Annotated in this window: 48 protein-coding genes (1 of these 48 only partly in view); 27 read left to right on the forward strand and 21 right to left on the reverse strand. The window is 72.4% G+C overall.

The features are described 5' to 3' along the window. Positions 1–1,127, forward strand: partial view of a PH domain-containing protein gene (locus tag AC6CKD_RS26200; RefSeq protein WP_498330418.1) — the 3' portion only. 208 nt of this gene lie to the left of the window's left edge; 1,127 of the gene's 1,335 nt are visible here — the last part of the coding sequence; its start codon lies off the left edge, out of view; it ends in the stop codon at positions 1,125–1,127. A 33-nt stretch (positions 1,128–1,160) separates the two neighbouring features. Here AC6CKD_RS26200 and AC6CKD_RS26205 read toward each other — a convergent pair whose 3' ends face one another. The 3 genes from AC6CKD_RS26205 to AC6CKD_RS26215 form a co-directional block, all read right to left on the reverse strand. Further along, positions 1,161–2,243: an endonuclease/exonuclease/phosphatase family protein gene (locus AC6CKD_RS26205; protein ID WP_498330420.1), complete on the reverse strand. Its 1,083-nt coding sequence runs from the start codon at positions 2,241–2,243 to the stop codon at positions 1,161–1,163. A gap of 91 nt (positions 2,244–2,334) precedes the next feature. Continuing rightward, the gene (locus AC6CKD_RS26210; RefSeq protein ID WP_498330422.1) at positions 2,335–3,030 is read right to left on the reverse strand and encodes a response regulator; all 696 of its coding nucleotides are present in this window, start codon (positions 3,028–3,030) and stop codon (positions 2,335–2,337) included. A 2-nt stretch (positions 3,031–3,032) separates the two neighbouring features. Next, positions 3,033–4,232: a sensor histidine kinase gene (locus AC6CKD_RS26215; RefSeq protein WP_498330423.1), complete on the reverse strand. Its 1,200-nt coding sequence runs from the start codon at positions 4,230–4,232 to the stop codon at positions 3,033–3,035. A gap of 106 nt (positions 4,233–4,338) precedes the next feature. Between AC6CKD_RS26215 and AC6CKD_RS26220 the strand changes: the two genes are divergently transcribed. Continuing rightward, complete coding sequence (locus AC6CKD_RS26220) at positions 4,339–5,331, forward strand: SAM-dependent methyltransferase (RefSeq protein WP_498330425.1); 993 nt, start codon at positions 4,339–4,341, stop codon at positions 5,329–5,331. Between the two features lie 156 nt (positions 5,332–5,487). Here the strand turns inward: AC6CKD_RS26220 and AC6CKD_RS26225 are convergent, their stop codons facing one another. The 3 genes from AC6CKD_RS26225 to AC6CKD_RS26235 form a co-directional block, all read right to left on the reverse strand. After that, positions 5,488–7,044, reverse strand: a complete 1,557-nt coding sequence (locus AC6CKD_RS26225; protein ID WP_498330427.1) for a M28 family metallopeptidase — start codon at positions 7,042–7,044, stop codon at positions 5,488–5,490. A gap of 279 nt (positions 7,045–7,323) precedes the next feature. Beyond that, positions 7,324–8,448: a DUF5937 family protein gene (locus AC6CKD_RS26230; protein ID WP_498330429.1), complete on the reverse strand. Its 1,125-nt coding sequence runs from the start codon at positions 8,446–8,448 to the stop codon at positions 7,324–7,326. Positions 8,449–8,817: 369 nt separating this feature from the next. Continuing rightward, positions 8,818–10,056 (reverse strand): threonine aldolase family protein, encoded by a 1,239-nt coding sequence (locus AC6CKD_RS26235; RefSeq protein ID WP_498330431.1) that lies wholly within the window; start codon positions 10,054–10,056, stop codon positions 8,818–8,820. Positions 10,057–10,097: 41 nt separating this feature from the next. Between AC6CKD_RS26235 and AC6CKD_RS26240 the strand changes: the two genes are divergently transcribed. The 11 genes from AC6CKD_RS26240 to AC6CKD_RS26290 all read left to right on the forward strand — a co-directional run bounded on the left by AC6CKD_RS26240 (position 10,098) and on the right by AC6CKD_RS26290 (position 18,659). Further along, positions 10,098–11,111, forward strand: coding sequence for a Rossmann-like and DUF2520 domain-containing protein (locus tag AC6CKD_RS26240; RefSeq protein WP_498330432.1), 1,014 nt, complete (start codon positions 10,098–10,100; stop codon positions 11,109–11,111). Then, positions 11,108–12,124 (forward strand): pantoate--beta-alanine ligase, encoded by a 1,017-nt coding sequence (gene panC, locus AC6CKD_RS26245; protein WP_498330433.1) that lies wholly within the window; start codon positions 11,108–11,110, stop codon positions 12,122–12,124. The genes AC6CKD_RS26240 and panC overlap by 4 nt, the downstream gene beginning before the upstream one ends. Next, positions 12,121–13,911 (forward strand): L-aspartate oxidase, encoded by a 1,791-nt coding sequence (locus AC6CKD_RS26250; RefSeq protein ID WP_498330435.1) that lies wholly within the window; start codon positions 12,121–12,123, stop codon positions 13,909–13,911. The genes panC and AC6CKD_RS26250 overlap by 4 nt, the downstream gene beginning before the upstream one ends. Positions 13,912–13,913: 2 nt before the next feature. After that, positions 13,914–14,915, forward strand: a complete 1,002-nt coding sequence (gene nadC / locus AC6CKD_RS26255) for a carboxylating nicotinate-nucleotide diphosphorylase (RefSeq protein WP_498330437.1) — start codon at positions 13,914–13,916, stop codon at positions 14,913–14,915. A 3-nt stretch (positions 14,916–14,918) separates the two neighbouring features. Next, entirely contained in the window at positions 14,919–15,728 is an 810-nt protein-coding gene (locus tag AC6CKD_RS26260; RefSeq protein ID WP_498330439.1) for a type III pantothenate kinase, read from the forward strand. Positions 15,729–15,980: 252 nt separating this feature from the next. Continuing rightward, positions 15,981–16,166 carry a DUF397 domain-containing protein gene (locus AC6CKD_RS26265; protein ID WP_498330440.1) on the forward strand — a complete coding sequence of 62 codons (186 nt, stop codon included), beginning with the start codon at positions 15,981–15,983 and terminating at the stop codon, positions 16,164–16,166. Between the two features lie 83 nt (positions 16,167–16,249). Further along, a complete protein-coding gene (locus AC6CKD_RS26270; protein WP_498330441.1) occupies positions 16,250–16,858 on the forward strand; it encodes a hypothetical protein in 609 nt (202 codons plus the stop codon). A gap of 13 nt (positions 16,859–16,871) precedes the next feature. Continuing rightward, positions 16,872–17,045, forward strand: coding sequence for a hypothetical protein (locus AC6CKD_RS26275; protein ID WP_250752807.1), 174 nt, complete (start codon positions 16,872–16,874; stop codon positions 17,043–17,045). 112 nt (positions 17,046–17,157) lie between these two features. Next, the gene (locus AC6CKD_RS26280) at positions 17,158–17,613 is read left to right on the forward strand and encodes a BlaI/MecI/CopY family transcriptional regulator (RefSeq protein WP_498330443.1); all 456 of its coding nucleotides are present in this window, start codon (positions 17,158–17,160) and stop codon (positions 17,611–17,613) included. Positions 17,614–17,622: 9 nt separating this feature from the next. Continuing rightward, positions 17,623–18,153: an amino-acid N-acetyltransferase gene (locus tag AC6CKD_RS26285; protein ID WP_356514724.1), complete on the forward strand. Its 531-nt coding sequence runs from the start codon at positions 17,623–17,625 to the stop codon at positions 18,151–18,153. 167 nt (positions 18,154–18,320) lie between these two features. Next, the gene (locus AC6CKD_RS26290) at positions 18,321–18,659 is read left to right on the forward strand and encodes a histone-like nucleoid-structuring protein Lsr2 (RefSeq protein WP_250752815.1); all 339 of its coding nucleotides are present in this window, start codon (positions 18,321–18,323) and stop codon (positions 18,657–18,659) included. Here AC6CKD_RS26290 and AC6CKD_RS26295 read toward each other — a convergent pair. After that, the gene (locus tag AC6CKD_RS26295; protein ID WP_498330446.1) at positions 18,641–19,306 is read right to left on the reverse strand and encodes an SCO3374 family protein; all 666 of its coding nucleotides are present in this window, start codon (positions 19,304–19,306) and stop codon (positions 18,641–18,643) included. The two genes, AC6CKD_RS26290 and AC6CKD_RS26295, sit on opposite strands and share 19 nt — an antisense overlap. Before the next feature lie 475 nt (positions 19,307–19,781). Here AC6CKD_RS26295 and AC6CKD_RS26300 point away from each other — a divergent pair, with 475 nt between their 5' ends. After that, positions 19,782–22,307 carry an ATP-dependent Clp protease ATP-binding subunit gene (locus AC6CKD_RS26300; RefSeq protein WP_385331252.1) on the forward strand — a complete coding sequence of 842 codons (2,526 nt, stop codon included), beginning with the start codon at positions 19,782–19,784 and terminating at the stop codon, positions 22,305–22,307. 87 nt (positions 22,308–22,394) lie between these two features. Here the strand turns inward: AC6CKD_RS26300 and AC6CKD_RS26305 are convergent, their stop codons facing one another. Continuing rightward, on the reverse strand, positions 22,395–23,036 hold the full coding sequence (locus AC6CKD_RS26305) for a hypothetical protein (protein ID WP_498330448.1): 642 nt from the start codon (positions 23,034–23,036) through the stop codon (positions 22,395–22,397). Further along, positions 23,033–25,381 (reverse strand): NACHT domain-containing protein, encoded by a 2,349-nt coding sequence (locus AC6CKD_RS26310; RefSeq protein WP_498330449.1) that lies wholly within the window; start codon positions 25,379–25,381, stop codon positions 23,033–23,035. Before AC6CKD_RS26310 ends, AC6CKD_RS26305 begins: the two co-directional genes overlap by 4 nt. Before the next feature lie 401 nt (positions 25,382–25,782). On the opposite strand from AC6CKD_RS26310, the gene AC6CKD_RS26315 reads away from it, so the two are divergent. Continuing rightward, a complete protein-coding gene (locus tag AC6CKD_RS26315; RefSeq protein WP_498330451.1) occupies positions 25,783–26,403 on the forward strand; it encodes a M23 family metallopeptidase in 621 nt (206 codons plus the stop codon). Between the two features lie 30 nt (positions 26,404–26,433). Here AC6CKD_RS26315 and AC6CKD_RS26320 read toward each other — a convergent pair whose 3' ends face one another. From AC6CKD_RS26320 to AC6CKD_RS26350, 7 genes are all read right to left on the reverse strand, one after another. Next, entirely contained in the window at positions 26,434–27,684 is a 1,251-nt protein-coding gene (locus AC6CKD_RS26320) for a LamG-like jellyroll fold domain-containing protein (protein WP_498330453.1), read from the reverse strand. A 162-nt stretch (positions 27,685–27,846) separates the two neighbouring features. Continuing rightward, a complete protein-coding gene (cseC, locus tag AC6CKD_RS26325) occupies positions 27,847–29,160 on the reverse strand; it encodes a two-component system sensor histidine kinase CseC (RefSeq protein ID WP_498330454.1) in 1,314 nt (437 codons plus the stop codon). 60 nt (positions 29,161–29,220) lie between these two features. Continuing rightward, positions 29,221–29,925 carry a two-component system response regulator CseB gene (cseB, locus tag AC6CKD_RS26330; RefSeq protein WP_498330456.1) on the reverse strand — a complete coding sequence of 235 codons (705 nt, stop codon included), beginning with the start codon at positions 29,923–29,925 and terminating at the stop codon, positions 29,221–29,223. Between the two features lie 38 nt (positions 29,926–29,963). Continuing rightward, on the reverse strand, positions 29,964–30,620 hold the full coding sequence (locus tag AC6CKD_RS26335) for a hypothetical protein (protein WP_498330457.1): 657 nt from the start codon (positions 30,618–30,620) through the stop codon (positions 29,964–29,966). Between the two features lie 38 nt (positions 30,621–30,658). Next, entirely contained in the window at positions 30,659–31,219 is a 561-nt protein-coding gene (locus tag AC6CKD_RS26340; protein ID WP_498330458.1) for a SigE family RNA polymerase sigma factor, read from the reverse strand. 174 nt (positions 31,220–31,393) lie between these two features. Continuing rightward, on the reverse strand, positions 31,394–32,341 hold the full coding sequence (locus tag AC6CKD_RS26345) for an iron-sulfur binding domain-containing protein (protein ID WP_498330459.1): 948 nt from the start codon (positions 32,339–32,341) through the stop codon (positions 31,394–31,396). Between the two features lie 51 nt (positions 32,342–32,392). After that, on the reverse strand, positions 32,393–33,001 hold the full coding sequence (locus AC6CKD_RS26350) for a phosphatase PAP2 family protein (protein ID WP_498330460.1): 609 nt from the start codon (positions 32,999–33,001) through the stop codon (positions 32,393–32,395). Positions 33,002–33,160: 159 nt separating this feature from the next. Between AC6CKD_RS26350 and AC6CKD_RS26355 the strand changes: the two genes are divergently transcribed. Continuing rightward, the gene (locus AC6CKD_RS26355; protein ID WP_498330461.1) at positions 33,161–33,988 is read left to right on the forward strand and encodes a hypothetical protein; all 828 of its coding nucleotides are present in this window, start codon (positions 33,161–33,163) and stop codon (positions 33,986–33,988) included. A 166-nt stretch (positions 33,989–34,154) separates the two neighbouring features. Here AC6CKD_RS26355 and disA read toward each other — a convergent pair whose 3' ends face one another. Together disA and radA are read right to left on the reverse strand one after the other, a co-directional pair. Then, complete coding sequence (gene disA, locus AC6CKD_RS26360) at positions 34,155–35,279, reverse strand: DNA integrity scanning diadenylate cyclase DisA (protein ID WP_274548915.1); 1,125 nt, start codon at positions 35,277–35,279, stop codon at positions 34,155–34,157. A gap of 193 nt (positions 35,280–35,472) precedes the next feature. Further along, complete coding sequence (radA, locus tag AC6CKD_RS26365; RefSeq protein ID WP_498330462.1) at positions 35,473–36,900, reverse strand: DNA repair protein RadA; 1,428 nt, start codon at positions 36,898–36,900, stop codon at positions 35,473–35,475. 196 nt (positions 36,901–37,096) lie between these two features. Here radA and AC6CKD_RS26370 point away from each other — a divergent pair, with 196 nt between their 5' ends. Further along, positions 37,097–38,914, forward strand: coding sequence for a BACON domain-containing protein (locus AC6CKD_RS26370; RefSeq protein ID WP_498330464.1), 1,818 nt, complete (start codon positions 37,097–37,099; stop codon positions 38,912–38,914). A 9-nt stretch (positions 38,915–38,923) separates the two neighbouring features. Here the strand turns inward: AC6CKD_RS26370 and AC6CKD_RS26375 are convergent, their stop codons facing one another. Next, on the reverse strand, positions 38,924–39,772 hold the full coding sequence (locus AC6CKD_RS26375) for a DUF3109 family protein (RefSeq protein ID WP_498330465.1): 849 nt from the start codon (positions 39,770–39,772) through the stop codon (positions 38,924–38,926). 63 nt (positions 39,773–39,835) lie between these two features. Here AC6CKD_RS26375 and AC6CKD_RS26380 point away from each other — a divergent pair, with 63 nt between their 5' ends. From AC6CKD_RS26380 to ilvD, 4 genes are all read left to right on the forward strand, one after another. Next, entirely contained in the window at positions 39,836–40,783 is a 948-nt protein-coding gene (locus AC6CKD_RS26380) for a Ppx/GppA family phosphatase (protein ID WP_498330466.1), read from the forward strand. Positions 40,784–41,314: 531 nt separating this feature from the next. Then, the gene (locus tag AC6CKD_RS26385; protein ID WP_498330467.1) at positions 41,315–42,148 is read left to right on the forward strand and encodes a sugar phosphate isomerase/epimerase family protein; all 834 of its coding nucleotides are present in this window, start codon (positions 41,315–41,317) and stop codon (positions 42,146–42,148) included. After that, a complete protein-coding gene (locus AC6CKD_RS26390; RefSeq protein WP_498330469.1) occupies positions 42,145–42,792 on the forward strand; it encodes a TetR/AcrR family transcriptional regulator in 648 nt (215 codons plus the stop codon). Before AC6CKD_RS26385 ends, AC6CKD_RS26390 begins: the two co-directional genes overlap by 4 nt. A gap of 147 nt (positions 42,793–42,939) precedes the next feature. Next, positions 42,940–44,793 (forward strand): dihydroxy-acid dehydratase, encoded by a 1,854-nt coding sequence (gene ilvD / locus AC6CKD_RS26395; protein ID WP_498330471.1) that lies wholly within the window; start codon positions 42,940–42,942, stop codon positions 44,791–44,793. 93 nt (positions 44,794–44,886) lie between these two features. Here ilvD and AC6CKD_RS26400 read toward each other — a convergent pair whose 3' ends face one another. Beyond that, complete coding sequence (locus AC6CKD_RS26400; RefSeq protein ID WP_498330473.1) at positions 44,887–47,004, reverse strand: serine/threonine-protein kinase; 2,118 nt, start codon at positions 47,002–47,004, stop codon at positions 44,887–44,889. A 107-nt stretch (positions 47,005–47,111) separates the two neighbouring features. On the opposite strand from AC6CKD_RS26400, the gene AC6CKD_RS26405 reads away from it, so the two are divergent. From AC6CKD_RS26405 to proC, 5 genes are all read left to right on the forward strand, one after another. Then, positions 47,112–47,414: a peptidase gene (locus tag AC6CKD_RS26405; protein WP_498330474.1), complete on the forward strand. Its 303-nt coding sequence runs from the start codon at positions 47,112–47,114 to the stop codon at positions 47,412–47,414. 90 nt (positions 47,415–47,504) lie between these two features. Then, complete coding sequence (locus AC6CKD_RS26410) at positions 47,505–48,047, forward strand: hypothetical protein (protein ID WP_498330476.1); 543 nt, start codon at positions 47,505–47,507, stop codon at positions 48,045–48,047. 59 nt (positions 48,048–48,106) lie between these two features. Further along, positions 48,107–48,907, forward strand: a complete 801-nt coding sequence (locus AC6CKD_RS26415; RefSeq protein ID WP_498330478.1) for an ABC transporter ATP-binding protein — start codon at positions 48,107–48,109, stop codon at positions 48,905–48,907. Continuing rightward, positions 48,904–49,641, forward strand: coding sequence for an ABC transporter permease (locus AC6CKD_RS26420; protein WP_498330480.1), 738 nt, complete (start codon positions 48,904–48,906; stop codon positions 49,639–49,641). Before AC6CKD_RS26415 ends, AC6CKD_RS26420 begins: the two co-directional genes overlap by 4 nt. 115 nt (positions 49,642–49,756) lie before the next feature. After that, positions 49,757–50,566 carry a pyrroline-5-carboxylate reductase gene (proC, locus tag AC6CKD_RS26425; protein WP_327254323.1) on the forward strand — a complete coding sequence of 270 codons (810 nt, stop codon included), beginning with the start codon at positions 49,757–49,759 and terminating at the stop codon, positions 50,564–50,566. Between the two features lie 56 nt (positions 50,567–50,622). Here proC and trpS read toward each other — a convergent pair whose 3' ends face one another. After that, a complete protein-coding gene (gene trpS, locus AC6CKD_RS26430; RefSeq protein WP_498330481.1) occupies positions 50,623–51,630 on the reverse strand; it encodes a tryptophan--tRNA ligase in 1,008 nt (335 codons plus the stop codon). Positions 51,631–52,005: 375 nt separating this feature from the next. On the opposite strand from trpS, the gene AC6CKD_RS26435 reads away from it, so the two are divergent. Continuing rightward, positions 52,006–54,000 carry a zinc ribbon domain-containing protein gene (locus AC6CKD_RS26435; RefSeq protein ID WP_498330483.1) on the forward strand — a complete coding sequence of 665 codons (1,995 nt, stop codon included), beginning with the start codon at positions 52,006–52,008 and terminating at the stop codon, positions 53,998–54,000. Positions 54,001–54,412 lie beyond the last annotated feature (412 nt).

Consider the following 54,412-nt stretch of genomic DNA (forward strand, 5'->3'; position numbering starts at 1 on the left):
TCTTCGGCCTGTACGGCTTCCTCAGCTGGTGGTTCACGTACTACGCCGTCACCGACACCGAACTGCGCATCCGCAGCGGGCTCCTCTTCCGCCGCACGGCGCACATCCGCCTCGACCGGATCCAGGCGGTCGACGTCACCCGCCCCCTGCTGGCCCGCCTCGCCGGTGTCGCCAAGCTGGGGCTCGACGTCATCGGCACCGAGGCCAAGGACGAGCTGGCCTTCCTCTCGGAGAAGGACGCCCTCTCGCTCCGCGCCGAGCTGTTGGCCCGCGCGGCCGGTTTCGCCCCGGCCGAGGCACCGCTCCTGGGCGAGGCGCCCGAGCGGGAGCTGCTCCGCTTGGGGACGCGCGATCTGGCGGTGTCCCTGCTGCTGACCCTGACCACCTGGGCGATCCTCGCCGGCGGGATCGCCGGCTCCCTGCTGGTGTGGTGGTTCAGCTCCAGCCCGTGGGTGGCCATCGCCGCCCTGCTCCCGGTGCTGGGCGCGATGTGGGCGGGGAGCGCGGGCCGGTTCCTCACCGAGTACGACTGGCGGGTCGCCGAGTCCCCGGACGGGCTGCGGCTCGACCACGGGCTGCTCGACCGGGCCCACGAGACGGTGCCGCCGGGGCGCGTGCAGACCGTACGGATCGTCGAGCCGCTGCTGTGGCGCCGGCGCGGCTGGGTCCGGGTGGAGCTGGCGGTGGCCGGCTCGAAGAACAACGTCCTGGTCCCGGTGGCCACCCGGGCCGCGGCCCACGCCGTCGTCGCCCGGGTGCTGCCCGGCGTCGACCTGGGCGGTCTCGTCTTCGAGCCCTCGCCCCGGAGCGGATCGCGCTGGGTGGTGCCGGTGTGGTGGAAGGGGTACGGCCTGGCCGTCTCCGCCGACGTGTTCGCGGCCCGCCGCGGCCGCCTGTGCCGGCGTACGGAGATCGTCCCGCACGCCAAGGTGCAGAGCGTGCGCCGCTCCCAGGGACCCTGGGAGCGCGCCCGCGGCGTGGCCGACGTGCACGTGGACACCGGCGCGAACGGTACGGTCACGGCCCGCCTGCGCGGCGCGGCGGAGTCCGACGGACTCCTGCACGCCCAGGCGGCCCGCTCCCGCACCTCCCGGGCCGCGGCCCGCCCGGACCGCTGGATGACCTGAGGCCGGGCGGGCCGCGCGGTCAGCCGTCAGCGGTCAGCCGGCGGCGGGCAGCGTGACGGTGCCGGGCAGCGTGGTGGGGGCGGCCACCTTGATGGTGGCGTTGCCGATCAGGACGCGATGGTCGGAGCACAGCTGGTTCGTCGTACCGTCGCCGGGCGCGCAGGTCGTCGGGATCGACTTGGAGTCGGCGGTGAATCCCTGGGCGGGGTCGGCGAGCTTGTCGGTCCGGGCGAGGACCATGTCGATCTTCGGATTGCCCTCGTTGGCGGCGCACGGAGCCAGGCCGGTGTCGGGGTCGTTGATCGCCGGATTGTCGATCGCGGTCCACTCGCCGTAGTTCAGGCAGCGGGTATCGGTGCTGTCGAGCTCCGTGTGCGTCGTCATCAGGGAGCCCATGCGGGACATGTCGGGCTCGGCGTTGAAGTCGCCCGCCACCAGGTAGGACTCACCGTTGTCCGTGAATCCCTTGAGGATGTCCCGGACGGCGCCGAGCTGCTGGGTGTTGATCTTCGCCGAGTTGACGGGATCGGGCAGGCGCCTGTTCGCGGTGGTGATGTGCGTCGTGCAGAACTTCATGTTCTGCTGGGCCTCGAGCTGCGCGCAGAGCATGCTGCGGTCCTCGTAGTAGGCGCCGCTGTCCACCTCGGCCTGCGTGTAGTCGGCGGGCAGGATGAAGTTCTGCGACGAGTGCAGCTGCGCCTTGCTGAACAGGGCGTTGCCGAACTCCTCGCCCTTGCAGACGCCGGTGCCGGGCGCGGCCGCCGGGTCGGGCCGGTGGGTGGCGGAGAAGCGGGCGTAGTTCGTCGCCTGGGTCCAGGCGTCGGGGCCGTCGTTCAGCTGGTCGCGGATCGCCTTGTACTGCGAGTAGCAGATCTCGTTGAGGGAGACGAAGTCCGGGCTCGGGTCCTGGGACCTGATCGAGCCGACGGCCGCGGCGACCATCCCGGTGGTGGCCGAACCCTTGTTGATCTTGTGTCCGGCTACGTTCCAGTGCCACACCGTGTACGTCTCGTTGGTCGTGGTCCCGGTGGCACCCGCCGGTGCGGCCGCGCCCGAGGCGAAGACGGCGGCCAGTGCCAGCGCGGCGGCGGCAGCCGCCCGCTTGATGGATCTCATGGTGATTTCCTCCCCTGGGCGGGGGCCTGATGCCCGCCGCCCCGGCGAGGAGCATTCCATGATCAGGCCATCCGGCAGCCACCGGGCCCGGCTAGCCCGCCCCGCCGCCACCCGCGCGGACCAGGCCGGTCTCGTACGCCAGGACCACGACCTGGACCCGGTCGCGCAGGTTCAGCTTGGTCAGGATGCGGCCCACGTGGGTCTTGACCGTGGCTTCCGAGAGGACCAGGCGGGCGGCGATCTCGCCGTTCGACAGGCCCTGGGCGACCAGCAGCATGACTTCGCGCTCGCGCTCCGTCAGCCGCTCGACGTCCTTGTTCCGCGGTTCCGCGGAAGTCGACGGAAGCATCGGCGCGAACCGGTCCAGCAGCCGGCGCGTCGTGGACGGGGCGACGACCGCGTCCCCGCTGTGCACCGAGCGGATCGCGGCCAGCAGCTCGCCCGGCGGGACGTCCTTGAGCATGAACCCGCTCGCGCCCGCCTTCAGGCCCGAGAAGGCGTACTCGTCGAGGTCGAAGGTGGTCAGGATGATGACCTTGGGGTGTTCCTCGGGCTCGCAGATGCGGCGCGTCGCCTCGACCCCGTCGAGGCGGGGCATGCGGACGTCCATCAGCACCACGTCCACCTTGGTGGCCCGCAGCACCTCCAGCGCCTCCAGGCCGTCGCCGGCCTCGGCGACGACCTCCATGTCGGGTTGTGCGGCGAGCACCATCCGGAAACCGGTGCGCAGCAGTACTTGGTCGTCGACCAGCATCACGCGGATGGAGGGGCCGGTGGGGAAGGACATGGTCACCTTTTCTTCAGGGGGAGCAGGGCGCTGATCCGGAAGCCGCCACCGGGCCTGGGGCCCGCGTCGAGGGTGCCTCCGACCATACCGATGCGTTCGCGCATGCCGATCAGCCCGTGTCCGGCGCCGTCCGCGCCGCCGTCCGTGTACAGCTCGTGGGCCGCGCCCCGGCCGTCGTCCTCGACGAGCAGGCCGAGCCCGTCGTCGAAGTAGACGAGCCGCACGCTGGCCTTCGCGTCGGGGCCGCCGTGCTTGCGCGTGTTCGTCAGCGCCTCCTGGACGATCCGGTACGCCGTCAGTTCCACGCCGCTGGGCAGCTTGCGCGGGGCGCCCTCGACCTCGAAGTCCACCGTGAGCCCGGCCGCCCGCACCTGCTCGACGAGCACCTCGATCTGCTCCACGTCGGGCTGCGGCACGTAGTCCTCGGACTCCTGCGGCTCGCCGGTGCGCAGGACGCCCAGCAGTCGGCGCATCTCGGCGAGGGCCAGGCGCCCGGTGCCGGAGATGGTCTGCAGGGCCTCCTTGGCCTGCTCGGGGGCCGCGTCCATCACGTAGGCGGCGCCGTCGGCCTGGACCACCATCACCGAGACGTTGTGCGCGACGACGTCGTGCAGCTCGCGGGCGATCCGGGCCCGCTCGGCGGCGACGGCCACCTTGGCCTGGGCCGCGCGCTCCTGCTCCAGGCGCTGGTTGCGCTCGACGAGCTGGGCGTAATAGGCCCGGCGGGTGCGCAGGGAGTCGCCCGTCACCCAGGCGAGGGCGAACGGGATCATCATGAACACGACGAAGAGCACGCTGTCCGTGGTGGAGGAGTTCTTGTCCACCCCGACGCGCAGGAAGTAGAGCGGGGAAGCGAGCAGCCCCCAGCCGAGCGCGGTGCGCGAGACCCAGCGCGGCACGTCGGCGGCGGCGACGGTGAAGAGGACGACGAGCATCGCGAAGTCGTAGAAACTCACCTCCGCGCCGATGGCCAGCTGGTACAGGCCGGTGGCGACGGTGAGCCAGAACATCGGCACGGTCCGCTTGCGGCGCAGTCCCACGGCCGTGCTCAGCGCGACCACGCAGGGGGTGGCGAGCAGCGCGGAGCCGGTGCCCTGGTGCTCCGAGGCGACGATGGCCATCGAGAACCCGAAGAAGAGGACAGCCCAGAAGCTGTCGACGCCCGTCGGGTGTCTGCGGAGGAAATCGTAGAGGCGCTGCACGTAACCCAGAGTAGGGAAGGCCGATGGGTGCTGGAGTCAACCAGAGGGGCGATCCACGTGACCGGTGAGTACTACCGGAGGTGGAGGCGGCCATAACCTTTCAGCGATGAGCACTCAGGGTGAAGGCACGGAGCAGGAGGGGCCGGTCCGCTGGCGGACGGCGATGGAGCGGGCGCTGTACGGGCCCGACGGCTTCTACGTACGCCCCGGCGGGCCCGGCCCCGCAGGGCATTTCCGCACCTCCGTGCACGCCTCGCCGCTCTACGCGCGGGCCGTGGCCCGGCTGCTCCTCTGGGTGGACGGGGAGCTCGGTCGTCCGGAGGAGCTGGACCTGGTCGACGTAGGGGCCGGACGCGGGGAGCTGCTGGCCGGGGTGCTGGCGGCGCTGCCGCCGGAGACGGCCGCGCGGGTGCGGCCGTACGGGGTGGAGCGCGCGGGGCGGCCCGAGGGGCTCGACGGGCGGATCACGTGGGTGGGCGAGCCGCCCCGGGGAATCCGGGGGCTGCTCTTCGCCAACGAATGGCTCGACAACGTCCCGCTGGACCTCACGGAGGACGGGCGCTACGTGGAGGTCGCGCGGGACGGTACGGAGCACCCGGGCGGCCTCCTGGACGGACCGGACCGGGCCTGGCTGGAGCGGTGGTGGCCGGACGCGGAGGCGGGCGGGGGCCGGGCGGAGATCGGCCGGCCGCGCGACGAGGCCTGGGCGGCGGCGGTCGCGACCGTGGAGCGGGGGCTCGCGGTCGCCGTCGACTACGCCCACACCCGGGACGCCCGGCCGCCCTTCGGCACGCTGACCGGATTCCGCGCCGGGCGGGAGACGGCCCCCGTGCCGGACGGGAGCCGCGACGTCACCGCGCACGTGGCGCTCGACGCGTGCGCGGGGCCGGGGGCTGTCCTTTTGACGCAGCGGGACGCGCTGGCCGCCCTGGGCGTCTCGGGGGCCCGGCCCCCGCTGGCCCTGGCCTCCACCGATCCGGCGGCGTACGTCCGGGCCCTGTCGGGGGCGGGGGAGGCCGCGGAACTCACCGCCCGGGGCGGGCTCGGCGACTTCGGCTGGCTGGTCCAGCCGGTCGGGGTGGCCCGCTGGCCGGGGTAGGCCCGCTGGCCGGGGTAGGCCCGGGGGTCCACCCCCAGCCCCCGCGCCTCGAACTGCGGCGAGGCTGGAACATCCAGCCTCGCCGGGAACGGGCGAAGGGCGGGTGGGGGTCTCGGCGCCGCGCAGCGCCGAGACCCCCACCCGCCCGGGAAGTGACTACTCCGCGTCGCCGACGTGGTCGTGGCCCTCGTGGAGGCCACCGCCACTGCCACCACCGGTGGTCGGCTCCGAGACGACCGGCCGGCCCAGCGGCGCCAGGTCGAACGCGTAGTGCCCCACCGCGTCCGCGATGACGTCGACGTTGATGTCGAGCGCCTTCTGGTCGATGTTCGCGATGGTGTCGCCCTTGCCGTGGTAGTTCACGTCGTACGCGACCCCGGCCTGCCCGCCGAACTTCGCCGCCTGCTCCGGCGTCTTGATGCCCTCGGCGCCCGTGAACGTACCGCCCGAGGGGATGCCGACCTCGATGAACGGGCCGTAGTCCGAGCGGCCCGAGAAGTCGGTGCCCTCGCGCGGGATGTTCTTGGAGTCGAGGAAGTCGTTGATCCCCTTCTCCAGCTGGGCCGATCCCTCGGGGCCGGGGCCCGCGCCGACCTTGTCCGAGTCGTCGCCGTCGTAGACGAAGTACGCGGCGTTCGGCGAGGCGATCATGTCGAAGTTCAAGTAGAGCTTGATCTGCTTCTTCTGCTCCTCCGTCAGGCCGGCGACGTACGCCTCGGAGCCGAGCAGGCCGAACTCCTCCGCCGACCACCAGGCGAACTTGACCTTGTTCTTGATCTTGCCCTGGCTGTGCGCGAGCTTCTGCGCGACCTGGAGGATGCCGGCCGAGCCGGAGCCGTTGTCGTTGATGCCCGGGCCGTCCGCGACGGAGTCGAGGTGCGCGCCGAGGAAGACGGTGTTGTTCTCGTCGCCTCCGCGCGTCTCCGCGACGACGTTGTACGTCTTGCGGTTCTCCCGGAACTCGCGGATGTCGAGGGTGACCTCGACCGGACCCGCGGCCGCGTCGGCGGCGAGCCGCTCGCCCTCGGCCAGCGTGACGCCGCCGGTCGGGATCTTGCCCGCGTCCGCCGAACCTATGGTGCCGTTCAGGGCGCCGTCCGCGTTGTTGTAGATCACCGCGCCGACCGCGCCGGCCGTCGCCGCGTTCTGCTGCTTGACCGCGAAGGCGCAGCCGCCGCGCTTGATCAGCGCGACCTTGCCGGTGAAGGCGCCCGCGGCGAAGTCGCCGGGCTCGCAGCCGCTCGTGCCGTCGGCGTCGACCGGGGCGGCGGCGATCTGCGCCGTCACACCGTTCGCCGGGCCGCTGGCGGTGTACGTCATCAGCTTGATCGGGACGTCGCGGCCGGCCGGGCCGTTGACCTTCAGGGTCTCGGCGACCGTCTTGACGAAGACGAACTCGAACTCGTTCTTGGTGACCTCGTACCCGGCCGCGCGCATGACGAGCTCGACGTACTGGGCCGACTGGACGTGACCCTTGGAACCGGCCACGCGGTTGCCGTCGTTGCGGTCGGCGATGGCCTGGAAGACCTTCAGGTGGTTGTGGGCACCCTTGCCGGTGGAGTCCTTGACCAGCTTGCGGGCCAGCGCGTCACCCCGGGCGGCGTCGCTCTGCGGGCTGCCGGTGGCTCCGGCGGGCCCGGCGAGGAGCAGCGGGGAGACGAGGGCCGCGGCCGCCAGGGCGGCGGTGGCTGCTGCTATACGGCGTGAGGGCATGAAAGTCCTTCCACGGCAGATGCGCGTGAGATGCGCGTGCGCATGCGTATGCGTATGGCGTGTGGCATGTGGTGTGGAGTACAGGGGTGCGGGCGTGCAGAGGCGTGGATGCAGACGCAGGTCATGTGCGTTGCGCGCCGAGTGGGGGAGCGGTGGACGCACGTTAGACACCAAGTGGCGGCCATGGCCAGACTTTTCACTGATTCCGGTTTGTGAAATCCGTATATCGGAGTATCTGAGCCGTAGAAAACAGGCCAGCGCCCGCTCTCCGTGCCCGGCCTACCGCAGGATGCCCTCGATGAAGTCGGAGCCGATCCGTGCGACCGCGGCCAGATCGAGCTGGTGCTGGACGTACCGCCCTTGCCGGCGGGTCTGGATCAGCCCGGCCTTCTTCAAGACCGCCAGCTGGCGGGACACCTCCGGGGCGGTGATCCCGTACGCGGCCGCCAACTCGCCGGTCGTGTAGGGAGCGCGCGCCAGACTGCGGCACAGCCGCATCCGCATCGGATGGGCCAGCGCCTCCATGCGCCGCTGCAGCAGCTCCAAAGACCCCGGGGAGGAGGCCGGTTCGGGAGAGCCGAGCGGGTAGTGGACCACCGGGCGCCAGCCGGGGGCGTGCAGTACCAGCAGGTGCGGCCAGCCGAAGTTCGTGGGCACGAACAGCAGGCCGTCGCCTATTCGGGGATCGGTGGCGGTCGTGGACCCGTAGACCATCTTGTCCACCGTGACCGTGGTCAGCCGCTCGTCGACGCTCAGCGCCGAGGAGAGCTCCTTCAGCACGGCCGGCAGCCCCTTGCGCCGGAGCACCTCCGTCTTGTGCCGGGCGTCCGCGCTCTGGCGGGGCTCGACGCGGCGCCAGGTCTCCGCGAAGAAGGCCTCGTCGCAGTCCTCCAGCAGCCGGCGCAGCCAGATCCGGACGCCGGCGGTGTCGTCGAGCACGCGCACGGCGAAGGCCAACTGCTGCGGTCCGCGCGCGGAGGCCGTCTCCAGGGCCTTCGCCCGGGCGAGCGGATCCGAGAGCGGGGACGGCCCGCCGCCGTCGTTGTGGAGGGCCAGCCTGCAGTGCTCCAGGGCCGCCGTCACGAACCGTTCGTCGTCCAGCCGGTCGAGTACGTCGAGCTCGGCGGCCAGGGTGGCGGCGGGCAGCCCGGTGCCGCCGGGAATCCCGGCGAAGGCCATGAACAGGTCGGCGAAGGAGCCGCGCCACAGGAAATCGGCCTCCAGTAGCCGGTCCGCGAGGCCGGGGTCGAGGGCGGCCGAGGTGGTGGAGGTCCAGGAGGCGAGTCCGGGGTGATGTCCGGGCTGGGAGAGCGCGTGCAACGCCATGCAGAGCTCCGCCAGCGGGGACGGCGCGAAGCCGATCCGCTCCGCGGGGAGCCCGGTGATGTCGATGGTGACGCTCATCGGATCATTCTGCCGTCGTGGCGTGCATGTGCCTGCCGGGGCGCGCGGCCTTCGCCCGGCTGGGCGATCCGGTGCGGCGCGGTGCGGTGCCGTGCGGCGCCGTTGCCGGGGACCAGTCCCCGGGTCCCTGCGCCTCAAACGCCGGCGGGGCTGGATTTGGCCGGGGTCGGGCTGTACGTGCGGGTCGGTGGGGCGGGGCTGGGTGCGGGTCGGGGCCGGGGGCGGGGTGTCGGCCTGGACTGCATGATTTAGGCGCCCTTTGCGTGCTTTGACTGGGATGGGCTTCCTTTGCGCCACAAATCACGCTTTACGTCCCGGCCGACACCCCACCCCGCCCCCGGCCCCTGCGGCGGCTAGCGCCGGTCGGGGCTACAGGCGGGCCACGAAGGCTGCTGTTGCCTGGGCGACTTCGGTCTCCGTCCAGGTCAGGCCCGGGCGGGTGACTTCGACCTCCGTCACCGACAGGCCCGGCGGGCCGTCGGGGGACCAGCGGCGGAAGAGGACCGTGCCCGTCTCCTCCGCCAGGCGGACGCCCGCCTCCGTGAGGCGGTCCGCGTCGTACGGGAGCCACACCTGGAACTGGTGGGTGTGCGGAACCTCCGGGTGGACCCGGAACCAGGGGACCTCCGGAGCCGCGGCGAGTGCCGAGGACAGGGCGGATGCCACCGTCCGCGCCTTGGCCACGTAGGAGGGAAGCTCCGGCAGCTCGCGTTCCAGCCCGGCCAGGGCGGACAGCGCGGCCGGGAACTGGCGGAAGACCTGGCCCCCGTACCGGTGCCGCCAGACCTTCGACTCCGCCACGAGCGACGCGGATCCGGCGAGGGCGGCCCCGCTGAGGCCCCCGAGGGATTTGTAGAAGGAGACGTACACGGAGTCCGCCAGCGCCGCGATCTCCGGCAGCGACCGGCCGAAGTGGACCGTCGACTCCCACAGCCGGGCACCGTCGAAGTGGACCACCGCGTCCCGTTCCCGGGCGGTGTCCACCAGGGCCGACAGCTCCTCCCAGGTCGGGAGCAGGAAGCCCGCGTCCCGTAGCGGCAGCTCCAGCATCAGCGTCCCGAACGGCTCCGGCAGCTCGGCGAGCTCGGACGCCGTCGGCTGGCGCGGTTCGCCCGTCGGGTGGACGGTCCGCAGCCCCGAGACGACGGACAGCGCGCCGCCCTCCCACCGCTCCGGATGGCTCATCGGGTGCAGGGCGACCACCGGGTTCCCCGTCCGTCCCGCCCAGCAGCGCAGCGCGATCTGCTGGGCCATGGTCCCGGTCGGGAAGAACGCGGCGTCCTCGGTGCCGAGCAGCTCCGCGACCCGCCGCTCCAGCCGCTCCACGACGCCGTTGCCGTAGATGTCGGCCGGCTCGTCGGCGTCCGGGGCCAGCCCGCCCAGCTCCGCCAGCAGCTCCCCGACCGTGGCCTCCCGCAGACTGCCCGACAGCTTCCGCGATGCCGCCCGCCCGGCGACCACCATCCGGGCCGCCACGTCCGGTTCCGCGGTCCGCTCCGCGCCCGCGGCCCGTTCGGCCGCCGGGTCCGGGGCCTGGTCCGAGTGTGCGGCCGGCTCTGCCCGGGCCTCCGCGGCCGCGGCCGTCGTCCGCTCCGTGTGCTGGTTCATCCCCCGATCATCGCCGACCGGCCCACACACCAGGGGCTAGCATGGCGACGTATCGTCCGGTACCCCCCGCGGACCGGAACGGAACGGAAGGCCTCCCCCGCGTGAACACAGCCCCCCAGGCGGAGCGCCCCGCCCGGCTCTCCGTCGGTGTCGTCGGAGCCGGCCGGGTCGGCCCCGCGCTGGCCCGTGCCCTGCAGCAGACCGGGCACCGGCCCGTCGCCGTGTCCGGCGTCTCCGACGCCTCGCGCCGCCGGGCCGAGCGCATGCTGCCCGGCGTGCCGGTGGTGTCCCCGGCGCAGGTCCTCCAGGCCTCCGACCTCGTCCTGCTGACCGTCCCCGACGACGCCCTGCCGTCCCTGGTGGAGGGCCTCGCCGAGACCGGCGCGGTCCGCCCCGGACAGCTCCTCGTCCACACCTCCGGGCGGTACGGGGTCGCCGTGCTGGACCCCGCCCGCCGCGCGGGCGCGCTCCCGCTGGCCCTGCACCCCGCGATGACCTTCACCGGCACCGAGGTCGACGTGCAGCGCCTCGCGGGCTGCTCCTTCGGGGTGACCGCCCCCGACGAGCTGCGGCTCGCCGCCGAGGCCCTGGTCATCGAGATGGGCGGGGAGCCCGAGTGGATCGCCGAGGTGAACCGCCCGCTCTACCACGCGGCCCTCGCCCTCGGTGCGAACCACCTGGTCACCCTGGTCGCCCAGTCCATGGAGCTGCTGGGCAAGGCGGGCGTCGAACACCCGAACCGGATGCTCGGCCCGCTCCTCGGCGCGGCCCTGGACAACGCCCTGCGCTCCGGTGACGCCGCCCTGACCGGCCCGGTGGCCCGCGGTGACGCCGGTACCGTCGCCGCGCACGTCTCGGAGCTGCGCAAGCACGCCCCGGGCACGGTCGCCGGCTACCTCGCGATGGCCCGTACGACCGCCGACCGGGCCCTCGCGCACGGTCTGCTCAAGCCCGAGCTCGCCGAGGACCTCCTCGGCGTACTGGCCGAGGAAGTCTTGAACCCCGGCGGCCTCGACCGGCCCTACGGAACCGACCCCGAAGGCGGCGACCGGTGATCCTCCTCGACACCGCAGACGCACTGCACCGCCTGCCCCGCGCAGCCGCCGAAGCCGGCGCCGCGGACGGCCGCCGCGCCGTCGTCATGACCATGGGCGCCCTCCACGAGGGCCACGCCACCCTGGTCCGCACCGCCCGCGCGCACGTCGGCCCCACCGGCCAGGTCGTGGTCACGGTCTTCGTCAACCCCCTGCAGTTCGGCGCGAACGAGGACCTCGACCGCTACCCCCGCACCCTCGACGCCGACCTGGCCCTCGCAGAAGAGGCCGGCGCCGACGCCGTGTTCGCCCCGGCCGTCGACGAGGTCTACCCCGGCGGCGACCCGCAGGTCCGGATCACCGCCGGCCCGATGGGAGGCCGCCTCGAAGGCGCCACCCGCCCCGGCCACTTCGACGGCATGCTGACCGTCGTCGCCAAGCTGCTCCACCTCACCCGCCCCGACCTGGCCTTCTTCGGCCAGAAGGACGCGCAGCAACTGGCCCTGATCCGGCGCATGGTGACCGACCTGAACTTCCCCGTGGAGGTGGTCGGCGTACCGACCATCCGCGAGACGGACGGGCTCGCGCTGTCCTCCCGCAACCGCTACCTCTCCGCCAAGGAGCGCGGCACCGCCCTCGCCCTGTCCCGCGCCCTGTTCGCCGGCCGCGACCGCCTCGCCGCGCAGGCCGCGCTGCGCGCCCGCGCCGAGGCGCAGGGACCCCCGAACGGCGACGAGCGGGCCACCGGCCTGGCCCGGCTCGGCGAGATCCGCGCCTCCGCCGACGCGCACGCCGTCGCGGCGGCGGGCGCCGGGCTGCCGGACGCCGTACGGGCAGCCGCGCGGCACGTCCTGGAGGAGGCGGGCCGCTACGATCCGCCGCTCGTACTGGACTACCTGGCGCTGGTGGACCCCCAGGACTTCACCGAGGCCGGCCACGGCTTCACCGGTCAGGCCGTGCTGGCCGTCGCCGCGAAGGTGGGCGCGACCCGGCTGATCGACAACATCCCATTGGAGTTCGGAGCACAACCGTGAGCACCCCAGGCAGAGGCCCCGCCACAGCGGGCACCAGCACCGGCATACGGCTCCACGCCCCGGCGCCCGGCTGGTCCGTCGACGCCGATGTCGTGGTCGTCGGATCCGGAGTCGCCGGACTGACCGCCGCGCTGCGCTGCGCCGCCGCGGGCCGCCGTACCGTCGTGGTCACCAAGGCCCGGCTCGACGACGGTTCCACCCGCTGGGCCCAGGGCGGCATCGCCGCCGCCCTCGGCGACGGGGACACCCCCGAGCAGCACCTCGACGACACCCTCGTCGCGGGCGCAGGCCTGTGCGACGAGGCCGCCGTCCGGCTCCTGGTCACCGAGGGCCCCGACGCCGTACGCCGCCTCATCGAGACCGGCGCCGTCTTCGACACCTCCGCCGAGACCGGCGAGATCGAGCTGACCCGCGAGGGCGGCCACCACCGCCGCCGCATCGCGCACGCCGGCGGGGACGCCACCGGCGCCGAGATCTCCCGGGCGCTCGTCGAGGCCGTCCACGACGCCGGCATCGAGACCGTCGAGAACGCCCTGGTCCTGGATCTGCTCCTGGACGCGCAGGGCCGTACCGCCGGGGTCACCCTGCACGTCATGGGCGAGGGCCAGCACGACGGGGTCGGCGCCGTCCACGCGCCCGCCGTGATCCTCGCGACCGGCGGCATGGGCCAGGTCTTCTCCGCGACCACCAACCCGTCGGTCTCCACCGGCGACGGGGTGGCCCTCGCGCTGCGCGCCGGAGCCGAGGTCTCCGACCTCGAATTCGTCCAGTTCCACCCCACCGTGCTCTTCCTCGGTGCCGACGCCGAGGGCCAGCAGCCCCTGGTGTCGGAGGCCGTCCGCGGCGAGGGCGCGTACCTCGTCGACGCCGACGGGGTCCGCTTCATGACCGGGCAGCACGAGCTCGCCGAGCTCGCCCCCCGCGACATCGTCGCCAAGGGCATCATGCGCCGCATGCAGGAGCAGGGCACCCAGCACATGTACCTGGACGCCCGGCACTTCGGCGCCGAGATGTGGGAGCAGCGCTTCCCGACCATCCTCGCCGCCTGCCGCTCGCACGGCATCGACCCGGTCACCGCGCCGATCCCCGTCGCCCCGGCCGCGCACTACGCCTCCGGCGGCGTACGGACCGACCTGCACGGCCGCACCACCGTCCCCGGGCTGTACGCCTGCGGCGAGGTGGCCTGCACCGGTGTGCACGGAGCGAACAGGCTGGCCTCCAACTCCCTGCTGGAGGGCCTGGTCTTCGCCGAGCGCATCGCCGACGACATCATCGGGAACCCGCCCGTGGGCACCGGCCCCGGCATCCCCGTCCCGGCCACCGGCCCCCTCCAGCCCGCCGAGGCGCGCTACGAGATCCAGCGCATCATGACCGACGGCGCGGGCGTGCTCCGCTCCGCCGAGTCGCTGAGCCGGGCCGCCGCCGCGCTCGAGGCCCTGTACGCGACGGCGCTGACGGAGCTGGAGACCCGGGGCAAGACGGCCGTCCCCGGCACCGAGACCTGGGAGGCCACCAACCTCCTGTGCGTGGCCCGGGTGCTGGTCGCCGCCGCCCAGCGGCGCGCGGAGACCCGCGGCTGCCACTGGCGCGAGGACCACCCCGACCGGGACGACGCCGACTGGCGGCGCCACCTGGTCGTCCGGCTGTCGGACACCGAGCGGCGGGCCCTGGTCGTCACCCCCACGGACTCGGCGGACTTCCCGTCCGTACGGATCCCCTTGAGCAGCGACGACAGCAGCACCAGCAGCACCGACAGCACCCGCAGCACCGACAGCCTGGAGCGGTAACCGTGAGCACGCACGAGCACGACCACACCACCCACGAACACGACGAGCTCCCGCTCCTCGACCAGAGCGAGGGCGGCGGCTGCGGCGACGACTGCGCCTGCGGCGAGGGCGAGGAGACCGGCCTGGACCCGGCGCTGGCCCAGCTGCTCGTGGACGCCGGCCTGGACCCGATCGAGGTCGAGGACATCGCGCACATGGCGATCTCCGAGGACCTCGACGGCGGGGTGGACGTCACCACCGTCGCCACCGTCCCCGAGGACGCCGTCGCCACCGCCGACTTCACCGCGCGCGAGGCCGGCACGGTCGCCGGCCTGCGCGTCGCCGAGGCCGTCCTCTCCGTGGTCTGCACCGACACGTTCGAGGTCGAGCGGCACGTCGAGGACGGCGACCGCGTCGAGGCCGGCCAGGTGCTGCTCTCCGTACGGGCCCGCACCCGCGACCTGCTCACCGGCGAGCGCAGCGCGCTGAACCTGCTCTGCCTGATGTCGGGCATCGCCACGGCCACCCGTGCCTGGGCCGACGAGCTGGAGGGCACCAAGGCCAAGGTCCGCGACACCCGCAAGACCACTCCGGGCCTGCGCTGCCTGGAGAAGTACGCGGTCCGCTGCGGCGGCGGCGTCAACCACCGGATGTCGCTGTCCGACGCGGCGCTGGTGAAGGACAACCACGTGATCGCGGCGGGCGGGGTCCGCGAGGCCTTCAAGGCCGTGCGCGAGCAGTTCCCCGACCTCCCCATCGAGGTGGAGGTGGACACCCTCCAGCAGGTCCGCGAGGCCCTGGACGCGGGCGCGGACCTGATCCTGCTCGACAACTTCACGCCCATCGAGACCGAGGAAGCGGTGGCGCTGGTCCACGGCCGCGCGGTCCTGGAGTCCTCGGGTCGCCTCACCATGCACAACGCCCGCGCCTACGCCGAGACCGGCGTGGACTACCTCGCCGTCGGCGGGCTCACCCACTCCTCCCCGATCCTGGACATCGGCCTCGATCTGCGCGAGGCGGTGTAGCCGATGCTCCTCACCATCGACGTGGGCAACTCCCATACGGTCCTTGGCCTGTTCGACGGTGAAGAGATCGTCGAGCACTGGCGCGTCTCGACCGACCCGCGCCGCACGGCCGACGAGATGGCCGTGCTGATGCAGGGCCTGATGGGCATGCACCCGATGCTCGGCAACGAACTGGGCGACGGCATCCACGGCATCGCGATCTGCTCGACGGTGCCGGCCGTCCTGCACGAGCTGCGCGAGGTCACCCGCCGGTACTACGGGGACGTTCCGGCGGTGATCGTGGAGCCCGGCACCAAGACGGGCGTACCGATCCTGATGGACAACCCGAAGGAGGTCGGCGCGGACCGCATCGTCAACGCGGTCGCCGCCGCCGAGCTCTACGGCGGCCCCGCGATCGTCGTCGACTTCGGTACGGCCACCACCTTCGACGCGGTCTCCGCCAAGGGCGAGTACGTCGGCGGGGTGATCTCCCCGGGCATCGAGATCTCCATGGAGGCCCTCGGCGTCCGCGGCGCCCAGCTCCGCAAGATCGAGCTGGCCCGCCCGCGCAACGTCATCGGCAAGTCCACGGTCGAGGCGATGCAGTCGGGCGTGGTCTACGGGTTCGCGGGCCAGGTCGACGGGATCGTGAACCGGATGGCCAAGGAGCTGGCCGGCCCGAACGGCGTCCCGGACGACGTCCGCGTCATCGCCACGGGCGGCCTGGCCCCGATCGTCCTCGGCGAGGCCGAGGCCATCGACGACCACGAGCCCTGGCTCACCCTGATCGGCCTGCGGCTGGTCTACGAGCGCAACGCGCCGGCCTTCGGCTGACCGGGCCGGGCCACCCGCCCGAGCGCCCCGACGGCCCCCGCCCTCCCTCCGGAGGCCGGGGGCCGCTTCCGTCCCGCGGGCCGGGCGAGCCGGACCCGTTCGGCCCGCCGGGCCTTTACCGTGCCCTGACGCCCGCCATGACAATTTCCCCGGAAATGGCCGGACCAAGGCCGCCGCGGGGTTACCTTTCCCCACGAGAAATACCGGGAGCCCGTCCCCGGCGCCACAGCGCCTGTGCTCGGAGGAGACGCCATGAACGCTCGGCCCGCCTGGCAGAAGTCCTCGTTCTGCGGCGAGGGGGACAACTGCGTGTACGTCAGCGCCGCCCCCGGCACCCTGGTCCGCGTCGCGGACCGCGCCGACCCGGCCCACCTGGTCCTCGCCACCACCCAGGCCGCCTGGGCCGATTTCCTGCGCGTGGTCAAGCAGTCGGGCTAGCGCGGGACCGGCCCCCTTCCCGACACGCGCCCCGTACGTGTGCGCTCAAGGGATTTTGTCCGATTAGCGCGTATCTTCGGCCCATGCCCACGCCCTACGGATCCCGCGGCGGCATGGCGTTCGGTGCCGATGAGCTTCACGTGCTCAGGCGCTCGCTCGCTCACGCCCTTCAGTCCTCGACGGCCCCACTGACGGCCGTCGAGGTCCAGGACTGCCTGCGCCTCGCGGCGTCGGTGGACGACGCGGTCCAGGAGGCGGGGAGGCTCAGAGCCTTCCTCCTGGCCGACCTGGCGCGGTACAGAGCCGCCCTGCCCGGCAGCCTCTCCGGCTACCTGGAGCTGCTGCAGGACGCCCTGGCGGCCGGCTACGAGCCGGTGCCGGACGACCTCGCGGCCCTACGGGCGCTGCGCGCCAACCCGGTCGCCGCCGCGCTGCTGGAGCGGGCCCAGACCATCGCGGAACGCTCCGTGCGCCGCAGGCTGTCCACGGCGCCCGCGCCGCGCACCCGGCTGCTCACCCTCGCGGGCGGCACCGACACGGGCGGCGCGGACAAGGGGAACGACCCCGCGCGCCCGAAGCCCGAACCGCGCCCCGACGACCGCCCCGGCCGCCCCATCCCCACTCCGGGCGAGGTCTTCCCGCCGCGCCGCAAGCCGGCCCCGCCCCCGGAGGCCGGGCGCGTGGCGGGGTAGCTAGGCTGGGGGCATGGACTACGTTTCCGCGCTCGTGCCCCCCTTCGTGATGGCCGTGTTCTTCATCGCGCTCGTCGTGACGATCGTGAAGAGCCAGGGCGGTGCCAACAAGGCCAAGGAGGACGCGGCCGTCGACGCCGTGCTCGCCCGCGCCGAGGCCGCCCAGCAGTCCCAGCCCCAGAAGTAGGCCCCTTCGACCGGGGACGGGCGTACGGCTTCCGAGCCGTACGCCCGATTTTGTTGCGCCTTGCCGCCCGGATAGCCGCGCAATTCACCACAACCCGCACTATCGTGCTGCTGTGCCTCGCCCCTTGGGAGAACTCGAAGACGCAGTCATGACGCGGGTGTGGCAGTGGAACCGCCCGGTCACCGTTCGCGAAGTCCTGGAAGACCTCCAGCAGGAACGGTCCATCGCATACACCACGGTCATGACCGTTATGGACAATCTTCATCAGAAGGGCTGGGTCCGCCGCGAGGCGGAAGGCCGCGCCTATCGATATACGGCGGTCTCCACCCGGGCCGCTTACTCGGCCGCACTGATGAACGAAGCCTGGTCGACGAGCGACAACCCCGCAGCCGCCCTCGTGGCCTTCTTCGGCATGATGTCGGCGGAACAGCGCGAGGCGCTCAGGGACGCCGTGCGCATCGTGCAGCCGGCGGAACCCGAGGGATCCCCGGAGACCCCGGACTCCGGGGCGGCGGCGCCCGATGCCGAAGGCGACTCCGCGGCGCCGGACACCGAGCCGGGGCGATAACGTCCGGGCATGGGTGAGTTTTCCGCTGCACATGCAAAAACAGTGACGATCCGCCGAGCGCGCACCGGTGATGTTCCCGCGCTGCGCCGCCTGCTCGACCAGTACGTGCAGCAGCGGATCCTGCTGGACAAAGCGCCGGTCGTCCTTTACGAGGACATCCAGGAGTTCTGGGTCGCCGAACGCGACTCCGACGGCCAGGTCGTCGGCTGCGGTGCGCTCCACGTGATGTGGGAAGACCTGGCCGAAGTCCGCACCCTTGCCGTCGACCGCGACTTGAAGGGCGTGGGAGTCGGCCACTTGGTGCTCGACAAGTTGCTGGAGACTGCCCGCAGGGTCGGTGTGAGCCGGGTTTTCTGCCTGACCTTCGAAGTGGACTTCTTCGCGAAGCACGGCTTCACCGAGATCGGGGAGACCCCGGTCGAGACCGATGTGTACATGGAGCTGCTGCGTTCCTATGACGAGGGTGTCGCCGAGTTCCTCGGTCTCGAACGAGTGAAGCCGAACACCTTGGGCAACAGCCGGATGCTTCTGCACCTCTGACCGATCACCGCGGGGATTTCACGGGAGCCCCCGGCTCCGTGGCCTATGTCCGAATCGCGCATGTTTCCCGACCCGTTGCGGACCCGAACCCGTGACGGGGGGTTTGTGTTTTCCAGGCAAAAGCGGTTTCCTTTCCGCGTACTGCTTTTCGATGAAAGGAAATCCCGGTGGCACAGAAGGTTCAGGTCCTTCTTGTCGACGACCTCGACGGCGGCGAGGCGGACGAGACGGTGACGTTCGCTCTGGATGGCAAGACCTACGAGATCGACCTCACCACCGCCAACGCTGAAAAGCTCCGCGGCCTCCTCGACCCGTTCACCAAGGGCGGTCGCCGCACCGGTGGCCGTGCCGCGGCGGGTCGTACCAAGGGCGGCCGCGCCGCCGCCACGTCCGGCAACCCGGACACGGCCGAGATCCGCGCCTGGGCCAAGGCCCAGGGCATGAGCGTCAACGATCGCGGCCGCGTTCCGCAGGAGATCCGCGAGGCTTACGAGAACCGCGGCTGACCTCCGGTCGGATCCACGGTGCCGATGCGATGCGCAGAGGCCGTACGCCGTCGCAGTCGGGCCCGGTGGCATTCCGTCGCCGCCGCCGCGACCAGGCGTACGAGACCGGGCCCGGCGGCGTCCCCGCCACGACCGGGCCCGGGGCCCTGCCCCGCGACGGGCAGGGCGGGCAGCAGTGCCTCACACCCCTGCTCGGGGGGCCGCAGCCACACGGCGGCCCCCCGAGGGTTTTCCCCGGGCCCCACCAGGTGTCCCGGAGGCGTCGGAGCGGTGATCCGGCCGCCCGCACCCAGGGCGGCGAGATCCAGGGCCACCCCGCCCCACTCCAGCCAGTCGAGCAGCCCCTCCAGCTCGTCGGCGCTCCCCGGGGCCACCAGGAACCGCATCCTGCGCCCCATGAGCGCCACCGGGCCCGTGGCGTCGCGGCAGGGGCCGCGCAGCACCGCGGCACCGGCATCGGCCGGCAGCTCCAGCACGTCGAACCGCACGCCGGTCACCAGCTGCGCGGGCGGTCCGCCGGCCACGGGCCAGCCGAGCACCCGCCGGTACCAGTGCGCGGGCGGTTCGGGCACGCCCCTCGCGGTCGCGGGTGCCGCGATCGGGGCACGGGGGAGCGGGACGGCGACGGGCGGCGCGGTGAGGGCCATGTCCGGAGCAACTGCGGAAACGCTCCGGGGTTACGGACGGCGTGACGCTGGGCACTCGTGCCAATGCGGAACGTAAACGTCCGAGTCGCCGGAGTCTCACATTCAGGACAGAAGCGTGTTCGCCCGTAGCGGAGGGAACAGTCGTCCACCGACGTGAACCCTCCGGCCATGCGGGTAAGACATTCCTAGTGGATGGGGGCGACACGCTGATTTGCAGGGTCCGAGACCGGCTTCCGTTCGCCATCGGCGTACACGTGTGACGGGTATCTGCCTGGCCTGCGGGAACATCGTCTCGCACCATCGGGTTGGAGCAGTTGTCGGCACTTACAGCCGGGTTTTCCCACGGACGTGAGGGTGAGCCGCGGACGGATGTCGGCAGTTGGAATGAGCTGTCCCGCCCCGCGGGACTAGCATGCGGAAGGACAGGGCGGGGACCGACCCCGAACTGCCCGACCGCTCTGAGGAGCGATAAACGATGTTCGAGAGGTTCACCGACCGCGCGCGGCGGGTTGTCGTCCTGGCTCAGGAAGAAGCCCGGATGCTCAACCACAACTACATCGGCACCGAGCACATCCTCCTGGGCTTGATCCACGAGGGTGAGGGTGTCGCCGCTAAGGCCTTGGAGAGCCTCGGGATTTCGCTCGAGGCTGTTCGCCAGCAGGTTGAGGAGATCATCGGACAGGGGCAGCAGGCCCCTTCCGGCCACATCCCCTTCACCCCGCGGGCGAAGAAGGTCCTGGAGCTTTCGCTCCGAGAGGCCCTCCAGCTCGGCCACAACTACATCGGCACCGAGCACATCCTGCTCGGCCTCATTCGCGAGGGCGAGGGCGTCGCCGCCCAGGTCCTCGTGAAGCTGGGCGCCGATCTCAACCGAGTCCGGCAGCAGGTCATCCAGCTGCTCTCCGGCTACTCCGGCGGAGGCAAGGAGTCGGCCACGGCCGGCGGCCCGGCCGAGGGCACGCCCTCGACCTCGCTCGTCCTGGACCAGTTCGGCCGCAACCTCACGCAGGCAGCTCGCGAATCCAAGCTCGACCCGGTCATCGGGCGCGAGAAGGAGATCGAGCGGGTCATGCAGGTGCTCTCCCGCCGGACCAAGAACAACCCGGTCCTCATCGGCGAGCCCGGCGTCGGCAAGACCGCCGTCGTCGAGGGCCTGGCCCAGGCGATCGTCAAGGGCGAGGTCCCCGAGACCCTCAAGGACAAGCACCTCTACACGCTTGACCTCGGTGCCCTGGTCGCCGGTTCCCGCTACCGCGGTGACTTCGAAGAGCGCCTCAAGAAGGTTCTCAAGGAGATCCGCACCCGAGGCGACATCATCCTGTTCATCGACGAGCTCCACACCCTCGTGGGTGCGGGCGCCGCCGAGGGCGCGATCGACGCCGCCAGCATCCTGAAGCCCATGCTGGCCCGTGGTGAGCTCCAGACCATCGGTGCCACGACGCTGGACGAGTACCGCAAGCACCTCGAGAAGGACGCCGCTCTCGAGCGCCGCTTCCAGCCGATCCAGGTGGCGGAGCCTTCCCTCCAGCACACCATCGAGATCCTCAAGGGCCTGCGCGACCGCTACGAGGCCCACCACCGCGTCTCCATCACGGACGAGGCCCTCGTGCAGGCGGCCACCCTGGCCGACCGGTACATCTCGGACCGCTTCCTGCCGGACAAGGCGATCGACCTGATCGACGAGGCCGGCTCCCGGATGCGCATCCGCCGGATGACCGCGCCGCCGGACCTCCGCGAGTTCGACGAGAAGATCGCGAACGTGCGTCGCGACAAGGAGTCGGCCATCGACTCCCAGGACTTCGAGAAGGCGGCTTCCCTCCGTGATTCGGAGAAGCAGCTGCTGGCGGCGAAGGCCAAGCGCGAGAAGGAATGGAAGGCCGGCGACATGGACGTCGTCGCCGAGGTCGACGGCGAGCTCATCGCCGAAGTCCTGGCGACCGCGACCGGCATTCCGGTGTTCAAGCTGACCGAGGAGGAGTCCTCGCGGCTCCTGCGCATGGAGGACGAGCTCCACCGTCGCGTCATCGGTCAGAAGGACGCCATCAAGGCGCTCTCCCAGGCCATCCGCCGTACCCGTGCGGGTCTGAAGGACCCGAAGCGCCCCGGTGGCTCGTTCATCTTCGCCGGCCCGTCCGGTGTCGGTAAGACCGAGCTCTCCAAGACGCTCGCCGAATTCCTCTTCGGCGACGAGGACGCGCTGATCTCCCTCGACATGTCGGAGTTCAGCGAGAAGCACACGGTTTCCCGCCTCTTCGGTTCGCCCCCCGGCTACGTGGGCTACGAAGAGGGCGGCCAGCTGACCGAGAAGGTCCGCCGGAAGCCGTTCTCCGTCGTCCTCTTCGACGAGGTCGAGAAGGCCCACCCGGATATCTTCAATTCCCTTCTCCAGATCCTGGAAGACGGTCGCCTGACCGACTCCCAGGGCCGGGTCGTGGACTTCAAGAACACGGTCATCATCATGACGACCAACCTGGGTACGCGGGACATCTCGAAGGGCTTCAACCTCGGCTTCGCGGCCGTGGGAGACACCAAGACCGGATACGACCGGATGAAGGCGAAGGTCAACGAAGAGCTCAAGCAGCACTTCCGGCCCGAGTTCCTGAACCGTGTCGACGACACGGTCGTCTTCCACCAGCTCACCGAGGAAGACATCGTCCAGATCGTCGACCTGATGATCGCCAAGGTGGACGACCGCCTGAAGGACCGCGACATGGGCATCGAGCTCAGCGCGGACGCGAAGGCACTGCTCGCCAAGCGCGGCTACGACCCGATCATGGGTGCCCGCCCGCTGCGCCGCACGATCCAGCGCGAGATCGAGGACATCCTGTCGGAGAAGATCCTCTTCGGCGAGCTGCGCCCCGGTCACATCGTGGTCGTCGGCAAGGAGGGTGAGGGCGACGAAGCCAAGTTCACCTTCCGCGGTGAGGAGAAGACTCCGATCTCGGACCTTCCCCCCATCGAGGCGACGGGCTCCGGCCCGGACCTCAGCAAGGGTGCGTAAGCGCTAGCCGCTCACAGCGGTACGAAGGGGCGGCCCCGGGACCGAGAGGTTCCGGGGCCGCCCCTTTTGCCGTGGGCGGGGGGACGGTCAGATTTCGTACGGCTCCTGACCCACCACCCGCAGCTCGGCCTGCGGGAAGCGGTGGGCCACCTTCACCCTCAGGGTCGGGCTCCACTCCGCGCCGTCGTGGACCACGACGGTCCTGAGCGAGGGCAGGCGCGCGTGCGCGGCGAGCCCGGCCAGCGTCTCGGTGGGCACGGAGATCTGCTCCAGGTTCTCCAGTGCCGAGAGCTCCGCCCACGCGCTTCGCCCGCCCGGGCGCCACTGGTCGCGCAGGCGCAGCCGTCGCAGGCTCGTGAGCCGTCCCAGGCCGGCCAGGTCCGGGTCCGCGTCGTCCAGGTCGAGCACTTCGGGACGGGCGTCGGGGGAGAAGTCGGCGAACGACCACGGACCGCCCGCCGCACGCAGGGTGAGCGCGCGCAGCCGGGGCCAGGAGGTGAGGGCCGGGCCGAGGGCGACGTCGGAGCCGAGGTGGAGGGTGACGACCTCCAGGGGCAGCCCGTGCAGGGCGCTCAGGTCCCGCAGCTCGGGCCAGCCGTCCATGTCGAGCCGACGCAGGGACGTGTGGCCGCGCAGGAACTCGACGTCGGCCCCGCCGGAGAAGTACCGCAAAGCCAGGCCCGCCACCGGCTGGCGGGCCAGGAAGCGGGTCAGGGCGCCCCGGCTCACCCGTGGTGGACGATCAGGCCGGGCGGGCCGGTGAAGCCCGTCAGCGCCGCGAGGGCGGCGTCCGAGCCGACGGCGAGGGCGTCGGGGGGCGGGACCATGCGCGCGAGCACTTCCGCCGCGTACTGCACGGTGTCGAACCGGTCCCAGGCCCGCATGAGCGTCTCGCGGAGCTGTTCGTTGGAGTGGTGGCAGTAGCCGGCGAGGTATCCCACGGCCGCCTCCGACCCGGTCTCCACCGCCGCGATCACCGCCAGGCGGGCGGCGCGGACCGATTCGCCGCCGTACGGCAGCAGCTCCAGGACCAGCGGCCCGATCTGGCCGAGGGTGCGCGCCACCTCTTCGTTCTTCGGGGGGATGAGCCGCAGGGCGGCCTTGTGGACGTCCTGGCGGAGCCCGGGATCCAGCTCGGCCGCGTACTCCAGTGACGCGAGGGCCAGCAGCACCGACCGGTCGGAGTCGCGGACCAGCAGGTCGCCGATGATCGCCGCGCGGTCGCGGGGGCGGCCCTGGGCGACGGCCATGCGGATGACGTCCTCCCACTGGTCGTCGTCCGCGTGCCGGGTCAGCTCGCCGAGGCCGCCCTCGTCCAGTGCGGCCCGGGCCCCGAGGAAGTCCTGGAAGGTGCGGTGGACGAATTCGAGGGTGTCCTCCGTGGGAGCGCGCAGGAGTCCGGTCCGCTCCAGGAAGTGCCGCAGGACGGCCGGCGCCCCACCGAGCACCTGCGCGGCCGGTACGGCGGGCAGCGCGCCGCCGATGAGCTCCTCGGCCCGCTTCCGGGAGATCTGGGTGCGGCCGTTGCGGATCAGCCAGTACGCGAGCCGCTGGAGGAGCTGGAGCTGGGGCTCCTCGGCGAGTTCCGGCAGGCGCAGGTCCCGCTCGCGGTCGCGGCGGTGCAGCAGCATCGACAGGGCGGCCGTGTAGAGCTCCTTGCGGCCCGAGGGCAGGAAGCCGTGCCGTTCGCGGTGCAGGGCGCAGATCAGCCCGCACAGCAGCGGGTTGGTGGCCAGCCGGGCCAGCTCGGGTTTGGTGGCCAGGGACTCCAGCAGTTGGTCGCGGAGCTCCCCGCCGGCCTCGGCCGCCCGGTGCCAGCGGGTGACGAAGCCGGCCACGTCGGCCCGGTTCATGGGGGCGAGGGTCAGCTCCGCGAACTCCTCGGAGGCCAGCCAGTCCTGCCGGACCGCCGAAGGACGGGAGGTGACCAGCCAGCGGTTGCCGGGGTAGGCGGTGAGCAGATCGGTGAGCCAGTCGCGGGCGCGCTCCCGCTCGTCCTCCGGGATCTCGTCGATGCCGTCCACCAGGACCAGCCCCCGCCCCGCGCCCAGGACCCGGCTCTCCCACCCCTCGGGGGACCGGCCCTTCAGTGCGGTGGCGACGAGGAAGTCCTCGGGGGCGGGCAGCCGCTCCCCGTAGCGGCTCAGGTTCCGCAGGGGCAGCACGAAGGGGACGGGGCCGCCCTCGGGCTCGTCCCGGGCGGTGGAGACGGCCAGCCACTGGATCAGGGTGGTCTTCCCGGAGCCGGCCTCGCCGCGGAGCAGTACCCGGGGCTCGAAGGCCAGTACGTCCTCGGTCCTGACGGGGGCGGGGCTGGGGGCGGGCCCCTGCGCCGGGATCGCGGCACTGCCCGCGCCGTCGGCGCGGCGGGGGCGGGGGGTCGCCTCCAGGCTCACGTAGGCCAGGTCCAGCGGCCAGCGCGCGGAGTCGGGGGGCAGGTCGAGGCCGAAGATCGTCAAGGTGCTGTGCCGCTTGACGAGGTACTCCAGGTACGCGCGCTCGAACTCCGCGTCCCGGCCGTCCTGGCGGGGGATCCGGGCGAGCACGGCGTCGATCTTGGCGATCGTCTCGGCCTGGCGGCGGGCGGTCTCGACCAGTGCCCGCGGGATGTAGGTGGAGCGGGTCGTGAAGAAGTGGAGCACGTGCAGGCAGGTGGTCTCCAGCAGCCGGTCGTGGAAGAGCTCCGCGTCCCGCCCGAGGCCCGTGGGGGGCGCGGCCCTGCGCAGTGCGGCGGCGAAGGCGCGGGCGCCCATTTCGACCGCCTGGGCGTCCTCCATGGCGAGGTCTCCGAGGGAGTGCAGGGTGGCGGCGAGCGCGGCCGCGACGCCCGCATCCTCCCCCGGCGGCAGGGGCCGCTCGCCGGGGGCCCGTAAGGCCTCCTCGACCAGCTTCTCCGCGAGTCGGCGCAGGTCGTCCCGGGACAGCACGCGCTGCTCGCGCCGGGAGACGTACGAGGAGATCCGCACGGGCCCGTCCACCAGGCCCGCGCCCGCTCCCTCCGCGCGGAAGAGCTTCGTCACGAGGGGGGTCACGACCCCCGAGGCCAGCCGGATCCCCACCACGGATGCGTCCACGGGGCGGAGCGTAGCCCGCGCGTGACGTGGGTCGCAGGGCTTTGGTCCCGGCGGGAGCCGGCGGAGGTCCGGGGGCGGTGACAAGCCGCACAGGGCAAATCGGACCTACTAGGAGCATTCGTAGAGATCCATGTCCGATTTGCCCCACCGCCGACCCAGTGGTGGGGCGGTCAACAGGGCTGACAGCCCCCTCCCCCTCTACGAGTCCGGGTAGTAACGGGGACGTTTGGGGAAGCCGGGGTGCCCGGGTTACCAAGGATGAGCAAGCAAGCCCGGCACCTGCTCAGCGTGCCGGGTCCTTTCTTGCCCGCAGCACTCTGCAGACCCCTGCAGCGCCGCAGCGCCCCGCAGCACCGCAGCACCGCAGCACCGTCCCCGTCCCCGGCCCGGAGGTCTCCTTCATGTCCGCGAAGCGCGTCAGCATCCGTCGTACCCGTATCGCCGTCGGCGCCACCGCCCTCGGCGCGGCCCTGGCACTCGGGGCCGGGACGACCGCAGCCTTCGCCGACGAGGTGCCCCAGACCGCCCTGGCCGGTACGGCCGAGCTGGTGTCCGAGCAGGCCGCCGCCCAGGCCGCGGCCGTCGCCGCGAAGCCGGCCGCCGGCCTGTGGGAGAAGCCGCTGTCGAAGTACACGCTCTCCGCGACCTTCGGCAAGGGCGGCAGCATGTGGTCGCGCAAGCACTCCGGCCAGGACTTCGCCGTCCCGGTCGGCACCCCGGTGGACGCCGTGTCCGCGGGCACCGTCGTCAAGGCCGGCCCGAACGGCGGCGGCGACGGCCCGGCCTACGGCAACGCCATCGTGGTCAAGCACGCGAACAACACGTACTCGCAGTACGCGCACCTCTCGAGGATCCAGGTCAAGGTCGGCGAGAAGGTCTCCAAGGGCAAGCAGATCGCCCTCTCCGGCAACACCGGCAATTCGAGCGGCCCGCACCTCCACTTCGAGATCCGGACCACCCCGAACTACGGCTCGGCCGTCAACCCGGTGGCCTTCCTGCGCACCGTCGGCGTCACCATCTGATCGACCGGTCAGCCGGCCGGGTCAGCCGGGTCAGCCGGTGACCCAGCCGTGGGTCGCGGTGCCGCGCGCCGCGGCGTCGAGCTGGCTCTTGCGGTCGGCGGCGGCCTGCTCGTCCGAGAAGGGCGTCGCGTAGGACCGGACGACGTTCATCGAGCCCTTGAAGGCGCCGGCCCACGCGTTCTGGTGGCGGGCCCGGCCGAGCTGCAGGGGGCCTGAGTTCGGCCAGATCGCCGTGATCGCGCTCTCGCCGGCCTTCTTGCCCTCCACGTAGAGGGTGATCTTCTTCTTCTCGGCGTCGTGGACGGCCGTCAGCACCGTGTAGGTCTTGACCGTCTTCAGCCCCTCGGCGGCGACGGTCACCACGGTGGGCGTGGCGCCCTTCTCGCCGGTCCGTACGCGGAACACCCAGGCCTGCTTGCCGTTCACCTCGTCGGCGCCGAGCTCGAACGAGAACGACTCCCCGGTGCCCTGGCTCATGACGATGTGCGGCCCCTTCGCGTCGGAGTTGTTCTTGACGCGGGCCGAGACGGTGAAGCTCTTGCTCGTGTCCACGGCAGGCTCCGTGGACTGGGCGTACGAGTTCGGACTGCCCTTGAGGGTGAGCTCGTAGTGAGTGCCCACCTTGGGCACCGTGGCTTCCGGGCCCATGCGCAGGCTGGTCTTGCCGACGCTGTCCCTGAGCAGGGCGGGGTCGCTCGCGACGGTCGGGGAGTAGCCCTTCGACGGGGCCTTGCTGGGACCGGGCGACCCGGACGGGGAGGCTGACGTGGAGGGCGCGTTGTCGGCGACGTCCTTGGTGCCGTCGCCGTCGGGCCCCCGCAGCAGTACGAACGCTCCGCCGCCGGCGAGCAGCAGCAGTGCGGTCACGGCTCCGCCCACCATCCACAGCCGCTTCTTGCGCCGCTCGGAGGCCGACCGGTCGGCCATCGCCTCCCAGTCGGGCTGCTCGCCGAAGGCCATGGCAGGGAGTTCGCCACCGGGTCCGGGCGGGCCGGTCGGGCCAAAGTCCTCGGGGAACGGCAGCAGCGGGGGGCCGAAGCCGCCGGCCGCGGGCGGGCTCGGCGGGTAGCCGTAGCCGCCGCCCTGCGGGTAGCCGTAGCCGCCGGCGCGCGGGTAGCCGTCGCCGGACGCGGTCTGGTCGGGGTGGCCCCCGTGGCCGGGCTGCCCGGGCGGGAACCCGTAGCCGCCCGGCGCGGGGGGTCCCGGCGGGAACCCGTAGCCGCCGCTCTCCGGGGCGGGCTCGGGCTGGGGGCTGTGCGGGTGATCCGTACCGTCAGTCATGGTTCGGATGCTAAAACATCGGCGTCCGCAATCGAACAGCCGATGGTCGCGATACGACACCGATCCCGGACGGGCTCGACGCCGATCCCGGGCGGGCTGACACCGATCCAGGCCGGACTCCACGCCGATGCCGTCCCGGTCGACACCGATCCCGCCCCGGCCTCAGCCCTCCCGCCGGACGACCGGGAAGCTCCCCGTCGCCGTCGGCGCGTGCTCCGGCAGCCACAGCACCGCCACCGCCCCCGCCGCGGCGCCGCCCTGGACGAAGCCGCCGGGGGCCGCCACGTTGCGGAACGTCAGCCGGGCGCCCAGCACCCGCGCCTGCCCCTCCGCGATGGTCAGCCCCAGCCCGTGCCCCACCCCGGCCCGGTCCGTGGACCCGGTACGGAACCGGCTCGGCCCCTCCCGCAGCAGGGCCTCGGGGAAGCCCGGCCCGTGGTCCCGGACCCGTACGACCCGGCCTTCGACGTCGACCTGGACCGGCGCCCGCCCGTACCGCGCGGCATTCGCGAGCAGGTTGCCGAGGATGCGCTCCAGGCGGCGAGGATCGGTGCTGACGATCTCGTCCGCGACGATCCGCACGCTCGCCTCCGGCATCAGCGAGCTGACCCGGCGGTGCACGAACTCGCCCAGTGCCACTTCCTGGAGCTCCGCCCGCTCGGACGCGCTGTCCAGCCGGGCCACCTCCAGAACGTCCTCGACCAGCGCCCGCAGCGCCTGCGCGCGGTCCCGTACGAGCTCGGTCGGCCGGCCCGGAGGCAGCAGTTCCGCCGCCGTGAGCAGGCCCGTCACCGGGGTGCGCAGCTCGTGCGCGATGTCGGCGGTCACCCGCCGCTCCGCCTCCAGCCGCTGCTGGAGCGCGTCCGCCATCGCGTCGACGGCCCGGGCGAGGTCGTCGGTCTCGTCGCGTACGACGCCCCCGACCGCGTCCCGCACCCGTACCTCGGGGTCCCCGTGAGCCACCCGCTGCGCGGCCGCCGCGGCCTTGCGCAGCCGGCGCGAGATCTGCCCGCCGATCAGCACGCCGAGCGCCGACCCGCCGACCACCACGGCCAGGGAGCCGACGACCAGGGCCCGGTCCAGGTCGCGCACCATGTTGGCGCTCTCCCGGAACTGCGTGTGCAGCGACAGCACCTGCCCGTTGCCGAGCGGGACGGCCGCCCACACCTCGGGGAGCCCGCGCGGGTTGTCCTGGATGTAGGTGCCGCGCCGTCCGGACCGGGCCTTCTCGCGCAGCTCACCGGGCAGGTCCGGGTCGTTGAGCTTGGCCCCCATGGGGGGCTTGCGGCCGGCCTCGGCGTTGCGGGAGATGAACTGCACCCGGTCGAGCTGCACCTCGCGCGCGCTCTCCAGCATCGATACGCGGGCAGCGCTGTGCACCACCAGGCTCAGGGCGATGGCGGTCAGCGCGCCCACGGCCGCGATGGCGAGCGTGATCTTCCAGCGGATCCCGGTCCGCAGGGTGAACCGCTTCATTCAGGTGTCATTCCCGCGCTCGTCCCCCGTGCTCTTCCTTCTCAAGGCATCCTCAAGGCATCAGGCCTTGAGCTTGTATCCGAAACCCCGGACCGTTTCGATCCGGTCCTGGCCGATCTTGGTGCGCAGCCGCTGGACGTGGACGTCGACGACGCGGGTGTCGCCGCCCCAGTCGTAGTCCCAGACCCGCTCCAGCAGCCGGTCGCGCGAGAGCACGGTGCCGGGCGAGGTGGAGAACTCCAGCAGCAGCCGCATCTCGGTGGGGGTCAGGGCCACCGGGACACCCGCCTTGCGCACCTCCATGCCCTCCGTGTCGACCTCCAGGTCACCGAAGAGCAGCACCCCGCGCTCGCCGGAGCCGGCCTCCTCGGACCCGCCGCCCTGCGGGCCGCCGGCGTGGCCGAAGCGGCGCAGCACCGCGCGGATGCGGGCGACGAGGACGGAGCCGTCGAAGGGCTTGGTGACGTAGTCGTCGGCACCCGCCTCCAGGCCCAGGACCACGTCGATGGAGTCGGCGCGCGCCGACAGCATGATGACGGGGACGGTGGACTCGTCGCGGATGCGGCGGCACAGGCTCACGCCGTCCATCCCGGGCACCATCACGTCGAGCAGCGCGATGTCGGGCCGGTCCGCCCGGAAGGACTCCAGCCCGGACAGGCCGTCGGGCATGGCCGTGACCACGAACCCGTCGCGCTCCAGCGCCAGGGTCGTGGCCTCACGGATGACGTCGTCGTCCTCCACGAACAGCACATGGGTCTCGGCCATCGGGAGCCTCGCCTCGCCTCGGTACTCGGTACTCGTTCTCAGTTCTTCGGGCTGACGGCCGGGGCGGGAGCGGTCCCGCCGTCGACCACGCTGCTGTAGTCGGTGTGCACCCGGTCCTGCTCGGTGAACCGCTCCCCGTTCCAGCGGTACGTGATCAGGTCCTCGCCCGAGGGATAGGAGAGCGCGTCGCTCTTCCCGTAGACCGGTTTGGTGACGATCAGGTCGCCCCGGTCGATCTCGGCGTAGACGGGCGGCTGCTCGTCCGAGAACACATTCTCGTACGAGCTCCCGTCCGCGCGGTACACGAACGAACCGCGGCCCAGCGCGTCGGCGCAGGACAGGACGTTGACCACGATGTCGACCGCCGGTCCGCCGGTGACCTTCCCGTAGCTGACGTCCACCGGGTACTCCTTGCCCGAGCAGGGCTTCAGGTCCCGCTTGATCTCGGCGCTGACCTTGGGGTCCGCCTTGACCAGGGCGATCGGGTCGACCTTGGCGGCCGGCTTGCCGGAGGCCTGGGGGGCGAGGGGGGTGGCGGTGCCCGCGTCGTGTTCGGAGGGGACCGAGGAGGGGGGGCCGGTCTTGGCCACCGACTCGGTACGGGCCGGGCCGCCGTCCCGCAGCCCCGTGCCCCCGGTCGAGCAGCCGGCCGCGAACAGCACGGTGCCGACGAGGACGACCGTCCCCGTCGACATCAGTACCACCGAGCTCTTGCCGCTCAGTCTTGGGCCAATCAGGCCGCGCACCGCTCACGCCCCTCGTACCGGATGGTGTGGTCACCGCGCTCCAGCGCCCGCATGTCCAGGTCCCGGCTCTCCAGTTCCTGCCGGAGACGGGTCAGTGCGCGGTGCAGGGTGCTCTTCACGGTACCCGCCGACATGCCGAGCGCCGCAGCCGTCTCGTCGGTGCTCATCTGCTCCCAGTGTCGCAGCACCACCACACTGCGCTGCTTGGGCGCGAGCACCTTGAGGATGTCCATGAGCAGGGCGCGGTCGGCGCGCTGGTCCGAGCCGTCCTCGACGGAGGCGTCGGGGAGCTGCTCGGTGGGAACCTCTTCGAGCTTGCGGGCCCGCCACCATTCGGTACGGGTGTTGATCATGACGCGGCGCAGGTAGGCGTCGGCGAGGGACTTGTCGGCGATGCCGTCCCAGCGGCCGTAGGTGCGGACGAGCGCGGTCTGCAGGAGGTCCTGTGCGTCGGTCGGGTCCGGGACCAGGCGACGGGCACTGCGCAGCAGCGCGTCCTGCCGGGTGCGTACGTACTCTTCGAATTCGAGTACCTCGCCGTGCGCCATCTCAGACCGCCTCCGTTCCGACCAACCGCTCATCCGCTGCCTTACGGATTCGACGGTACGGAGGCGTTGTCACGGCCCTGTGCGGGTCAGCCTTCGGTGGGCGCACGGACACCCATAGGTTGTGTAACAGCGCCCGTGAGCTGCGGTTTTCTCCGGACAAGCGGAATCCCCGAGTCAGCCTCGGGGGGTGTCGGGGGCGGTGTCGGCGGCCGCCTTCGCGGGGCCGGCCGGCAGCCGGTACATGAGCCCGGGCAGCGGCTCCACGAGCCCGTCCGAGACCAGCCCGTCGAGCGCGCGGGCCCGCTGTACGGGCTCCTCCCAGACGGTGTCGAGGAGGGACTGCGGCACGGCCCCGACCGCCTCGCGCAGCACCGCGAGGAGCCTGCCGCGCACCTGCCGGTCCGTCCCGGCGTACGTCTGCCCGCGCCGCGGCGGCCCCTCGTGAGCGGGCTTCCCGGCCAGCCGCCACGCGCACAGCCCGGCCACCGGACAGCTCCCGCAGTCCGGGCTCTTGGCCGTGCACACCAACGCCCCGAGCTCCATGGAGGCCGCCGCCCAGCGGGCCGCGGTGTCCTCGTCCTCGGGCAGCAGGGCCCGGGCCAGGCGGCGTTCGGCGGCGGTCGTGGCGTTCGGCGGGTACTCGACCCCGGTCGCGGTGCGCGCGAAGACCCGGCGCACGTTGGTGTCGAGGACCGCGTGCCGCTGCCCGTACGCGAAGGAGGCCACGGCGGCGGCCGTGTACTCGCCGATCCCGGGCAGGGCGAGCAGCTGCGCGTGCTCGCGCGGTACGTCGCCCCCGTGCCGCTCCGTTATGGCGACGGCCGCGCCGTGCAGGCGCAGCGCCCGGCGCGGGTAACCGAGGCGGCCCCAGGCGCGGACGGCCTCACCCGGGGCGTCGGCGGCGAGGTCGGCGGGCCGGGGCCAGCGGGCGAGCCACTGCTCGTAGACCGGCAGGACCCGGTTGACGGGGGTCTGCTGGAGCATGAACTCGCTGACCATCACCCCCCAGGGGCCGGCCTCGGGGCGGCGCCAGGGCAGGTCGCGGGCGTGTGCTTCGAACCACGCGATGACGGGTGAGTGCAGCGCGGTGGTGGGAATGGTTGCAGTCATGGCAGACGGCATCCTGGCACGTTTCGGGCCCGCGGGTGTGTCGTGTCGATCCCCGGTGACGGCCTAGCGGGCGGGGTCCGGGCCGGTGATCAGGACGGCCGTGCGGCCGCCGCCCGCCCGCACGGCGGCGACGACCCTGGTCGCCGGGCCGGCGAGCGCGAGGACGGTGAGCACGGCGAGGCTCGCGCCCAGCAGCAGGCCCATGGCCACGTCGTGCGGGTAGTGGACACCGACGAAGACGCGGGAGAAGGCCATCAGCAGGGCCAGCGGAAGCGTCAGCAGGACGAGTGTGCGGACGGCGAGCGCCAGAGCCGCGGCCGCCGCACCCGCGATCGCGGCGTGGTTGCTGGGGAAGGACCAGTCGCCGGTGGCCGGGCAGGTGATCAGCGAGGCCGCCGCCCCGGCAACGGCCCGGCAGGGGCGCTCCTCGTCGACGCTGGACTTCACCAGCTCGGAGGAGACGTACGCCAGGGCGGTGACGAAGGGGGCGAGCACCGCGAGCGCCACCGTGCGGGGGGCCCGGGCACCGCGTGATCGCCACCACACGGCTATGAAGAGGGCGCCGAAGACGAGCAGTCCGTACTCGGTCCAGAACTCGAACGCCGATCGCACCCAGGCGGGGGTCGAGTGGGCGAAATCGGTGACGTCGAGGTAGAGGCCGGAGCTGTCCATGGTGACTGAAGGTACCTAGATCGGAATAACGTCCTCATCAGCCTCCGGGCCGATTTTCGGGGCCCCGGGTCACCCCGCAGGATGATCATCGGCAAAACAAGCCGCGCGCGCGGCATGTGGGGCACTGATCGCGCCGCGAACTCTCGTAAGGTTCCGTCCGTGGGATCTCTGCGCAATCCGGTCGGGCCGCTCCCCTCCTCCATCTACTGGCGACGGAGGGCTGTGCTGGCGTCCGTTGCCGCGCTCCTCGCGATGCTCGCCGTATGGACCGTCAGCTCCGGTGCGGGCAAGTCGAGTACCAACGGCAAGGGCCAGGGCGGCTCCGGTCCCGTCACCCAGATCACCCCGGGCCCCTCGGGCTCCGGTCCGGCGATCAGTCAGGCCCCGGGCGGGCGCGGGGAGTCGGGCGCGGGCGGCACCGGCGCGAGCGCCGGCACCGGCACGGGCTCCGACCCCGGCGCGAGCCCCGGTGCGGGCAAGAACGGCGAACCGGGCTCCGGCCCCGGCGCCGCGGACCAGGGCGGGGCGGGCGGCTCCGGCGGCTCCGGCGCGGGCCAGGTCGTCCCCGGGGACTCGCCGGTGCCCACGTGCGCGCCCGGTGCGCTGCAGTGGGAGGTCAAGAGCGTGAAGAACGAGTACGAGGCGGGCGAGAAGCCGCGCCTCGAACTCATCGCACGCAACGTCTCGGGCACCACCTGCAAGGTCGATCTCGGCCCGAAGCAGGCGGTGCTGACGATCACTCAGGCGAGCAACGCCAAGCCGGTCTGGTCCTCGGCGGACTGCCCGGCGGGCGCGGGCAACGTGTTCTACCGGGTGCCCTCGCAGGGCGAGACCAAGCAAGGCCTGGAGTGGGACCGCCACTTCAGCGACGCGACCCAGTGCCAGTCGCCTCCGGCGGGGTCGGCGGCGGCGGACACGTACGTGGTCGAGGTCAAGTCCCCGGGCATGCCGGTGGCCCGAACCTCGTTCGTACTGAAGCCGGAGTAACGGGCGCGGCGCCGTTGCCGGGGGCGCCGCCCCCGGACCCCCGCTCCTCAAACGCCGGCGGGGCTGGATCAGCGCACATCCATCCCCTCCGGCGTTTGAGGAGCGGGGTCTGGGGCTGAGCCCCGGGAGCGGCGCTGAGCCAGAAACCCCGGAGCCGCGGCGGAGCCTAGACGTACCGCTCCAGGATGGAGGACTCCGCCAGGCGGGACAGGCCTTCGCGGACGCTGCGCGCCCGCGCCTCGCCGACGCCGTCGACCGTCTGGAGGTCGTCCACCGACGCCGCGAGCAGCTTCTGCAGACCGCCGAAGTGCTCGACCAGCCGCTCGATGATCGCCCCCGGCAGCCTCGGCACCTTCGCCAGCAGCCGGTACCCGCGCGGGGACACCGCGGAGTCCAGGGTCTCCGGCGAGCCCGTGTACCCCAGGGCCTTCGCCACGATCGCCAGCTCCAGCAGCTCCGGATGCGTCAGCGCGTCCAGCGCCGGCAGCGCTTCCTCCACCGTGCGGGAACGCTTCGCCGTCGGCTCCGGCACGTAGTCCCGGATGACGAGCTCCCGCTCCTGCTCGATCCCGACCGTCAGCTCGTCGAGCTGGAGCGAGAGCAGCCGGCCGTCCGTGCCGAGTTCCACGACGTACTCCGCGATCTCCGTCGCGATGCGCCGCACCATTTCCAGCCGCTGCGCCACCGCCGTGACATCGCGGACCGTCACCAGGTCCTCGATCTCCAGCGCGGACAGCGTCCCGGCGACCTCGTCCAGGCGGAGCTTGTACCGCTCCAGCGTGGCCAGCGCCTGGTTCGCCCGCGACAGGATCGCCCCGGACTCCTCCAGCACGCGCCGCTCGCCGTCCACGTACAGCGCGATCAGCCGCATCGACTGCGAGACCGACACCACCGGGAAACCGCACTGCTTCGAGACCCGGTCCGCGGTCCGGTGCCGGGTACCCGTCTCTTCCGTGTGGATCGACGCGTCCGGGACCAGCTGGACGCCCGCCCGCAGGATCTTGGTGATGTCCTTGTCCAGGATCAGCGCGCCGTCGAGCTTGCACAGCTCGCGCAGCCGGGTCGCGGTGAACTCCACGTCCAGGACGAAACCGCCCGTGCACATGGCCTCGACCGACTTGTCCATGCCGAGGACGATGAGCCCTCCGGTGTTGCCGCGAACGATCCGTTCGAGCCCGTCGCGCAGGGGCTGACCAGGTGCGACCGCACTCAGCGAGGCGCGCATCATGGCCTCCTGCTTGGAGCTCGCGCCCGACTTCCCGGATGCTGCTGCCCCGTCCTTGGCTGCCACTGCACTCCTCCGGTCGCGGGATGTACCGCCTGCGTACGGCCGGGCGGACCATCCCGAAGTCTACCGGCGCGGCCCCGGCGCCCGCCGTGCCTTAATCCGGCCGGGCCGGTGAGCGCCCCGTCCGCGCCCGCTGACCTGCGGTTCGGGGCCGAGAACGGCCCTTTTGGCCGGTGCCGGCCGGTGCTGGTCCGTCCTAGGTGGAGGAGGGCCCCTTCTCCTTCTCCTTCTCCGACGTGCGCGACCGCCCGCGCGGCAGGACCCGAAGGGCGTCGCCCATGTCGGCGACCTCGGTCACCTTCATGCCCGCCGGCACCTTCCCCGGGTCCGTCGGCACCAGGGCGTGCGTGAAGCCCAGCCGGTACGCCTCCGCGAGCCGCCGCTGTACGCCCGTCACGCGCCGGACCTCGCCCGCGAGCCCGACCTCCCCGATGGCGACCAGGTTCTTCGGGAGCGGTACGTCGCTGGCGGCCGAGGCCAGGGCCAGCGCGACGGCCAGGTCGGCGGCCGGCTCGGTCAGCTTCACCCCGCCCACGGTGGCGGTGTAGATGTCCCGCTTGCCGAGCGCCGTGATCCGCCCGCGCTGCTCCAGCACCGCCAGCATCATCGAGACGCGCGAGGTCTCCAGCCCCGAGGTGGTCCGGCGCGGCGAGGGGATCTGCGAATCCACCGTCAGCGCCTGCACCTCGGCGACCAGCGGCCGCTTCCCCTCCAGGGTCACCGTCAGGCAGGTGCCGGGCACCGCCTCGGCGCGGCGGGTCAGGAACAGCCCGCTCGGGTCGGCCAGTCCGTTGATGCCCTCGTCGGTGAGCTCGAAGCAGCCGACCTCGTCCGTGGTGCCGTACCGGTTCTTCACCCCGCGTACGAGGCGCAGCCGGGCGTGCCGGTCGCCCTCGAAGCTCAGGACCACGTCGACCAGGTGCTCCAGCAGCCGGGGACCGGCGATCGCCCCGTCCTTGGTGACGTGGCCGACCAGCAGCGTGGACATCCCGCGTTCCTTGGAGGCCCTGATCAGCGCCCCGGCCACCTCCCGGACCTGCGCCATGCCGCCGGGCGCGCCGTCGATCTCGGGGGAGGCGACCGTCTGTACGGAGTCCATGATCAGCAGTGAGGGCTTCACGGCGTCGAGGTGCCCGAGCACGGCGGACAGATCGGTCTCGGCGGCCAGGTACAGGTGCTCGCTGAGGGCGTTGATCCGGTCGGCCCGCAGCCGCACCTGGCTCGCCGACTCCTCGCCCGTCACGTACAGCGTGCGGTGCTCGTCGGAGGCGGCCTTCGCCGCGACGTCGAGCAGCAGCGTCGACTTGCCGACGCCGGGCTCGCCCGCGAGCAGGACGACCGCGCCCGGGACCAGCCCGCCGCCGAGCACGCGGTCCAGCTCGCTCACGCCGGTGCTGCGCGCGGTCGCGGTCCGGACGTCGACCTGCCCGATCGGCACGGCGGCCGTGGTGACCCGGCCCGCCGCGGTGGTCCGCACCGCGGGGGCGCCGCCGAGCTCCTCGACGGTGCCCCAGGCCTGGCACTCGGGGCACCGGCCGAGCCATTTGGCGGTGGAGTACCCGCACTCGGTGCAACGGTAGGACGGCCGGTCCTTGGCGGATGAACGAGATGTACGGGCAGCCATGCGGCTCACGGTAGCCGCCGCCACCGACAACCCTGCCCGCACGGTCCGGCGGCGGTCCCCCGAGGCGGTCCCGCGCGCACGCCGTGGCGTGCACCGTCAGGGCTGCCGTCAACACGGCACCAATCTGTTCACCCGTAAGGGCTAAAACTGGTGAAGGCTTCCGGAGCGCCACCGGCGCGCCGCCTACGGTCACCGAGTGACCAGCAGCAACCGGGGACACCCCGCACCGCGCACCGGCGCACACCGGGCGCACGGGCGCACGCCCCCCGAGGAGACCAGGGTGGAGCAGCCGCCACCGTTCCGGTACGAGCCCTACCTGGACGGGCTGTTCACGTACTGCCTCTCGGTCCTGTGCGACCACGACACCGCCACCGACGTGCTCGGAGACGTCCTCGCCGTCGCCGACCGCCATCCCGGCCGCTGCCCCGACGAGGGGGACCGGCGGGCCTGGCTGTACGCCCTCGCGCGCTGGGCCTGCCTGCGCAAGCTGGCGGAGCGACGGCGTACGCGCTACGGGTCCGGAGGAGCGCATTCCGCCCGGCGTGCACCGGAGCACCGCGACGCCGGCCGTGCGCCGGACCCCGCGACGGCGAGCGCCGACGCGAACGCGGCCGCGAACGCCGCAGCAGCCCGCCGCTCAGGCAGCCCCGCCGACCACAGCAGCCCCGTCGGCCCCGGCGGACTCGACGTGTACGCCTACCGCCGCACCGAGCTCGCGCGCCTCGCCTGGCCGGAGGCCGCCGGAACCACCCCCGTGCAGCGCGAGGCACTCGAACTGGCCGTCCGCCACCGCCTCGGCGTCGCCGAGCTCGCCGCCGTCCTCGGTACGCCCCCGGCCGCCGCCCGCGAACTGCTCTCCGGTGCCGCCTGCGAGGTGGAGCGCACCCGCGCCGCCCTCGCCGTGGTGGAGACGGGCAACTGCCCGACCGTGTCCCGGCTCACCGGCGACGACGGGGACGGCGGGGGAGACGGAAACCTGCTCCTCCTCTCCTCCTCCCTGCGCGCCGAACTCGTCCGGCACGTCGACGACTGCCCGCGCTGCCGCCGCGTCGCCGAACGCGTGGGCGCCGGCGCGCCCTGGCCCGGCTCGGGCGGCATCAACACCGCGGCCCTCCCTCTGGTCCCGGCCCCGCGCACCGCCGTGCACGCCGCGATGCTGCGCTCCGGCCGCCGTCGGGGCGCCGGGACCGGCCCGCGCTTCGCCCGCACCGGCTTCCCGATGGACCCCAAGGACCGCGCGGCCCGCCGCGACCGGCTGCGCGCCCGCGCCGTCACCACCACCGTCGTCGCCACCGTCGTCGCCGCCCCGGTACTGGCGCTGTGGGCGGCCTACCGGGGCGCCCCGAGCACCGGGGAGCCCGTGGGCAACGGCTCCACGCGCATCTCCGCCGGAGACGCGGAGCTCCCGCAGGTCCGTACCGACGGCCGCCCGCTGACGGCGTACGAGAACGCGGGCAACGCCGCCGTCGCCACCGGCGGCCCGGGCTTCGCCCCGCCCGCGGCCGCCCCCGACGTCTCCGTGGAGGTCATCAGCAGCGGCGCCCCGACCGCCGCCCCCGGCGCCCCGGGCCGGCTGACCGCGGCCGCCTCCACCCACGGAGCGACCACCCTGCTCACCCTCACCGCGTCGGGCGGCGCCCCGGTGGACTGGCGGCTGTGGTCCGACGCGCCGTGGCTGCGCGCGAGTACGACCTCGGGCCGGCTGGCGCCCGGAGAATCGGTCACCCTACGGATCACCGTGGACTCCGGAGCCCAGCCCGTAGGGGCCTGGAGCGCCCGGGTCGGGGTGGACCCGGGCGGTGCGGTGATCTCCATCCGGGGCCGGGGCCGCCCGGCACCCACCCCGCCCGCCCCGGAGCCCAGTCCGACTCAGACGCCGACTCCGACGCCCACCCCCACCCCGACTCCGACTCCGACCCCCACTCCGACGCCCACACCCACCCCGACTCCGACTCCGACCCCGAGCCCCACGGACGGGGAGACCCCGGCGCCGGATCCGACCCCGGCGCCGTAGCCCCGCGGCCTACGGCGCGGGGTCGGGTGCGGGTGCGGGATCGGGATCGGCCGGGTGCGGGGCCATCGGCAGCAGCGAGGAGAGCCGCGCCTCGCAGAGCCGTACGAGCTCCTCGTAGGCCTCCTTGCCCATCAGCTCCGTCAGCTCGGCGCGGTACGACTCGTACACCGGCTTGCCGGCGCCGTGCGCGGACGTGGCCGAGGTGCACCACCAGTGCAGGTCGTGGCCGCCCGGGCCCCAGCCGCGCCGGTCGTACTCGCCGATCGACACCTGGAGGACCCGGGTGTCGTCGGGCCGGTCGATCCAGTCGTAGGTCCGCCGGATGGGGAGCTGCCAGCACACGTCCGGTTTGGTCTCCAGCGGCTCCTGGCCGCCGCGCACCGCCAGGATGTGCAGGGAACAGCCGGCCCCCGCGGGGAAGCCGGGCCGGTTCAGGAAGATGCAGGCACCGTCCCAGCGGCGGGTCTGCTTCTCCCCGTCGTCATCGTGCTGCGTCCACCCGGTCTCGCTGCCGACGTCGTGGAACTGCCAGAGCTCCGGCGTGAGCCGCGCCACGTTCTCGGCGACCCGCTTCTCGTCGTCCTCGTCGGAGAAGTGCGCCCCGAGCGTGCAGCAGCCGTCGTCCGCGCGGCCCGCCTGGATGCCCTGGCAGCCGCTGCCGAAGATGCAGGTCCAGCGGGAAGTGAGCCAGGTCAGGTCGCAGCGGAAGACCTGCTCCTCGTCGGCGGGGTCGGGGAACTCCACCCAGGCCCGCGGAAAGTCGAGCCCCTTCTCGTCCGCCGTCTCGTCCGCCTTCGCGCGCTTGGCGGCCTTGCCGACCTTGGTCTTGGACTTGTTGGCCTTCTTCGTATGTGGCACAAACCCCAGCCTAAGCGCCCCTTACGCCACCCCTACGCCTTTGGACCAGTAGCGTTTCCCCTCATGAGACTCGGTGTCCTTGATGTGGGTTCGAACACGATCCATCTGCTGGTGGTGGACGCGCACCCCGGTGCGCGCCCGCTGCCCGCGCACTCGCACAAGGTGGAGCTCCGGCTGGCGGAGCTGCTCGACGAATACGGCGCGGTGACGCCGGAGGGCGTCGAGCGGCTGGTCCGTGTCATCGGGGACGCGGTGCAGGCCGCCGAGGACAAGGGGTGCGAGGACGTGCTCCCCTTCGCGACGAGCGCGGTACGGGAGGCCACGAACGCCGACGAGGTCCTCGCGCGGGTCAAGGCCGAGACGGGCGTCGACCTCCCCGTCCTCAGCGGCGAGGACGAGGCCCGCCTCACGTTCCTGGCGGCGCGGCGCTGGTTCGGCTGGTCGGCGGGCAAGCTCCTGCTGCTGGACATCGGCGGGGGCTCGCTGGAGATCGCGTACGGCATCGACGAGGACCCGGACGCGGCCGTCTCGCTCCCCCTGGGCGCGGGACGCCTGACGGCGGGCTGGCTCCCGGGCGACCCGCCGGACCAGGCGGACATCAGGGTCCTGCGACGCCACGTACGGGCCCAGATCGCCCGCACGGTCGGCGAGTTCAGCCGCTTCGGGGCGCCGGACCGGGTGGTGGCCACGTCGAAGACCTTCAAGCAGCTGGCCCGGATCGCGGGCGCGGCCCGCTCCGCGGAAGGCCTCTACATCCAGCGGGACCTGACCCGGAAGTCCCTGGAGGAGTGGGTCCCGAGACTGGCGGCGATGACCACCGACCAGCGCTCCGCCCTCCCCGGCGTCTCGGAGGGCCGCTCCAACCAGCTCCTCGCCGGAGCGCTGGTGGCGGAAGGCGCGATGGACCTCCTGGGGGTCGAGTCCCTGGAAATCTGCCCCTGGGCCCTTCGCGAGGGCGTCATCCTCCGCCGCCTGGACCACCTCGGGAGGTCCACGCCCGTCGGGGTGTGAGGCGCGGGGCCGCTCTCCGGGGTCGGCGCTTGCTGCGTGTGGGGGCCGGTGCCGGGGGCGGGGTGGGGTGTCGGCCTGGACTGCATGATTTAGGCGCCCTGTGCCTTACGTTCGACAGGGCGCGGGCTTCTTCTGCGCCACAAATCACGCTTTACGTCCCGGCCGACACCCCACCCCGCCCCCGCCCCCGGCCGGGGTGCTGAGGTCCTGACCCGTCCGCGTCTCGGGTGCTGAGGTCCTGACCCGTCCGCGTCTCGGGTGCTGAGGTCCTGACCCGTCCGCGTCTCGGGTGCTGAGGTCCTGACCCGTCCGCGTCTCGGGCGCCGAGGTCCCGACCCGTCCGCGTCTCGGGCGCCGAGGTCCCGACCCGTCCGCGTTCCGGGCGCTGAGGTCCTGACCCGTCCCCGCCCCCGTCCCCGCCGCCCAGGTCTCGCCCTCGGCCCCGGCCGGGGCGCCCGGGTCCCGATGCCGGCTCCGGCCGGGGGTTCGTAGGGCGGCACGCCCCCACCACGACCCCGATACCCTGTCCCCGTGGCAAAACCAGTCCGGATCCCGACCGCGAAAGTCGCCCTCTCCACCGCCTCCGTCTACCCGGAGTCAACGGCGACCGCCTTCGAGATCGCCGCACGCCTCGGCTACGACGGCGTCGAGGTCATGGTCTGGACGGACCCCGTCAGCCAGGACATCGATGCCCTGCGCCGCCTCTCCGACCACCACCGGGTCCCGATCCTGGCCATCCACGCGCCCTGCCTCCTCATCACGCAGCGCGTCTGGTCCACCGACCCCTGGACCAAACTCCAGCGCGCCCAGGCGGCAGCCGAGAAGCTCGGCGCGTCCACGGTCGTCGTCCACCCGCCCTTCCGCTGGCAGCGCCAGTACTCCCGCGACTTCGTGACCGGCATCTGGCGGATGGCGGACGAGACGGACATCCGCTTCGCCGTCGAGAACATGTACCCCTGGCGCTACCGCGACCGCGAGATGCTCGCCTACGCGCCCGAGTGGGACGTCACCAAGGACGACTACCGCCACTTCACGGTCGACCTCTCGCACACCGCGACCGCCCGCACCGACGCGACCGCGATGATCGACCGGATGGGCGACCGCCTCGCCCACATCCACCTCGCCGACGGAAACGGTTCCGCGAAGGACGAGCACCTCGTCCCCGGCCGCGGCAGCCAGCCCTGCGCCGAGCTCCTGGAGCGGCTCGCCACCACCTCCTTCGACGGGCACGTGGTCATCGAGGTCAACACCCGCCGCGCGATGTCCTCCGCCGAGCGCGAGGCCGACCTCGCCGAGGCCCTGGCCTTCACCCGCCTCCACCTCGCGACGGCCCCCGGCCCGGTACCCGGAACCCCGCACCCGTGACCGAGCCCCTCCCGGACCCCACCCCGGCCCCCGTCCCCTCGAAGGCTCGCCGCGGCCCCGGCCGCCCGCGCCAGGACGAGGCCGAAGACGGCCCCGGCACCCAGGAGCGCATCCGCCTCGCGGCCCGCGCCGAGTTCGCCGCGCGCGGCTACGACAAGACCTCCGTCCGGGGGATCGCCAAGGCTGCCGGCGTGGACCCGGCCCTGGTGCACCACTACTTCGGCAGCAAGGACGACCTCTTCGCCGCCGCGATCGAGCTCAGCATGGAGCCCGCCCTCGTCCTCCCGGCGATCATCGGCGCGGGCCCCGACGGCATCGGCGAGCGCCTGGCCCGCTACTTCCTCGGCGTCTGGGAGAACCCGGTCACCCGGACCCCGCTGCTCGCCGTGATCCGCTCGGCCCTAACCCACGAGGCCGCCGCGAAGGTGCTCCGCCGGCTGATCCTGCACCGGCTGCTGGAGCGCATCGCGGCCGACCTCAACGTCCCCGACCCGACGTTCCGTGCCGAGCTCGCCGCCTCCCACATGGTCGGCATCGCGATCCTGCGCTACGTCGTCCAGGTCGAGCCCCTCGCCTCGGCGGACCCGGAGGCCATCATCGAGCTGGTGGCCCCCACCCTCCAGCGCTACCTCACCGAGGAATGACCGGACCCGTGCCCAATCAGTGAGCCGTCCGTCCCGGGATCCGGACAGCCCGTCCGGATCCCGGGCAGGGGGCGTAGCCTCGTAACCGAGCCATATCCACAGTCGCGGCAGGCGCACGCGTCACCGCACACATGGGGAGAGAACCCGATGCCCGAGCTGAGGTCCCGCACCGTCACCCACGGCCGCAACATGGCGGGCGCACGTGCCCTGATGCGCGCCTCGGGCGTAGCGAGCGCGGACATCGGGAAGCCGATCATCGCGGTCGCCAACTCCTTCACGGAGTTCGTCCCCGGCCACACCCACCTGGCTCCGGTCGGCCGCATCGTCTCCGACGCGATCCTGGCCGCCGGCGCCGTCCCCCGCGAGTTCAACACCATCGCGGTCGACGACGGCATCGCCATGGGCCACGGCGGCATGCTGTACTCCCTGCCCTCCCGCGACCTGATCGCTGACTCGGTCGAGTACATGGTCGAGGCGCACTGCGCCGACGCGCTGATCTGCATCTCCAACTGCGACAAGATCACCCCCGGCATGCTGATGGCCGCCATGCGCCTCAACATCCCGGTGGTCTTCGTCTCCGGCGGCCCCATGGAGGCCGGCCAGGCCACCCTCGTCGACGGCACCGTCCGCAAGCTCGACCTGATCGACGCCATGGTGGACGCCTCGAACGACAGCGTCTCCGACGAGGACGTCCTGCGCATCGAGGAGAACGCCTGTCCGACCTGCGGCAGCTGTTCCGGCATGTTCACCGCCAACTCGATGAACTGCCTCGCCGAGGCCATCGGCCTCGCACTCCCCGGCAACGGCTCGGTCCTCGCGACGCACACCGCCCGCCGCGCCCTGTACGAGGACGCCGGCCGCACCATCGTCGAGATCACCAAGCGCTACTACGAGCAGGACGACGAGTCGGTCCTGCCCCGCAACATCGCGACCCGCCAGGCCTTCGAGAACGCCATGGCCCTCGACATCGCCATGGGCGGCTCCACGAACACGATCCTGCACCTCCTCGCCGCCGCGCAGGAAGCCGGTCTGAAGTACGACCTCACGGACATCGACGAGATCTCCCGCCGGGTCCCGTGCCTCGCCAAGGTCGCGCCGAACGTGGCGCCCGGCGGCACGTACTACATGGAGGACATCCACCGGGCCGGCGGCATCCCCGCCCTGCTCGGCGAGCTCCACCGCGGCGGCCTGCTCAACAAGGACGTCACCACCGTCCACTCCGCCAACCTGGAGGGGTGGCTCGCGAAGTGGGACGCCCGCTCCGGCACGGCCCCGGACGAGGTCATGGAGCTGTGGCACGCGGGCCCCGGCTGCCAGCGCTCCGCCTCCGCCTTCTCCCAGTCCGAGCGCTGGGACACCCTCGACCTCGACGCCGAAGGCGGCTGCATCCGCTCCGTCCAGCACGCGTACTCCAAGGACGGCGGCCTCGCCGTCCTGCGCGGCAACATCGCGGTCGACGGCTGCGTCGTGAAGACCGCCGGTGTCGACGAGTCGATCTGGACCTTCGAGGGCCCGGCCGTGGTCTGCGAATCGCAGGACGAGGCCGTCGACAAGATCCTCCGCAAGGAGATCAAGGCGGGCGACGTGGTCGTCATCCGCTACGAGGGCCCGCGCGGCGGTCCCGGCATGCAGGAGATGCTCTACCCGACGTCCTTCCTCAAGGGCCGCGGCCTCGGCAAGGTCTGCGCCCTGATCACGGACGGCCGCTTCTCCGGCGGCACCTCGGGCCTGTCCATCGGCCACGCCTCCCCGGAGGCGGCCTCGGGCGGCTCCATCGCGGTCGTGGAGGACGGCGACCGCATCCGCATCGACATCCCCAACCGCTCCATCGAGCTCCTGGTCGACGAGGCCACGCTGGCCGCCCGCCACGCGGCCCTGGGCGGCGTCTACGCCCCGAAGAACCGCGAGCGCAAGGTCTCCGCGGCCCTGCGCGCCTACGCGGCGATGGCCACCAGCGCCGACAAGGGCGCGGTCCGCGACGTCAGCCTCCTGGAGCGCTGACTTCCGCAGCGCTGACGCCCGGAGCGCCGGCCCCGCCCGGCAGCCGCCGCTCCCCGGCCCCGTCCGACACCCTCGGACGGGGCCGTCCGCGTCTCACCACCCGGCGGGATCCCCCGCCGCGACCGCGAACACGGTCCCGTCCGGCGCCGAGGCGTACACCCGCCCGTCCCCGACGACGGGCGCGGGCAGACTCGCCGCGAAGGAGTCCTTCCCGGCGCCCATCCGGGGCTTGGTCTGCCCCAGCAGGCGCCCCGCCCCCGCGTCGACGGCGAGCAGGCGCCCGTCGGAGGCGCTCAGGTAGACCCGCCCGTCGGCGAACACGGGCCGGGAGGCCACCGCCACGCCCGTCTCCAGCCGCCACTCCTCCTTGGCCGCGCCGATGGCCGCCAGTGCGCCCGAGGCCCCGAACGCGTACACGACCCCGTCGGGCCCCACGGTCGCCTGGGCCTCGTACAGCGGCGAGGCCAGCCGCACCCGGCCCACGGCACGCGTGGACAGGTCCACTCGTACGACCGAGTCCGTCCTGGCCCCCACGTCGCTGTCCAGCAGGTACATTCCGCCGCCGGCCGCACCCACGGGATGGAGCATCCCCGGCGACCGGACCTGCCAGCGGGGCGCCCCGGTCGCCGGGTCCACCGCCAAGAGCCGCGTTGCTCTGCCGTCCTTGTCGGGCGTCGACACGTACAGCGCGGCGGGCTCCCCGGACTCCTCGGGGCCGCTCCACCACTCGGAACCGACCCCGCCGATCTTCTTCGTCCAGCGCGGGGTGCCGGTCGCGGAATCCAGCGCGGTGACGGTCCCGTCCACCGCCGTGATCAGCACATGGCCGCCTGAGGGCAGCGCGAGCGCGCCACTTGGCAGGGTCCGCTTCCAGCGCTCCGCGCCCGTCGCCGGATCCAGGGCCCGGAGCAGTTCGCTCTTGCTTCCCGGTGCGACCGCGAGGACCAGCCCGCCCCCGTGCAGCGGCGCACCGTGGGCCGCCGGCCGGGAGTCCGGGACGGCCGCCCGTACGGACCACAGCGTCGACCCGTCCTCGGGGCTGAGCCGCATCGCGGCCGACTCGGGCCCCGAGCAGTACAGGCCCGAAGCCCGCCAGGAGCATGCCGCGCCGTATGCGCCCAGTGGCACTGACCAGGGCAGGACCCGCTGCAGCGCGGATACCCCCGGGGCGGCGGCCTGTTTCGGAGGCTTGTCGCCGGGCGCGGACCACAGGTAGCCGCCCACGGCCCCACCCACCAGCAGCAGCCCGACCCCCGCCGCGACGGCAGCTCGGGTCCGCCGTCCGCGTTCCGGGGCCTTGGCCGGGGTGGCGACCCGCTCCCGCCGATGCGTGACCTCCTCGTCGGCCACCGGCTGCCGCGGCCGCGGGATGAAGGCCTGGGTGTCCAGATCCGTCGGGTACGCCACCGCCCGCAGCGCCACGATCAGCGCGTCCGCACTCGGCCGCTCCGCCGGATCCTTGGCCAGACACTGCGCGACCAGCGACCTGAGCCGCTTCGGCAGACCGCTCAGGTCGGGCTCGCTGTGCACCACCTGGTACGCCACGAGGTAATGGCTGTCGGAGTCGAAGGGGCCCCGCCCGGTCGCCGCGTACACGAGCACCGCGCCCAGGGCGAAGACATCGGCGGCGGTCCCCACCTCGCGCGGCCGCTGGAACTGCTCCGGCGCCATGAACGGCGGGGTCCCGATCAGCTTGCCCGTCTCGGTGCGCAGATCGCTGTCGGCCGGCCGCGAGATCCCGAAGTCGATGACCCGCACCCCGTCCGGGGCCATCAGCACGTTGCTGGGCTTCAGATCCCGGTGCACGACCCCCGCACGGTGGATGTCCCGCAGGGCCTCCGCCAGCCCGGCGGCGAGCCGCGCCAGCTCCCGGGCCCCCAGCACCTCTTCCCGTACCCGCTCGGAGAGCGTCGGGGCATCGATGAACAGCGTGGCCATCCAAGGCCGTTCGGCATCGGGATCCGCGTCCACGACGGGCGCGGTGAACGCTCCGCTCACCCGCCGCGCGGCCGCGACCTCCTGCCGGAACCGGGCCCGGAACTCCGGGTCCACGGCGTGCTGCGGATGCACGATCTTGACGGCGAGTTTCAGCCCCGACTCGGAGGTGGCCAGGTGGACGACACCCATGCCGCCAGAACCGAGCACGGACTCGAGCCGGTACTGCCCGGCGTACTCCGGAAAACCCGCGTAGTCCGTCCGCGCTGAACGCACCGCTCACCACCCCCGCCGGAGCCTAGTCGATGGTCCGTGCGAATCTCCAAGGTCCTGCTACCCTGCGCGAGTTCCGCAGGGAGCCATTCCAAGGGGGAGTTTTCCGCATGTCCATTGAGAGCGATTCAAGCCAAGTCGAGAGCCTGACCTCGGGGTCGGGATTCCCGACGTTCCCGGTCGCGCCCGGATACCGAGTGAACGTCCGCAGAGGTCCCGGCACCAATTACGGGGTCGTCCGGGTCCTGCCGCTCGGCGCGTACGTCTCGATTCGCTGCCAGTGCGAGGGGACGACCGTCTCGGGCCCTTACGGCACCTCGAGCATCTGGGACTGCATCGGCAACGGCGAGTTCGTCTCCGACGCCTACGTGAAGACGGGCGCCGACGGCTACGTCGCCACCCGCTGCGCCTGAGGTCCATCCGGCCCATCCGCAGGTCCGCCACCCGGCCCGCCCCGTGAGACACCCCGGGTCCCGCCCGCCCGGCGGGGGATAATCGCTGGTGTGAGCGACGACCAGCGAGACCAGACCCCCGCCGAGCCGGCCGCCGAGGCCCAGGCGCAGCCCACGGTGCCCACCGGCCCAGAGCCCGAGCCGATCCGGTTCTTCGGCACCACCTGGGTGAACCACGACGGCGGCTACGGCGCACGCCGCGTCGGCGCGGCTCTCATCGCGCTGACCCTCGCCGTCCTCAGCGCCTTCCTGCTCCGGTTCTCCTACGAGGGCCTGGAGATCGGCAACGTCGGCGCCTTCCTCAGCATCTCGGTCGTCATCCTCTTCGCGATCGCCAGCTCCATCGCCTTCGCCAAGACCTGGGAGTCCTTCAGCCGCCGGCCGGCCCCGTCCTCCGACGAGGCCGCCCTCAAGGGCCTGAAGGCGATCGGTTTCATCGGCAGCCTCATCGCGTACTTCCTGCGCTGCTTCGTCGAGGCCCCCGGCGAGACGCTGCGCCGCACCGAGTACGAGCGCGCCGCGGCCGAATTCGCCCGCCGCCGCGGCTCCCGCACCGGCAACCCGGCCGCCCGCCGCCCCAAGCGCAAGAAGTAGCCCCCGGCCGTGCCCCGCGAGCCTTGCGCAGTGGCACAGCCGGGAGCATTATTCATCACATGATGAATAACCAAGCGGCCGCCGCCGTCCACGCGGAGGGCCTCACCGTCCGCCGCGGCACCGGCCGCAGCCCCCGCACCGTTCTAGACGGCCTCTACTTCGACGTCCCCCGCGGCCGCATCACCGGCCTCCTCGGCCCCTCCGGCTGCGGAAAGTCCACCCTGATGCGCGCCATCGTCGGCACCCAGGCCCACGTCACCGGCACCCTCGACGTCCTCGGCCACCCCGCCGGCCACCCCGGACTCCGCTCCCGCACCGGCTACGTCACCCAGGCGCCCTCCGTCTACGACGACCTCACCGTCCGGCAGAACCTCGACTACTTCGCCGCGATCCTCGACCCCGGCCGCGCCGCCGCCGAGCGCCGCCGCGAGACCGTCACCCGGGCCATCGCCGACGTGGACCTCACCACCCTCACCACCGCCCTCGCCGGAAACCTCTCCGGCGGCCAGCGCAGCAGGGTCTCCCTCGCGGTCGCCCTCCTCGGCAGCCCCGAGCTCCTCGTCCTCGACGAGCCGACCGTCGGCCTCGACCCCGTCCTGCGCCGCGACCTGTGGAACCTCTTCCACGCCCTCGCCGCCACCCGCGGCGCCACCCTCCTCGTCTCCTCCCACGTCATGGACGAGGCCGAGCGCTGCCACGACCTCCTCCTCATGCGCGAGGGCCGCATCCTCGCGCAGGGCACCCCCGACGCCCTGCTCGCCCGTACCCGCACCGACACCGTCGAAGAGGCCTTCCTCCACCTCGTCGACGCCGCCGACGCCGAAGCCACCACCCCGGCCCCCCACGGGAGCACCCGATGAGCACCGCCCGCACCGCCGCCACCGCCGCCCGCGTCCTGCGCCAGCTCCGCCACGACCCGCGCTCCATCGCGCTGATGCTGCTGGTCCCCGTACTGATGCTGGTCCTGCTCCGCTACGTCTTCGACGGCAGCCCGCGGACGTTCAACAGCATCGGCGCGTCACTCCTCGGGATCTTCCCCCTCATCACGATGTTCCTGATCACGTCCATCGCCACCCTGCGCGAACGCACCTCCGGCACCCTCGAACGCCTCCTCGCCATGCCGCTCGGCAAGGGCGACCTCATCGCCGGCTACGCCCTCGCCTTCGGCGCCATGGCGGTCGTCCAGTCCCTGCTGGCCACCGGCGTCGCCCTCTGGGTGCTCGGCCTGGACGTCGTCGGCTCCCCGTGGCTGCTCCTGCTCGTCGCCCTCCTCGACGCCCTGCTCGGCACCGCGCTCGGCCTCTTCGTCTCCGCCTTCGCGGCGTCCGAGTTCCAGGCCGTCCAGTTCATGCCGGCCGTGATCTTCCCCCAGCTCCTGCTGTGCGGCCTGTTCGCCCCCCGCGACACCATGCAGCCCGCTCTCGAAGCGATCTCGAACGTCCTGCCCATGTCCTACGCCGTCGACGGCATGAGCCAGGTCCTCACCCACACCGACATGACCGCCGACTTCGTCCGCGACGCCGGGATCGTCGCCGGATGCGCCCTCCTGGTCCTCGCCCTCGGCGCCGCCACACTCCGCCGCCGCACCCCTTGACCGGAACGGGCCCGACCGCACTGCGGACAGCCCGTCGCGGTTCCTCGCGCGAGTGCAAGGATGAGGACGCAAACCATGCACGCGTGCACGAACAGTTCGGCGAGGTGAATCGGGCATGACCCAGACAGTCGCAGTCCTCGGTACCGGCAAGATCGGCGAGGCCCTGCTCAGCGGGATGATCCGCGGCGGCCGGCCCGCCTCCAAACTCCTCGTCACCGCCCGCCGTCCGGAGCGCGCCGAAGAGCTGCGCACCCGCTACGGCGTCGAGGCCGTCACCAACGCCGAGGCCGCCAAGCGCGCCGACACCCTCATCCTCACCGTGAAGCCCCAGGACATGGGCAAGCTCCTCGAAGAGCTCGCCCCGCACCTGCCCGCCGACCGCCTGGTCATCAGCGGCGCGGCCGGCATCCCGACCTCCTTCTTCGAGGAGCGCCTCGCCCAGGGCACCCCCGTCGTCCGCGTCATGACGAACACCCCCGCCCTCGTCGACGAGGCCATGTCCGTCATCTCGGCCGGCAGCCACGCCACCGCCGCGCACCTCGCGCACACCGAGGAGATCTTCGGCGGCGTCGGCAAGACCCTGCGCGTCCCGGAGTCCCAGCAGGACGCGGCCACCGCCCTCTCCGGCTCCGGCCCCGCCTACTTCTACTACCTCGTCGAGGCCATGACCGACGCCGGCATCCTCCTCGGACTGCCCCGCGCCCAGGCCCACGACCTCATCGTCCAGGCCGCCGTCGGCGCCGCAGTCATGCTCCGCGACAGCGGCGAACACCCGGTCAAGCTCCGCGAAGCCGTCACCTCCCCGGCCGGCACCACCATCAACGCGATCGTGGAGCTGGAGAAGCACGGCGTACGCGCGGCACTGATCGCCGCCCTCGAAGCGGCCCGCGACCGCAGCCGCGAACTCGCCTCCGGCAACAGCTGACCCCCGCCGTCCGGTACGGAGCCGCGCGGCCCCGTACCGGACCCGCCCCTCTCCCCTCAGGGCTCCAGCAGCCCGATGGCCCGGTACGCCGAGTCGACCACGGGCCGAGCGATGGCCCGGGCTCGTCCCGCACCGGCGCGCAGCACCGCCTCCACCGCCCCCGGATCGGCCGCCAGCTCCGCGTGCCGTACGCGGACCGGCCGCAGCAGCTCCACGACGGCGTCGGCCACGTCCCTCTTGAGCGCCCCGTACCCGGTGTACCCGTCGGCGAGCACGGCCGGATCACCCCCGGTGCAGGCCGCGAGGACGTCCAGCAGGTTCGCGACCCCCGGGCGCGCGGCCGGGTCGTAGACGACCCCGCCGTCCCCACCGTCCCCGCTGTCGGTGACGGCCCGCATCACCTTCTTCCGCACCGCCTCGGGCTCGTCGAGGAGGAACACCACCCCCGGCCCCGCGTCCCCCGACTTCCCCATCTTCGACCGCGGGTCCTGCAGGTCCATGACCCGCGCCGCCACCACCGGATGCGTGGCTTTGGGCACGGTGAAGGTGTGCCCGTACCGCTGGTTGAACCGCACCGCCAGATCCCGGGTCAGCTCGACGTGCTGCCGCTGGTCCTCCCCGACCGGCACCTCACCGGTCCGGTACGCCAAGATGTCGGCGGCCATCAGCACGGGATACGTGAGCAGCGACAGCCGTACGCCGTCCCCCGAGGCCTGCGCCTTCGCCGCCTTCTCCTTGTACTGCACCATCCGCCGCAGTTCACCGTCCGAAGCCGTGCACTCCAGCAGGTACGCGAGCCGGGCGTGCTCGTCCACGTGGCTCTGCACGAACAGCGTGCACTTCTCGGGAGTCAGCCCGGCGGCGAGCAACAGCGTCGCCGCCTGCCGGCTGAGCCGGCGCACCCGGGCCGGATCGTGGTCGACGGTCAGGGCGTGCAGGTCGACCACGCAGAACAGCGCCTCGTCGGGCTCCTGCTCGGCGGCGACCCACTGCCGTACGGCCCCCAGGTAGTTCCCCAGCGTCAGATGCCCCGTCGGCTTGACCCCGCTGAAGATCCTCGTCATGTCCCTGCTCCCTGCTCGTGTCGGTGTGGGCGTCGACGCCACCGCGTCGGGCGACCGAGCCACTCCCGGGAGGGGAGAAACAGGAACGGCCGCCGTGATCGGCGGCCGTCGAGCGCGTGCGTCTCGCGTGGATGGTCGGCCGCCGTCAGGCGGCCCACCAGCGCAGGTCGAGCGTGAGCGCACGCATAGTCATGGAGTAAAGATTACGCACTTCCTTGGGTCTCGGTAGTGATCGGTTGGGTTTTGGTCGTGGTGTCCGTCTTGAGCGCATGCCGGATGGGAGTTCGTGGCTCGAAAGGGTGACCTTTCGTCTCGGGTGTCGTTGATCGGATGACAGGACCGGGCGGTAGGGGGGGGTGGGTGTTGAGTCGGAAGGTGTCGCTCGTCGAGGGACAGACCGCTCGGACCGCTTGTGCCCGTGGCCTGCTGCGGACCGGGGTGGATGAGGAGACCGGCGAACTCCTCACCGCGACATGCCTGGCAGATCGGGTCGGCTGGGCCGCGGGTCTGGTGGCCGTCATGGCCTCCTCGCTGGTGGCCGCGCACTGGAATACCGCTGATGTGGATGTGCTTGCCTCCGGTCAGGACGCCGGGGGCCGCAAGCTGCCGTCGAACGCGTGGATGGCCCTGCGCCGCCTGGGCTGGACCGTCTCGCCGCCCGAGGGTGTCAAGGTCAATGACCGGATCGTCCGGATGGCGCAAGAGGCGGCCGGGCGGACGTTGCGGTCGGTGAAGTGGCGGGCCGATCTGACCGCCGGGGTCCTCGCGTCCTGGCCCGGCGACCCCGGCAAGCGCACGCTCGAGGAATGGGACCAGGTCCGCGAAGCCGTCCCTGGCGGACAGTTCCTGCCAGCCAGTGTGATCAAAGCCCGGACCCGGCAAATCACCGCGTTCCTCCGGAAGCAGGACCAAAAACTCCCGGTCGGTGTGCTCGAGCTGGAAACCGCGCCCCGCATGGCCCAGATGCTGCTGCTGTCGGCCTGCGACGGGCAACAGGCCACCATCGAGCGAGCGGATGACCCCGGCCGGGCTCTGCTGCGCTTGCAGCTTCCCACCCGGCCCGCCCCCCCCCAGTCGTACAAGGACTGGACCTGGGTGGCCTGCCCGATCACGTTGCCGCCCACGATCCCCACGGGCGCGGTGCTGCACCTGCCCACCCTCCGCCTGCATCAGGGCAGAGTGCGGGCCGATCTCGCCTACAGGCACGCCGTTCCCAAGGCCCGGCCGGCCGGGCATACCGTCGCTTTGGGGGTGGACTGGGGCCTGAACACTCTGCTGTCCGCCGGAGCCGCCCGGCTGCACGATGACGGGCGGATCACCGCCCCCGGTGCCGGGGCCATGTTCCGTACCGGCGGGATCCTGTCCAAACAGCACCGGCTGCGGCGCCTCTCCGAGCACCTGAACGCCAAAGCGGACCACTATGAGAGGCTCGCCGACGGCGACACCGGCCACTCCCTGACAGCCAGGCACGCGGTGCTGGCCGAGGAGATCCGGCGTGTCAGCGCCCGCCGGTCGAACCTCAACGATGCTCTCGCGTCGGCCGCCGCGCGCTGGGCTGTCGATCAGGCCATCGCCGCCGACGCGACCGCTATATACGTCGAGGACCTCCGCTCGATGGAAGCCCGAGGTAAGGGCTGCACGATGAACACTCGCCTTTCCCAGGCGGTGCGTGGGCGGATCGTCGACCGGATGCGGCACCTCGCCGCCGAGAGCGGCATCGCCGTCGTCACGGTGCCCGCGAGGAACACCTCGAAGCACTGCCCCTGGTGTCTTCTCCCGCTTCGGCACCGCAAGGCCCCGGACAGGCCCACCACCCCGGGATGGAAATGGGCCATCTGCCCATCCTGCGGATACCAGGGCGACCGAGACCAAGGCGCGTGGCAGCGCATCTCCGCACGCGGCCTCACCCACCAGACCAAGACCGTCACCGACCGCACCGCAGGCGCCAGGGCCGTCCGGACGGTCGTGGACACACTCGAAGCAGGCGCGGTCATTACGCCCGCCGCCGTCGAGACCAGCCGGAATGCCCGGTCCAAGACCGGGCCTACCCGGCACAAGACAACACGTCCGACGCCCAGGCGACGCCGGACACCCTCCTCCGCCGGCCCCTCGGGTCCGGCGGGCAAGCGTCCGGAGGGACACGTACCAACGGACCGGACCCGGCTGCCCCGCGCAGCCCACCGGAACCAGGGCGTGACGACGATCAGCACACCCACCACCAGCCGACACCGGCCACGAGGAGCGGCACGGGGCGCAGGCTTCCACCTGCACGCCCACGCCACACCTCCACGATGGGCAGAACCCATACCGGACACCACGTCTCGCATGGGATCGCGAAGCCGATCAGAGACGCTAGACCCTGAGGGATGAAGGCGGCGTGAGGTGCGTCCTCCGCGCGGCCGGTCAGCCAGGGGTTGACACACCTGTGCCCGATCCGTAAGGTTCTTCGAGTTGTCCGAAGTGAGCATCCGACCCCGGTCGGTCCCCGGACAGCCATCCCGCACTACACATTCGAACGAACGACTCACTTTGTCGTCCCGTTTTCATGCGTATTTGCGAATGAGGAATCCGCGTCCACGGACGCGGCCCCCGATTAGGTTCGGGGGCAAGGAATCCGCTACTGTCTCACTCGTCGCAAGGGCCCAACAGTCCAAACGACAAACCCCGTTGACTGGGAGTCAGGCCCGAAAGGATCTGATAGAGTCGAACTCGCCGGAAAGGGAAACGCGAAAGCGAAGAACCGGAAGGCGGAAAACAAGCGAGACAGACTCTGATAGAGTCG

The sequence above is a fragment of the Streptomyces sp. GQ60 genome, assembly GCF_059758875.1.

Bases quoted from the DNA above. Each gene is read 5' to 3' on its own strand.
- AC6CKD_RS26205 (WP_498330420.1), bottom strand. From the start codon at position 2,243: ATGAGATCCATCAAGCGGGCGGCTGCCGCCGCCGCGCTGGCACTGGCC.
- AC6CKD_RS26210 (WP_498330422.1), bottom strand. From the start codon at position 3,030: ATGTCCTTCCCCACCGGCCCCTCCATCCGCGTGATGCTGGTCGACGAC.
- AC6CKD_RS26220 (WP_498330425.1), top strand. From the start codon at position 4,339: ATGAGCACTCAGGGTGAAGGCACGGAGCAGGAGGGGCCGGTCCGCTGG.
- AC6CKD_RS26225 (WP_498330427.1), bottom strand. From the start codon at position 7,044: ATGCCCTCACGCCGTATAGCAGCAGCCACCGCCGCCCTGGCGGCCGCG.
- AC6CKD_RS26230 (WP_498330429.1), bottom strand. From the start codon at position 8,448: ATGAGCGTCACCATCGACATCACCGGGCTCCCCGCGGAGCGGATCGGC.
- AC6CKD_RS26235 (WP_498330431.1), bottom strand. From the start codon at position 10,056: ATGAACCAGCACACGGAGCGGACGACGGCCGCGGCCGCGGAGGCCCGG.
- AC6CKD_RS26240 (WP_498330432.1), top strand. From the start codon at position 10,098: ATGGCGACGTATCGTCCGGTACCCCCCGCGGACCGGAACGGAACGGAA.
- AC6CKD_RS26260 (WP_498330439.1), top strand. From the start codon at position 14,919: ATGCTCCTCACCATCGACGTGGGCAACTCCCATACGGTCCTTGGCCTG.
- AC6CKD_RS26265 (WP_498330440.1), top strand. From the start codon at position 15,981: ATGAACGCTCGGCCCGCCTGGCAGAAGTCCTCGTTCTGCGGCGAGGGG.
- AC6CKD_RS26270 (WP_498330441.1), top strand. From the start codon at position 16,250: ATGCCCACGCCCTACGGATCCCGCGGCGGCATGGCGTTCGGTGCCGAT.
- AC6CKD_RS26275 (WP_250752807.1), top strand. From the start codon at position 16,872: ATGGACTACGTTTCCGCGCTCGTGCCCCCCTTCGTGATGGCCGTGTTC.
- AC6CKD_RS26285 (WP_356514724.1), top strand. From the start codon at position 17,623: ATGGGTGAGTTTTCCGCTGCACATGCAAAAACAGTGACGATCCGCCGA.
- AC6CKD_RS26295 (WP_498330446.1), bottom strand. From the start codon at position 19,306: ATGGCCCTCACCGCGCCGCCCGTCGCCGTCCCGCTCCCCCGTGCCCCG.
- AC6CKD_RS26300 (WP_385331252.1), top strand. From the start codon at position 19,782: ATGTTCGAGAGGTTCACCGACCGCGCGCGGCGGGTTGTCGTCCTGGCT.
- AC6CKD_RS26315 (WP_498330451.1), top strand. From the start codon at position 25,783: ATGTCCGCGAAGCGCGTCAGCATCCGTCGTACCCGTATCGCCGTCGGC.
- AC6CKD_RS26320 (WP_498330453.1), bottom strand. From the start codon at position 27,684: ATGACTGACGGTACGGATCACCCGCACAGCCCCCAGCCCGAGCCCGCC.
- cseC (WP_498330454.1), bottom strand. From the start codon at position 29,160: ATGAAGCGGTTCACCCTGCGGACCGGGATCCGCTGGAAGATCACGCTC.
- cseB (WP_498330456.1), bottom strand. From the start codon at position 29,925: ATGGCCGAGACCCATGTGCTGTTCGTGGAGGACGACGACGTCATCCGT.
- AC6CKD_RS26335 (WP_498330457.1), bottom strand. From the start codon at position 30,620: ATGTCGACGGGGACGGTCGTCCTCGTCGGCACCGTGCTGTTCGCGGCC.
- AC6CKD_RS26340 (WP_498330458.1), bottom strand. From the start codon at position 31,219: ATGGCGCACGGCGAGGTACTCGAATTCGAAGAGTACGTACGCACCCGG.
- AC6CKD_RS26345 (WP_498330459.1), bottom strand. From the start codon at position 32,341: ATGCCGTCTGCCATGACTGCAACCATTCCCACCACCGCGCTGCACTCA.
- AC6CKD_RS26350 (WP_498330460.1), bottom strand. From the start codon at position 33,001: ATGGACAGCTCCGGCCTCTACCTCGACGTCACCGATTTCGCCCACTCG.
- radA (WP_498330462.1), bottom strand. From the start codon at position 36,900: ATGGCTGCCCGTACATCTCGTTCATCCGCCAAGGACCGGCCGTCCTAC.
- AC6CKD_RS26380 (WP_498330466.1), top strand. From the start codon at position 39,836: ATGAGACTCGGTGTCCTTGATGTGGGTTCGAACACGATCCATCTGCTG.
- ilvD (WP_498330471.1), top strand. From the start codon at position 42,940: ATGCCCGAGCTGAGGTCCCGCACCGTCACCCACGGCCGCAACATGGCG.
- AC6CKD_RS26405 (WP_498330474.1), top strand. From the start codon at position 47,112: ATGTCCATTGAGAGCGATTCAAGCCAAGTCGAGAGCCTGACCTCGGGG.
- AC6CKD_RS26415 (WP_498330478.1), top strand. From the start codon at position 48,107: ATGATGAATAACCAAGCGGCCGCCGCCGTCCACGCGGAGGGCCTCACC.
- AC6CKD_RS26420 (WP_498330480.1), top strand. From the start codon at position 48,904: ATGAGCACCGCCCGCACCGCCGCCACCGCCGCCCGCGTCCTGCGCCAG.
- proC (WP_327254323.1), top strand. From the start codon at position 49,757: ATGACCCAGACAGTCGCAGTCCTCGGTACCGGCAAGATCGGCGAGGCC.
- trpS (WP_498330481.1), bottom strand. From the start codon at position 51,630: ATGACGAGGATCTTCAGCGGGGTCAAGCCGACGGGGCATCTGACGCTG.